General features: G+C 63.4%; 49 protein-coding genes (2 of these 49 only partly in view). 33 read left to right on the top strand and 16 right to left on the bottom strand.

The genetic code is table 11. From position 1 onward, the window contains the following. Window positions 1-849, top strand: partial view of a ferredoxin reductase gene (locus RQH14_RS01040; protein ID WP_311211487.1) — the 3' portion only. Its footprint begins 567 nt before the window's first position; only the last 849 of its 1,416 coding nucleotides appear in the window; its start codon lies off the left edge, out of view; its stop codon occupies window positions 847-849. On the opposite strand, the gene RQH14_RS01035 is transcribed toward RQH14_RS01040, so the two are convergent. Beyond that, entirely contained in the window at window positions 850-3,003 is a 2,154-nt protein-coding gene (locus tag RQH14_RS01035) for a glycogen debranching N-terminal domain-containing protein (RefSeq protein WP_311211486.1), read from the bottom strand. 286 nt (window positions 3,004-3,289) lie between these two features. On the opposite strand from RQH14_RS01035, the gene RQH14_RS01030 reads away from it, so the two are divergent. From RQH14_RS01030 to RQH14_RS00990, 9 genes are all read left to right on the top strand, one after another. Continuing rightward, window positions 3,290-3,631 (top strand): hypothetical protein, encoded by a 342-nt coding sequence (locus RQH14_RS01030; protein WP_311211485.1) that lies wholly within the window; start codon window positions 3,290-3,292, stop codon window positions 3,629-3,631. A gap of 96 nt (window positions 3,632-3,727) precedes the next feature. Then, entirely contained in the window at window positions 3,728-5,119 is a 1,392-nt protein-coding gene (locus RQH14_RS01025) for a deoxyribodipyrimidine photo-lyase (protein ID WP_311211484.1), read from the top strand. 161 nt (window positions 5,120-5,280) lie between these two features. Beyond that, the gene (locus RQH14_RS01020; protein WP_311211781.1) at window positions 5,281-6,780 is read left to right on the top strand and encodes a CoA-acylating methylmalonate-semialdehyde dehydrogenase; all 1,500 of its coding nucleotides are present in this window, start codon (window positions 5,281-5,283) and stop codon (window positions 6,778-6,780) included. Next, complete coding sequence (locus tag RQH14_RS01015) at window positions 6,780-7,853, top strand: enoyl-CoA hydratase/isomerase family protein (protein ID WP_311211483.1); 1,074 nt, start codon at window positions 6,780-6,782, stop codon at window positions 7,851-7,853. Before RQH14_RS01020 ends, RQH14_RS01015 begins: the two co-directional genes overlap by 1 nt. Continuing rightward, complete coding sequence (gene mmsB / locus RQH14_RS01010) at window positions 7,850-8,791, top strand: 3-hydroxyisobutyrate dehydrogenase (RefSeq protein WP_311211482.1); 942 nt, start codon at window positions 7,850-7,852, stop codon at window positions 8,789-8,791. Before RQH14_RS01015 ends, mmsB begins: the two co-directional genes overlap by 4 nt. 52 nt (window positions 8,792-8,843) lie before the next feature. After that, window positions 8,844-9,623: an enoyl-CoA hydratase gene (locus tag RQH14_RS01005; protein WP_311211481.1), complete on the top strand. Its 780-nt coding sequence runs from the start codon at window positions 8,844-8,846 to the stop codon at window positions 9,621-9,623. Between the two features lie 62 nt (window positions 9,624-9,685). After that, the gene (locus RQH14_RS01000; RefSeq protein ID WP_311211480.1) at window positions 9,686-9,973 is read left to right on the top strand and encodes a DUF4190 domain-containing protein; all 288 of its coding nucleotides are present in this window, start codon (window positions 9,686-9,688) and stop codon (window positions 9,971-9,973) included. Window positions 9,974-10,102: 129 nt separating this feature from the next. Continuing rightward, the gene (locus RQH14_RS00995) at window positions 10,103-10,258 is read left to right on the top strand and encodes a hypothetical protein (protein ID WP_311211479.1); all 156 of its coding nucleotides are present in this window, start codon (window positions 10,103-10,105) and stop codon (window positions 10,256-10,258) included. A gap of 31 nt (window positions 10,259-10,289) precedes the next feature. Continuing rightward, entirely contained in the window at window positions 10,290-10,718 is a 429-nt protein-coding gene (locus tag RQH14_RS00990) for a dihydrofolate reductase family protein (protein ID WP_311211478.1), read from the top strand. On the opposite strand, the gene RQH14_RS00985 is transcribed toward RQH14_RS00990, so the two are convergent. Beyond that, entirely contained in the window at window positions 10,715-11,377 is a 663-nt protein-coding gene (locus RQH14_RS00985; protein ID WP_311211477.1) for a TenA family protein, read from the bottom strand. The genes RQH14_RS00990 and RQH14_RS00985 overlap by 4 nt on opposite strands. Before the next feature lie 106 nt (window positions 11,378-11,483). Here RQH14_RS00985 and RQH14_RS00980 point away from each other — a divergent pair, with 106 nt between their 5' ends. Next, window positions 11,484-12,353, top strand: coding sequence for a universal stress protein (locus RQH14_RS00980; protein WP_311211476.1), 870 nt, complete (start codon window positions 11,484-11,486; stop codon window positions 12,351-12,353). Between the two features lie 59 nt (window positions 12,354-12,412). Beyond that, window positions 12,413-13,303, top strand: a complete 891-nt coding sequence (locus tag RQH14_RS00975; RefSeq protein ID WP_311211475.1) for a helix-turn-helix transcriptional regulator — start codon at window positions 12,413-12,415, stop codon at window positions 13,301-13,303. 56 nt (window positions 13,304-13,359) lie between these two features. On the opposite strand, the gene RQH14_RS00970 is transcribed toward RQH14_RS00975, so the two are convergent. Further along, window positions 13,360-14,229, bottom strand: coding sequence for an NAD(P)H-binding protein (locus RQH14_RS00970; protein ID WP_311211474.1), 870 nt, complete (start codon window positions 14,227-14,229; stop codon window positions 13,360-13,362). Window positions 14,230-14,312: 83 nt separating this feature from the next. Between RQH14_RS00970 and RQH14_RS00965 the strand changes: the two genes are divergently transcribed. Further along, window positions 14,313-15,020, top strand: a complete 708-nt coding sequence (locus RQH14_RS00965; protein WP_311211473.1) for a WYL domain-containing protein — start codon at window positions 14,313-14,315, stop codon at window positions 15,018-15,020. A gap of 4 nt (window positions 15,021-15,024) precedes the next feature. Here the strand turns inward: RQH14_RS00965 and RQH14_RS00960 are convergent, their stop codons facing one another. Beyond that, window positions 15,025-16,221, bottom strand: coding sequence for an MFS transporter (locus RQH14_RS00960; protein WP_311211472.1), 1,197 nt, complete (start codon window positions 16,219-16,221; stop codon window positions 15,025-15,027). A gap of 150 nt (window positions 16,222-16,371) precedes the next feature. On the opposite strand from RQH14_RS00960, the gene RQH14_RS00955 reads away from it, so the two are divergent. After that, the gene (locus RQH14_RS00955) at window positions 16,372-17,658 is read left to right on the top strand and encodes an HNH endonuclease (RefSeq protein ID WP_311211471.1); all 1,287 of its coding nucleotides are present in this window, start codon (window positions 16,372-16,374) and stop codon (window positions 17,656-17,658) included. Window positions 17,659-17,664: 6 nt separating this feature from the next. Here RQH14_RS00955 and RQH14_RS00950 read toward each other — a convergent pair whose 3' ends face one another. Continuing rightward, window positions 17,665-18,174, bottom strand: coding sequence for a MarR family winged helix-turn-helix transcriptional regulator (locus RQH14_RS00950; protein ID WP_024819327.1), 510 nt, complete (start codon window positions 18,172-18,174; stop codon window positions 17,665-17,667). Between the two features lie 42 nt (window positions 18,175-18,216). Then, entirely contained in the window at window positions 18,217-19,935 is a 1,719-nt protein-coding gene (locus tag RQH14_RS00945) for an AMP-binding protein (RefSeq protein ID WP_311211470.1), read from the bottom strand. A gap of 133 nt (window positions 19,936-20,068) precedes the next feature. Between RQH14_RS00945 and RQH14_RS00940 the strand changes: the two genes are divergently transcribed. After that, window positions 20,069-21,286 (top strand): acyl-CoA dehydrogenase family protein, encoded by a 1,218-nt coding sequence (locus RQH14_RS00940; protein ID WP_311211469.1) that lies wholly within the window; start codon window positions 20,069-20,071, stop codon window positions 21,284-21,286. 82 nt (window positions 21,287-21,368) lie between these two features. On the opposite strand, the gene RQH14_RS00935 is transcribed toward RQH14_RS00940, so the two are convergent. From RQH14_RS00935 to RQH14_RS00925, 3 genes are all read right to left on the bottom strand, one after another. Continuing rightward, window positions 21,369-22,946: an APC family permease gene (locus tag RQH14_RS00935; protein WP_311211468.1), complete on the bottom strand. Its 1,578-nt coding sequence runs from the start codon at window positions 22,944-22,946 to the stop codon at window positions 21,369-21,371. 145 nt (window positions 22,947-23,091) lie between these two features. Next, window positions 23,092-24,744, bottom strand: coding sequence for a GMC oxidoreductase (locus RQH14_RS00930; RefSeq protein ID WP_311211467.1), 1,653 nt, complete (start codon window positions 24,742-24,744; stop codon window positions 23,092-23,094). Then, window positions 24,745-26,256 carry an aldehyde dehydrogenase family protein gene (locus RQH14_RS00925; RefSeq protein ID WP_311211466.1) on the bottom strand — a complete coding sequence of 504 codons (1,512 nt, stop codon included), beginning with the start codon at window positions 26,254-26,256 and terminating at the stop codon, window positions 24,745-24,747. It abuts the gene before it with no gap. Window positions 26,257-26,382: 126 nt separating this feature from the next. Here RQH14_RS00925 and RQH14_RS00920 point away from each other — a divergent pair, with 126 nt between their 5' ends. From RQH14_RS00920 to RQH14_RS00910, 3 genes are all read left to right on the top strand, one after another. After that, window positions 26,383-27,969 carry a molybdopterin-dependent oxidoreductase gene (locus RQH14_RS00920; RefSeq protein WP_311211465.1) on the top strand — a complete coding sequence of 529 codons (1,587 nt, stop codon included), beginning with the start codon at window positions 26,383-26,385 and terminating at the stop codon, window positions 27,967-27,969. Window positions 27,970-28,190: 221 nt separating this feature from the next. Continuing rightward, the gene (locus RQH14_RS00915; RefSeq protein ID WP_311211464.1) at window positions 28,191-28,964 is read left to right on the top strand and encodes a class I SAM-dependent methyltransferase; all 774 of its coding nucleotides are present in this window, start codon (window positions 28,191-28,193) and stop codon (window positions 28,962-28,964) included. A gap of 292 nt (window positions 28,965-29,256) precedes the next feature. Continuing rightward, window positions 29,257-29,505 carry a hypothetical protein gene (locus tag RQH14_RS00910; RefSeq protein WP_311211463.1) on the top strand — a complete coding sequence of 83 codons (249 nt, stop codon included), beginning with the start codon at window positions 29,257-29,259 and terminating at the stop codon, window positions 29,503-29,505. A 591-nt stretch (window positions 29,506-30,096) separates the two neighbouring features. Here RQH14_RS00910 and RQH14_RS00905 read toward each other — a convergent pair. Both RQH14_RS00905 and RQH14_RS00900 read right to left on the bottom strand, forming a co-directional pair. Beyond that, the gene (locus tag RQH14_RS00905; protein WP_311211462.1) at window positions 30,097-33,087 is read right to left on the bottom strand and encodes a carboxypeptidase regulatory-like domain-containing protein; all 2,991 of its coding nucleotides are present in this window, start codon (window positions 33,085-33,087) and stop codon (window positions 30,097-30,099) included. Window positions 33,088-33,299: 212 nt separating this feature from the next. Further along, entirely contained in the window at window positions 33,300-34,256 is a 957-nt protein-coding gene (locus RQH14_RS00900) for a carbohydrate kinase (RefSeq protein ID WP_311211461.1), read from the bottom strand. Window positions 34,257-34,556: 300 nt separating this feature from the next. On the opposite strand from RQH14_RS00900, the gene RQH14_RS00895 reads away from it, so the two are divergent. Next, complete coding sequence (locus tag RQH14_RS00895) at window positions 34,557-35,567, top strand: LacI family DNA-binding transcriptional regulator (protein ID WP_311211780.1); 1,011 nt, start codon at window positions 34,557-34,559, stop codon at window positions 35,565-35,567. 120 nt (window positions 35,568-35,687) lie between these two features. Here the strand turns inward: RQH14_RS00895 and RQH14_RS00890 are convergent, their stop codons facing one another. From RQH14_RS00890 to RQH14_RS00870, 5 genes are all read right to left on the bottom strand, one after another. After that, window positions 35,688-36,281 carry a TetR/AcrR family transcriptional regulator gene (locus RQH14_RS00890; protein ID WP_311211460.1) on the bottom strand — a complete coding sequence of 198 codons (594 nt, stop codon included), beginning with the start codon at window positions 36,279-36,281 and terminating at the stop codon, window positions 35,688-35,690. 44 nt (window positions 36,282-36,325) lie between these two features. Next, window positions 36,326-37,084 (bottom strand): MerR family transcriptional regulator, encoded by a 759-nt coding sequence (locus RQH14_RS00885; RefSeq protein WP_311211459.1) that lies wholly within the window; start codon window positions 37,082-37,084, stop codon window positions 36,326-36,328. A gap of 77 nt (window positions 37,085-37,161) precedes the next feature. Further along, on the bottom strand, window positions 37,162-37,812 hold the full coding sequence (locus RQH14_RS00880; protein WP_311211458.1) for a PadR family transcriptional regulator: 651 nt from the start codon (window positions 37,810-37,812) through the stop codon (window positions 37,162-37,164). A 272-nt stretch (window positions 37,813-38,084) separates the two neighbouring features. Beyond that, window positions 38,085-38,906 (bottom strand): ammonia-dependent NAD(+) synthetase, encoded by an 822-nt coding sequence (gene nadE, locus RQH14_RS00875; RefSeq protein WP_311211457.1) that lies wholly within the window; start codon window positions 38,904-38,906, stop codon window positions 38,085-38,087. 75 nt (window positions 38,907-38,981) lie between these two features. Then, the gene (locus RQH14_RS00870; protein WP_311211456.1) at window positions 38,982-40,001 is read right to left on the bottom strand and encodes a LacI family DNA-binding transcriptional regulator; all 1,020 of its coding nucleotides are present in this window, start codon (window positions 39,999-40,001) and stop codon (window positions 38,982-38,984) included. Between the two features lie 228 nt (window positions 40,002-40,229). On the opposite strand from RQH14_RS00870, the gene RQH14_RS00865 reads away from it, so the two are divergent. The 14 genes from RQH14_RS00865 to RQH14_RS00800 all read left to right on the top strand — a co-directional run. After that, the gene (locus tag RQH14_RS00865; protein WP_311211455.1) at window positions 40,230-41,075 is read left to right on the top strand and encodes a sugar phosphate isomerase/epimerase family protein; all 846 of its coding nucleotides are present in this window, start codon (window positions 40,230-40,232) and stop codon (window positions 41,073-41,075) included. Between the two features lie 91 nt (window positions 41,076-41,166). Further along, window positions 41,167-42,174 carry a Gfo/Idh/MocA family oxidoreductase gene (locus RQH14_RS00860; RefSeq protein WP_311211454.1) on the top strand — a complete coding sequence of 336 codons (1,008 nt, stop codon included), beginning with the start codon at window positions 41,167-41,169 and terminating at the stop codon, window positions 42,172-42,174. Window positions 42,175-42,420: 246 nt separating this feature from the next. Continuing rightward, window positions 42,421-43,959 carry an ABC transporter substrate-binding protein gene (locus RQH14_RS00855; RefSeq protein WP_311211453.1) on the top strand — a complete coding sequence of 513 codons (1,539 nt, stop codon included), beginning with the start codon at window positions 42,421-42,423 and terminating at the stop codon, window positions 43,957-43,959. 6 nt (window positions 43,960-43,965) lie between these two features. Then, window positions 43,966-44,907, top strand: a complete 942-nt coding sequence (locus tag RQH14_RS00850) for an ABC transporter permease (RefSeq protein WP_026542293.1) — start codon at window positions 43,966-43,968, stop codon at window positions 44,905-44,907. Then, a complete protein-coding gene (locus RQH14_RS00845; RefSeq protein ID WP_311211452.1) occupies window positions 44,904-46,793 on the top strand; it encodes a dipeptide/oligopeptide/nickel ABC transporter permease/ATP-binding protein in 1,890 nt (629 codons plus the stop codon). The genes RQH14_RS00850 and RQH14_RS00845 overlap by 4 nt, the downstream gene beginning before the upstream one ends. After that, window positions 46,790-47,665 carry an ATP-binding cassette domain-containing protein gene (locus RQH14_RS00840; protein WP_311211451.1) on the top strand — a complete coding sequence of 292 codons (876 nt, stop codon included), beginning with the start codon at window positions 46,790-46,792 and terminating at the stop codon, window positions 47,663-47,665. The genes RQH14_RS00845 and RQH14_RS00840 overlap by 4 nt, the downstream gene beginning before the upstream one ends. Window positions 47,666-47,727: 62 nt before the next feature. Continuing rightward, window positions 47,728-48,588 (top strand): sugar phosphate isomerase/epimerase, encoded by an 861-nt coding sequence (locus RQH14_RS00835; protein WP_311211450.1) that lies wholly within the window; start codon window positions 47,728-47,730, stop codon window positions 48,586-48,588. 41 nt (window positions 48,589-48,629) lie between these two features. Further along, complete coding sequence (locus RQH14_RS00830; RefSeq protein WP_311211449.1) at window positions 48,630-49,796, top strand: Gfo/Idh/MocA family oxidoreductase; 1,167 nt, start codon at window positions 48,630-48,632, stop codon at window positions 49,794-49,796. 249 nt (window positions 49,797-50,045) lie between these two features. Further along, on the top strand, window positions 50,046-51,092 hold the full coding sequence (locus tag RQH14_RS00825; protein WP_311211448.1) for a LacI family DNA-binding transcriptional regulator: 1,047 nt from the start codon (window positions 50,046-50,048) through the stop codon (window positions 51,090-51,092). A 92-nt stretch (window positions 51,093-51,184) separates the two neighbouring features. Then, on the top strand, window positions 51,185-52,591 hold the full coding sequence (gene uxaC, locus RQH14_RS00820; protein WP_311211447.1) for a glucuronate isomerase: 1,407 nt from the start codon (window positions 51,185-51,187) through the stop codon (window positions 52,589-52,591). Beyond that, window positions 52,588-53,970 carry a mannitol dehydrogenase family protein gene (locus RQH14_RS00815; RefSeq protein ID WP_311211446.1) on the top strand — a complete coding sequence of 461 codons (1,383 nt, stop codon included), beginning with the start codon at window positions 52,588-52,590 and terminating at the stop codon, window positions 53,968-53,970. Before uxaC ends, RQH14_RS00815 begins: the two co-directional genes overlap by 4 nt. Window positions 53,971-54,290: 320 nt before the next feature. Further along, window positions 54,291-55,709 (top strand): glucuronide transporter, encoded by a 1,419-nt coding sequence (gene uidB / locus RQH14_RS00810; RefSeq protein ID WP_311211445.1) that lies wholly within the window; start codon window positions 54,291-54,293, stop codon window positions 55,707-55,709. Window positions 55,710-55,805: 96 nt separating this feature from the next. Then, complete coding sequence (gene manD, locus RQH14_RS00805) at window positions 55,806-57,035, top strand: D-mannonate dehydratase ManD (protein WP_311211444.1); 1,230 nt, start codon at window positions 55,806-55,808, stop codon at window positions 57,033-57,035. Next, window positions 57,025-57,671, top strand: partial view of a gluconokinase, GntK/IdnK-type gene (locus RQH14_RS00800; RefSeq protein ID WP_311211443.1) — the 5' end (the start) only. 1,651 nt of this gene lie beyond the right edge of the window; the window shows 647 of its 2,298 coding nt (coding positions 1-647); its start codon is at window positions 57,025-57,027; its stop codon lies off the right edge, out of view. Before manD ends, RQH14_RS00800 begins: the two co-directional genes overlap by 11 nt.

Genomic DNA, 57,671 nt, shown 5'->3' with positions numbered 1-57,671 from the left:
CTCTATCACGGAGCGGCGGACGAGGGCTTTGCCTTCAACAAGGAGCTCGCCTACATCGCCTCCGTGGACTCGCGCATCAAGGTCTTCTATTCCCTGGGCGATCGCGGCAAACCCGCCGACTGGGAAGGGCTCAGCGGAAGGCTGACGGCGGCCATGCTGGATCAAGTGGCCCCCGATGCCAACGGACGCCAGGTCTATGCCTGCGGCCCCGAAGGGTACCTGAACACGGCCACCGAGCTCCTGGGGAAGGTGGGCGTCGACGACACCTCCATCCACATGGAATTCTTCACCGGAGACCGCCAAACCATCCTTGAATATCAGGCGGAACTTGCGCTGGCGGCCGACATTGCGGAGGAAATCGCGGAGGAGATCGCCGATTCCGCCGAGGATTACTACGAAAGCCAGCCCACGGCGTTCGGACTCTACGAGCCCGGCTACGACGCAGGGGGAACCTTGAAGGCCACGGGGCTGCCGCTGGAAAGCGCTGATCCGGACGGGTCCGGCCCGGGTGCCTCCGACGGCGGTGCGGACGTGGAGCAAGAGGCTGTTACTCCTGATGCCTCGAGCTTTGAGACGGTGGGAACGGGCAGCCTCACCCTGTCCTTCATGCGCACCGGCATCAATGTGCGCGTCGACCCCAGCGAGCACATTCTTGGGCCCGCCCAGCGTGCGGGCGTCAGGATCGGCGCCAACTGCAAGGAAGGCATGTGTGGCTCGTGCAAGATCGTCAAGCTTTCCGGCGATGTCGAGATGAACCACCAGGGAGGAATCCGGGCACGGGAAATCGACGCGGGCAAGTTCCTGCCGTGCTGCTCCACGGCACGCACCGACATGGTGATCGATGCCTAGCTAAGGTTCAGCCCGCCGAAGCTCCGCCCGTTCCACCAGCTCCGTGATCCAGGGCCGTTGTGCGCGGTGGAGGGTCATGCCCTCGGGAAGTCCCTCCACCTGCGCCGACGAGCCATCGACGTCTATGGTGATGCGTCCGCTTCCCATGGGGGCGTTGCTGATGTGCAGGTCGCCGAAGGACTCCGGCAGGACCGGATCCAGCCAGAGCCCTCCCATGGAGATGTGGGCGTCGTACCGCATGAGTCCGGTGATCAACTGGATGGGGGTGGTGGCGGCCCAGGCTTGTGGGGAACACGCCGTGGGGTAGGGCACCGGTTCCCGGAAGTGTTCGCGGGGAAAGCCGCAAAAGAGTTCCGGGAGTCTTCCTCCCGAGGACTCCGCAGCTTCAAAGAGGGCAGTGGCAATGCGTTGGGCTTCCTCCACGAATCCATAGCGGAGCAGTCCAGCGGCTATCAGCGCATTGTCGTGCGGCCACACTGATCCGTTGTGGTAACTGGCTGGGTTGTAGGCGCCCATGTCCGTGGCCAGCGTCCGGACGCCCCATCCGCTGAACATCTCCGGAGACATCAACCGTTCCACCACCAGGGGTGCCTTGTCTTCATCCACCAAGCCAAACCACAGGCAGTGCCCCATGTTTGAGGCACACGCGTCCACGGGCCGCTTGTCCTTATCCAAGGCAACCGCGTAGTAGCCCTTGTCCGGGAGCCAGAACTCTTCGTTGAACTTCTTCTTCAGGCGGTCTGCGCGTTCCCGGAGTTCGGCCGCCAAGGTGAGGTCGCCGTCGTCGTAAGCCATCCAGGCGCGCGCCATATAGGCGCCGTGCACGTATGCCTGGACTTCGCACAGCGCCAACGGCGGCTCGGCGATGGTGCCATCGGCAAAGTTGATGCCGTCCCAGGAATCCTTCCAACCCTGGTTGATGAGCCCATGCTGGTTGGGCCGCCCGTACTCCACGAAACCGTCGCCATCGCGGTCGCCGTAGTCCCTGATCCAGTCAAGCGCACGGTCTGCGTTGGGCAGGAGCTCCGAAATGACGTCTTTTGCGAAGCCCCACCGGCTGACGGAGCCCAGGACAATCACGAAAAGGGGAGTGGCGTCCACGCTCCCGTAGTACGCGGACTTGCCGCCCAAGGCCAGGCCGCTGGAAACATCAAGGCGCACTTCATGCAGGATCTTCCCCGGCTCCTCCTCGCTGGCGGTGTCCACCACCGTTCCCTGCCGGTCAGCGAGTGTGCGGAGGGTGCCCAACGCCAGCGACGGATCAACCGGCAATGCCATCTCTGATGCCCATAGGGAGTCCCGGCCGAACAAGGTCATGAACCACGGCGCTCCGGCGGCCACCACCACCCTGTCCGGATGGTCCGGGTCCTGGATCCGCAGTGCCCCCAGGTCTTCGTAACTGCGGCTGAGAGTGCGTTGGATGGAACGGTTTCCCACTTGCAGGCGGGGAATCTTAGCTACCCATTCCTGCCGGCGGCGATCGCTGGGAGACATCTCCCCGCGGGACGGGTGGGCGAACGGCGTTCCTGTGCCATCCCCGGCGGGAACAACGCTGACGCGGGTGCTCCAGCTCCCCGAAGACGGAATCTTTGCCGTGAAGCCCAAAGCACGGGCGCCGGCGCCGGCGCCTTCAGCCCGGATCGCCACGCCCTTCCGGATTCCCTCCCACTTTCCACGGATCACCAGGGAATCGCCTTCCGGGACGCGGGTCTCCTTCCATTCGCGGGTGATGCGGGCTTCCTTCACTTCAAAGAGGTCCGCGAAATCCGACTCGGCCGTCAGGAGGATCCGGCACTCCACAGGGTGCTTGGAGTAGTTGCGGACCGTGATTTCCTCGAAGATGCCCGCCCCGACTTCCCTGAGCCGCTCCACCAGCAGGGGGCTGTCCGCGTACCCATCGGAGCGGGGAACCCGGCCTGCGAAGAGTGCGCGGTAGGGTTCCCGGGTTTCTGCGGCCAAAGCCTCAATCGCCTGCCCGTTGATGGTCAGTTCCCACCGCGAAAGTATCCGGGTATCCAGATGGAAGACGCCGTGCGGCAGGTCGGGATGGATGTCTCCGTTGGAGGAGGAAATGCAGAAAGACGAACCTTCCACCAAAGTGACCGTGCCCGACCCCAAAGGCCCGGCCGCGGTGTCAGCATTCCAACCAACCACTTGATGCTCCTTGTCACTGAGCTGTCCCGGCCGCTGTAGCGGCCGCTGTGACGGGCGGCCACTGTGAGCGGCGGCCGTTTGCCTGGATATAGTCGACGCTACGCCGGAGAGGGTGCCGGCACCAGAGCCGTTCGGCCCTTCGGTCCACGGTGGGGACTTCGTGTCCATAACCCAGAGTTAACCTGTTTTTCAGTTACTCCGCGGTATAAGGGGGCTACAATGGCAACAGGACATTCGCTGATGCAGCCCGGCGGCCCGCTTTTCTTCCGACGCCGGAGGCCCCGTAATGACCGATACCCAAATCAGCAGCTTTATCCGCGACTGCGTGGTGTTTGAGGACGACACTGAGAACGGCTTGGATTTTGATACTTTCTACGGCCTGTACATCAGCTGGTGCGTTCTTGGACGTAAAATCCCCATTCCCGACTCAGCCTTCAAAACGGCTCTTGAACTTGAAGGTCTCAGGCCCATCAAGGAAAACGGCCGCAGAATCTATCCCGGAATGAGCATGGTGGGTGCGGCCGCAAGGGACTACGTAGTGAACAGTGTTCCTTTGTGGAGCGAGTCGGAGACCAACGTCCCGGTTCTTTCCGACATGGCCGAGGAACCTGTTCCGTCCATCGCCTGATTTCATTCAAACAGCCAGCGTCCAGCCCGTGCCCCTAGGATTTCATGAGGGGGCATGGGCTGTTCCTGTTTCCGGGGTGTGCGCTGAAAGGAATTGATGAAACCGTCCATCGTTTGGTTCCGGGACGACCTCAGGGTCGCCGACAACCCGGCCTTGCTGGCCGCCGTCGACGACGGCGACGCCGTGGCCCTGTTCGTCCTCGACGAAGAATCGCAAGGCATCCGCGCCCATGGTGGCGCTGCGCGTTGGTGGCTCCACCATTCGCTGACGGCGCTGCGTGAGGACCTAAATAAACTCGGCATCCCGTTGCTCCTCCGTCGCGGACCTGCCGGAGACGTCGTGCAGAAAACCGCGACGGCGGTTGGTGCGGGCGCGCTGTACTGGAACCGCCGGTATGGTGCGGCTGAGCGAACGGTCGACGCCGGACTCAAGACTTGGGCGGGCGAGGCCGGGCTCCACGCAGCCAGTTTTCAAGCTTCCCTGCTTCATGAGCCGTGGAATGTCACCACCAAAACGGGTGGGCAATACAAGGTCTTCACGCCTTTCTGGCGGACGGTGTCCGCACTGGAATTCCGCGAGCCATTGGCCGTTCCCGCGAAAGGTCATGGCTACACCGGAAAACTCCCGTCCTACGACGAGTTGGACTCCTGGCACCTCCTGCCCACCAATCCGGACTGGTCCGGGGGATTGGCCGGGATGTGGACGCCCGGAGCGGCTGCAGGCCACCAGCGCCTCGCTGCTTTCGTGGACAAGGGGCTCTCCAACTACAGCGAGGGCCGGAACCGTCCGGACACCGATGGCAGCAGTTGCCTCTCGCCGTACCTGCGCTGGGGTGAACTGAGCCCGTTTGAGGTGTGGCACTCGCTGAGGTCCAGGCGTTCGGAGAGCGCAAGCATTTTTGCCTCGGAGCTGGGTTGGCGTGAATTCTGCTGGCACCAGTATTTCCACAACCCGGAGCTCGCCACCGCGAACCTTCGCGCCGAGTTTGACCAGTTCCCGTGGGCGTGGCCCGGGAGCAGCGGAGGCAACGGGAAGCATCCCGGCCACGAAAGCGCGCCGGAGGAACTCCGGGCCTGGCAGCAGGGCCGCACCGGTTTCCCCATGGTGGACGCCGGGCAACGTCAGCTATGGCACACCGGCTGGATGCACAACCGCGTACGTATGGTGGCCGCCAGCTTCCTGGTGAAGAACCTGGGTATCCATTGGCAGCTCGGCGAGCAGTGGTTCTGGGACACCTTGGTGGATGCCGATCCGGCGTCGAATCCCGCCAACTGGCAGTGGGTAGCCGGCTCCGGGGCAGACGCCTCGCCGTTCTTCAGGATCTTCAACCCTGAGGCCCAGCGGGTCAAGTTCGATCCCCAGGGGAAGTACATCGCCCACTGGATCCCCGAATTCGGAACGCCCGAATACCCGGAGGAAATCGTGGACCTCAAAACCACGCGGGCGGAAGCCCTGGAAGCGTACAAGGGGATGAAGGAAGTCCACTAGGGAGCCACCACGCCCTAAAACACCCCTCTGGAAATTAGTAGGAAGTCCGAGTATATTCGGGTTCAGAGATGACCTGGATCACAGTTGGTCACGTGTTCCCCGCAATGGTCCCAGCACCCAGCGGCACGGCAGTCATTCACGATGCAAAGGAGCATTCCACCATGGTGCGCGAGCTTTCACACTACGTAGACGGCCAGAGGATCGACGGCACGTCCGGCCGGTTCAGTGATGTCTACGATCCCTGCACGGGCGAAGTGCAGGCCCGGCTTCCGCTGGCCAGTGCCGACGAGGTCCGCAACGCCGTCGCAAATGCCGAGAAGGGCCAGCTCGAATGGGCGGCCATGAACCCGCAGCGGCGGGGACGCATCCTGCTCAAGTTCGTGGACCTGGTCAACGACAACATGGACGAACTCGCCACGCTCCTGTCCTCGGAGCACGGCAAGACGTTCGCGGACGCCAAGGGCGATATCCAGCGCGGCATCGAGGTAGTGGAGTTCTCCGCCGGCGCGCCGCATCTCCTCAAGGGCGAATTCTCGGACAACGCCGGCCAGGGGATCGATGTCCACTCGCTCCGCCAGCCACTCGGCGTGGTCGCGGGTATCACGCCCTTCAACTTCCCGGCCATGATTCCGCTGTGGAAGTCCGGCCCGGCGCTCGCCGCCGGCAACGCCTTCATCCTCAAGCCCTCCGAGCGGGACCCGTCCGTTCCGCTGCGCCTCGCCGAGCTGTACAGCGAAGCCGGTGTTCCCAACGGCGTCTTCAACGTCATCAACGGCGACAAGGAAGCAGTGGATGCGCTGCTCGAAGATCCGCGGGTGAAGGCCATTGGCTTTGTGGGCTCCACGCCGATCGCCCAGTACATCTACGCCACGGCCGCCGCGCACGGCAAGCGGGCACAGTGCTTCGGCGGGGCGAAGAACCACATGGTGATCATGCCCGACGCCGATCTGGACATGGCAGCCGACGCCCTGATGGGAGCCGGGTACGGTTCCGCAGGCGAACGCTGCATGGCCATCTCCGTGGCCGTACCGGTGGGCCAGGAAACCGCCGACGCCTTGGTGGCCAAGCTGACCGAGCGCGTCAAGGACCTGAAAGTGGGCCACAGTCTGGCCAAGGACTCGGACTTCGGGCCCGTCGTGGCAGCCTCTGCCAAGGAACGCATCGAGGGATACATCCAGTCCGGCGTGGACGAAGGCGCAACCCTGGTCACCGACGGCCGCGGACTCACCGTGGACGGCTACGACGGCGGCTTCTGGGTTGGCCCCACCCTCTTCGACAACGTCACCAAGGACATGAAGATCTACAAGGAAGAGATCTTCGGACCTGTCCTGAGCGTGCTGCGCGCAGCCGACTACGACGAAGCGCTCAGGCTGTGCAGCGAGCACGAGTTTGGCAACGGCGTCGCAATTTTCACCCGCGACGGCGACTCCGCCCGCGACTTCGCCAGCCGCGTGGAGGTGGGCATGGTGGGCATCAACGTGCCGATTCCCGTGCCGATTGCGTATTACACGTTCGGCGGCTGGAAGGCCTCCGGCTTCGGCGACCTCAACCAGCACGGCGCCGACGCGTTCCGCTTCTACACCAAGACCAAGACCGTGACGTCGCGGTGGCCCTCCGGCATCCGCCAGGGCGCCAGCTTCATCATGCCGGCAGGCAGCTGATGCGGGCTGGGGAGGTAGAGGAAGAGGTCCTGTTTGAGCGTCGCGGCCACCTCGGCATCGTGACCCTCAACCGCCCGAAAGCCGTCAACGCCCTGAACGCGGGAATGGTGCAAGCCATGCTCCGGCAGCTGACGGATTGGGCCAACGACGACGCCGTTGCCACCGTTCTGGTGCGCGGCGCGGGAGACCGCGGGCTGTGCGCCGGTGGCGACATTGTGGCCATCTACAAGGACATGCTGCACAGCGGAACCGAAACCGCGGAGTTCTGGGCGGACGAGTACCGGCTGAACTCCTTGATTGCCCACTATCCCAAGCCCTATGTGGCGTTCATGGACGGGCTGGTATTGGGCGGTGGCGTTGGCATCTCAGCCCATGGCTCAGTGCGGGTGGTCACCGAACGGACACGGACCGGCATGCCGGAAACCACCATCGGTTTTGTGCCCGACGTCGGCGGCACCATCCTGCTGTCGCGCTCGCCGGGGGAGTCGGGAACCCACGCGGCCCTGACGGGAGCACACCTGTCCGGTTCGGACGCGTTGTTCCTGGGACTCGCGGACCACTTTGTGCCGTCCGAAAACCTGCCCGCGCTGGCGGAAGCGCTGGAAAGCTCGACGCCGGAAGCCGCCGTCGAGCGCTTTGCGCAAGCCGCGCCGGACTCGGCCCTGGCGGCCCAGCGCGAGTGGATCGACGCCGCGTATGTGTATGACGATGCCGAAGAAATTGTCCGGAGCCTGCGCTCTTTGGGCGACGAGGCAGCCGCCGCAGCCGAAACGATTGAGGCGAAGTCGCCCACATCCGTGAAGGTCGCTTTGGAATCGCTGCGCCGGGTGCGGGGGCTCTCGCTGGAAGAAGCGCTGGATCAGGAGTATCGCGTGGGGCTGCGCTGCCTTGCAGGTCCTGATTTCCGCGAGGGCATCCGTGCGCAGGTAGTGGACAAGGACAGGAATCCGCAATGGAAGCCGCCTTCCCTGGCTGACGTCCAAGCGTCCGACGTCGAGGGCTACTTTGCGCCGCTCGGCGAACGGGAACTGGGTCTGGCCGGGCTGGGCAGCGAGTCGAAGGAGACGGTATGACAGAGAATGCAGCCATGTCAGATATCCAAGCGCCGGCAACGGGCATCATCGCATTCCTCGGGCTGGGACACATGGGTGGGCCGATGGCGGCCAACCTGATCAAGGCCGGGCACGACGTCATTGGCTATGATCCTGTTCCGGCGGCCGTGGAAGCGGCTGTGACGCACGGGATTCCCATGGCATCCACGGCCCATGAAGCTGCAGCGGAAGCGGCCGTGGTGCTGACCATGCTCCCCAGCGGCAAGCATGTCCTGGATGCCTACCGTGGCGTGGGTGGACCTGGGCTGCTGTCAGTTGCGAAGCCGAACACCTTGTTCCTGGACTGCTCCACCATCAATGTGGACGAAGCCCGGGAAGCCGCGGCCCTGGCTGTGGCGGCGGGTCACCGATCGGTGGACGCGCCCGTGTCTGGTGGCGTGGTAGGCGCCGAAGCGGGCACTTTGACGTTCATGGTGGGCGCGCTTCCGGAGGATTTTGAGACCGTGCAGCCAATCCTGGAATTGATGGGCAAGAGGATCGTTCACTGTGGCGACCACGGGGCCGGACAGGCTGCCAAGGTCTGCAACAACATGATCCTTGGGGTGTCCATGATTGCTGTTGCCGAGGCGTTCGTGCTGGGCGAGAAGTTGGGCCTGACGCACCAGGCATTGTTCGATGTTGCGTCCAACGCGTCCGGGCAATGTTGGGCCCTCACTACCAACTGCCCCGTTCCGGGACCGGTGCCCACGAGCCCGGCAAACCGCGATTACCAGCCGGGTTTCGCTGGAGCGTTGATGGCCAAGGACCTGCGCCTGGCACTGAATGCGTTGGAAAGCACGGGTGTTGCGGCCGAGATGGGGCCGCTGGCGTCACGAATCTACGACGCTTTTGCAGCGGGCGAGGGCGCCGGCAGGGACTTCTCCGGCATCATCACGGAGATACGGGACAAGTCCGTGTGAAAGGTTTGAACTGAGTGATTGTGGGTTGTAGGGCTTGGCGGAGAGGGAGAGCATGACGGAGCAGTACCAGAACATTGTGGTGGAACGGCGGGGCCGGGTTGGGCTGGTGACCCTGAACCGGCCGGAGGCGTTGAATGCGCTGAACACCGCACTCATGAATGAGCTCGTGGATGCTGTGACGGCCATGGATACTGACCCTGAGGTGGGGGCCGTGGTCATCACGGGCTCCGCCAAGGCGTTCGCAGCCGGGGCCGACATCAAGGAAATGTCCTCCAACAGCTACATGGACATGTACGCGGCGGACTGGTTCCGGCGGTGGGAGGACCTCACTCGCCTGCGCATTCCCGTCATTGCCGCGGTTTCCGGTTTTGCCCTGGGTGGTGGTTGCGAACTGGCCATGATGGCGGACTTCATCATCGCCGGGGACAACGCCAAGTTCGGCCAGCCGGAGATCAACCTGGGCGTTATCCCGGGCATGGGCGGCTCTCAGCGGCTGACCCGCGCCGTGGGCAAGGCCAAGGCGATGGACATGGTCCTGACGGGCCGGTTCATGGACGCTGACGAAGCCGAACGGTCCGGCTTGGTCTCCAGGGTGGTGCCTGCCGCTGAGGTGATTGACGAGGCAGTCAAGGCAGCAGAAGTCATCGCGTCCAAGTCCAAGCCCGCCGCCATGGTGGCCAAGGAAGCAGTCAACGCGGCCTTCGAGATGGGACTGTCCCAAGGGGTTGTCTTCGAACGGAGGGTGTTCCATTCGCTCTTCGCTACCGAGGACCAAAAGGAGGGCATGGCAGCCTTCAGCGAGAAGCGCCAACCGGAGTTCAAACACCGGTAATTCGCGCGTGTTTTCGGGTGTGTCGGGGATAGACTCGGTGCACTTACAAATGGGGAGAGAACATGTCAACGGAGATCGTTCAGGCTAACCACACTGAAGCATCCACCCAGCCGATCAACCGGCAGGCCCTCGTGGCCGCCGCAATGGCAGTCGTTGCCCTCGTCGGGCTGTTTTTCGCGGGCATGGCAGTCATCGCGGTATTCGTCGTTGGGGCAGGCCATGTGGCCTTGAACCAAATTCAGCAGCGCGGCGAACGGGGACGGGGCTTCGCCATAGGCGCCTTGGCGGTGGGTTACGGCATTGGGGTCCTGTCGTTGGGCTCGGCGTTGATCTTCGCGTTTACGGGTTAGGCGCGGCAGCTCTTCTGCTTTAGCTCGTTCCGTCCAGTAGGACGCGGCTCACGGTCCTTCCTTCGTCACGTTCCACCTGATTGCGTCTCCTACTGAGGGATACACAAGCAGGCGAGACTGAGGGAAATCATGACCTGGCAATTTTGCGATGACGATCACTGCCCCGAGAGCTGGCACTGGATGGATCCGGTGGGGACTCCGGAGGCATGCCGTGGGTCCTATGAACACGGGGCCGCTGAGCAGGAGAACCGTGAAAGGGTTGTCCGCTCCTACTTCGCGGCGTAGGCTCCTGCGGGCCACCACCCGCATTCGAGGAGTGAGTCATGGGACAGCTGATCGTGCAGGATTGGAGTACTGGCCTACGCCGGCGTCCAAGGCCGACATCATCACACCTGTACTCAACGGACTGCGCCGCCACGTGTTTTCGCGCCATCTGAAGGAAGCCCCCTGGGGCGACTTCCCGCCGTCGAACGTTGAATCCGGCGACGCGATCGAGGCGATCCGCCGTATCAAGCGCGAGTCCACCAAGGACATTGTGCTGTGGGGCAGCCTGTCCCTGGGCGGGACGTTCTTCGCGGCAGGCGAGGTGGACGCAGTCCGGCTGGTCGTCATGCCGGTCGGCCAGGGCGCCGGCAGGGGCGTGTTCCCCGCCGGACACGACCCCGCCCTTCTGAAACTCGTGGACGTGAACAGCTACGACCAAGGCTTGGTGGAGCTCAGTTACACCGTCCGGAAGCAGGGCTAGCTGACAGCGGCGGGGATCAGCGCTGCATCGAAGAACGCCCGCTCCAGCCGAACCGCCTCCACGAAGACCGCAGCAACGCGCTGCCGCTCCTGAGGCAGTGAAGGCTCGACGGCGTCGAACTCGTCGCGCAGCCACGTCACCCACGCGTTGTATTCGGGGTTGTTGTGGAGACGGATCCACTCGGCATGCCTGGGTTCGGCGGGCCACTGGGTGGGGTCTCCGGCGCGGGCGGCCCACTCTCCGTACAGCCACTCAGCAACAAGCAGGACTGCCAGGACATCGGGGTAAGAGCGGCTCGTCAGGGCGTCCCGCATGAGGGCGTCGAAATCGCGGGTGGCTGTTCCGAGAGCGGGTGCAGTCCTCTCCGCTTCCGGAACGTCCAGCTCATTGAAGCAATCCTGGAAGTATGTATTTTCGTCAGAAGCGAAGGCTCCCAGGACGCCAGCGAACACCAGCCGGGAAGGCAGCGAAGGTGCTGAGGCTACGGCCTGGCCCAGGAGCGCGGTGAAGGCATCGCAGAACTGGTAGTCCTGCACGAGGTAGTGGCGCAGTTGCTCATCGGGAAGGGTTCCGGCCAGCAGTTGGTCCACGAACGGATGGTTGACGGCGGCGTCCCAATCCCCCGCGGACTGGTTCCTGAGTTCTTCGGCAAAGCTCACGGTGTTTCCTCCTGAAGTGTCAGCATCGGAGCCTAGCAGCGTGTTGCGTTGTGGCGTCGGGCGTTACGCTATGGTGCCTCTCCCGGTGCCGGCGTAGGCTCTGGCCATGACGAACGAGGGCGCATCGAAGACGATCGTGGTTGGCTATGACGGATCCGAAGAATCGCACCGCGCCGTCCAGTGGGCCGCCAAACATGCGATCCTGCGGGACTGTTCCCTCCACGTAGTGCACTGCTCCTTGTGGGTCCTGCTGTCCCACAACAGGGGACCCGTTCCCGGGGTTGCCGACAGCGGCCTGGAACGGGCTGCCCAGAAAGTCCTGGAAGAAGGTGTTGCGCTCGCCAAGGAGACCGTTCCCGAGCTGGAAGTCCACACCACCTTGTTGCACGGGATGCCTCGCGATCACCTGGCCCACGTTTCGGCCGGTGCTGCGATGTTGGTGCTCGGAAGTCGGGGACTTGGCGGGTTCATGGGTTTGCTGGTGGGATCCGTCAGCCTGGAGATGGCCGCAACTGCAGAGTGCCCGGTGGCAGTGATCCGTGCTGACGACAACCCTGATGGTTTTGTGTTGCTTGCCGTGGATGACTCGGGATCACCGGCGGCACTTGAGGATGCCTGCCATTTCGCTGAAGCAACGGGTGCTGAACTCATGATCGTTCACGTACTGCACGAACCCGATGGCTACCGGCGGTTGCGCGAGCCCGTGGAGGCTTACCCGGACGCTGAAGCGATGCTTGACTCGGTGCTGAGCCAGGCCCGCCACAAAGCACCCGGGATCAGGGTGGCCGGAGAGTTGCTGGTGGATGCTTCCTTCTCCCGGGCGGTGGTCAAAGCCTCGCAAGGAGCACGTATTACGGTGGTGGGGACCAAAGGGCATGGGGTCATCAAGGGCACTATCGGCTCCACGGCGCACGCTGTCCTGCACCATGCCCACAGTCCCGTGTTGGTGTCCCGCCGGAAGGCCGATCCCGCATAAACCGGTGGAGGCCCTCGCAGGGACTCCCTCCCGCTGTGCCCCGGAACTAGGGTGAAGGTATGGATAATCGGGCTGAAGTACGCGAATTCCTGATCTCCCGGCGCGCCCAGGTGTCACCTGAGCAGGTGGGGCTGCCGGCCGGCTCGAATCGGCGGGTCAAAGGGTTGCGTCGCAGTGAGGTGGCCACGCTTGCCGGGCTGAGCGTGGAGTATTACACCCGCTTGGAGCGAGGTGCCATCAGCGGAGCCTCCCCACAAGTTCTTGAGAGTCTCGCGAGGGCGTTGAACCTCGATGACGCCGAGCGGGCCCATCTGTTCGATCTCGCTCACGCCGCCAGTCCTGTTGCGCGACCACCGCGGCGCCGGAACTCAAAGTCCTACGTGCCGCATCAGAGCCTGCAATGGGCGCTTGATGCGGTAACGGCCGGACCCGCATTCGTCCGCAACGGCCGGATGGACCTGCTGGCCGTGAACCCGTTGGCCCGTGCGTTCTACAAGGACTGTTACGACATGCCGGGCCAGGCGCCAAACATCGCACGGTTCACTTTCCTGGATGACCGTGCCCACGAGTTCTACCCGGACTGGGATGCCTTTGCGGAGGTGACAGTTTCCATCCTGCGCACAGAGGCCGGGCGCGACCCGCACAACAAGGAGCTTCACGACCTCATTGGTGAACTCAGCACCCGCAGCGAGGAATTCCGCACCCGCTGGGGCGCCCACAACGTCCGGCATCACGGCACTGGTTTCAAGACGTTCAACCATCCGATAGTTGGTGAAATGACGCTCGCCTTCGAGGGCCTGGAAATGGCCGCAGAACCCGGGCTGACCCTGACCATCTACGCTGCGGAACCCGGATCGCCGTCGGCCGAGCGTCTCCAGTTGCTCGCATCGTGGGCGGCGAGCGAATACGCCGTCGAGCCTGCTGCCGAAAGGACCCGGGCGGACAGCTGACCGCATGACAGGTGACGCGCACCGCCGTTTGAACTCCATCGTGCTCCCCATGGTGTTCAGAGGAGGGGGACGAGCTCCTCACGGATCCAGCTCCGCAGTTGGGTCTGTGTGGTGGTGACGATCGAACGTTCCTGCTCGGGCACGAAGCCTTCTCGCAGCCCGGTGGACATCCCCAGGACCGCGTCGGCCATGGCGGGAGGCATGCCAGCCTGGAGGTACTGCTCGCGCATCTGCTCGTCGGCGATCCGCTCGACGCGCACCTCTCGACCCAGCTCATCCGCCAGGATCTTCGCGACTTGCGTCCATGTCAGGTCTTTGGGGCCGTGGACAGCTTGGACGCGGCGTCCGCTCCACTCGAGGCTCAACAAGTTGAGAGCGGCCACCTCGGCGATGTCCCGTGGTGCAACCCAGCTCATCGGGGCATCGACGGGGAGTACGGTCTGGAGCAGCCCGGTCTTCACTGACTGCGCCTCGAACAGCAGGTTGGTGAAGAAGTAGCCGCACCGCAGGTGCGTGACGTCCGCGCCGCAACCGTCGAGGGCGACTTCCGTCTCCGCGAGGCCGTCGATCTCGCCTGCGCCGTGCCGCTTCTCCGCGCCGACGCTGCTCTGGAAGACGACCCGTCCGATCCGGTTCGCCTCAACTGCGGAGACAACGGACTCCGTAGCGCGGCGGTAGTCGGCCATCGGGTCGGGGGACTCAGCGGGCGGATCGACCCAGTAGATGGCGTCGATGCCGACGGTGGCCGAAACGACCCGACCCGGCTCGCGCGAGTCCGTCGCCACCAGATCGACGTGCGCGGCGAGGGCAGCGGGGACGTTCTCTGGGTGGCGGGTGAGCAGCAGCGGCCTGACGCCTGCCCGGATGAGCATCCGTGTCAGATGTCGGCCGACGTTACCCTGAGGTGTTGTGACGGCGATCTTCATGGAGTTCCCTTCTTCCGCTCGTTCTTCCACGCTATGTGCAGATGCGGCCGCATACTGGCCGCATCTTGGGCGATCATGGATCCATGGACTCACCCTCGACACGGTCGCTGGAGTTGTTGGCGCTACTCCAGTCGGGGCGGACGTGGACCGCACACGACCTCGCGGCCCGCCTGCGGGTGAGCGCGCGCACCGTACGGCGGGACGCGATGCGTCTTCGCGGCATGGGTTACGACGTCGGCTCCCGCCCCGGCCCAGGTGCTCTCTACGCGCTGCGGCCGAGCATGAAGATTCCACCGCTCCTGCTCAGCGCGGACGAAGTCTCGACGATCATCACGAGCATCCTGATCCTGGAAGCGTGGCTGCCGGATGATGCCACAGCTGCGACCGCGCGCACGAAGCTCGAACAGGTGCTCCCTGGCGGCCTGCAGCGGCGGGCCGCAGCGGTAGCTCTGTCGACACAGGTTCTACGCGAAGCTCCTGCGTCCGTTGACTGGGAGCTTGTCGGCACGATCGCCGACTCCGTTGCGACGGGCGCGCGTCTCGGTTTCGACTACACGGACCAACATGGCCGCCATTCGCGCCGCACAGTCGAGCCCTATCGGCATCTCCTGCGGCAACAGTACTGGTACCTCGTCGCTTACGACCTTGACCGGGACGACTGGCGTCTCTTTCGACTCGACCGGATGGAGGCCTCCACAATCTCGCCCGGGCCACATGCTCATCACGCCTTCCCTTGGAACTCAATTGAGGACTGGCTCACAAGCGACTTCGGCGCGAGCGACGAACATTAGACCTTCACGCCACAGCACCTTCCTTCCGGTCCTTCAGCATCAGCACTGTGAGCGGCAAGAAATAGAGCGCGGCGACCCCAGTACCCACCAGCACCGGACCGCTGGCTCCCAGCGCAGATTCCAATGCGAAGCCGGCCAGCCAGGATCCCACGGCCGTACCGAGGTTGAATGCCGAGGTGCTGAGCGCCGAAGCCAGAGTTGGCGCATGCCCGGCATATCCCACTGCCTTGCCGATCAATATCGGGTTGGTTGCCATGCCGAAGAGGCCCAGCAGGAAGATCAGGACCACTGTCACCACGGCGTAGTGGGAGAACAGGAAGAGGGCGCCGAGAACCAGGAATGTCATTCCTGCTGAGATGAACAGTGCAGGGTAGGGGCGGTGGGCCCCGAAGTGGCCGCCCAGGGTGGAACCAATAAATGCCCCGACGCCGTAGGCCATCAGCACCAAGGGCACAGCCGCAGCGGCAAGCCCGGTGTTCCCAGTGAGCAGCGGAGAGATGAAGGTGTACGCAGCCAAGGAAGATCCGCACACGATCGCGCAGCCTGCCAGGACAAGCCATACCCTCGAATCCCGCATACTCGCCAGCTCAGCACGGACGGACGGGGTCTGTCCCGAAGCGGGATCCGTGGCAACCAAGCGGTACACGGCAACTGCACCCACCAGTGCCAACGCCGCGAGTATCCAAACCGGCCCCCGCCAGCCAATCGCCTGACCGGCAAACGCTCCCAAGGGAACACCCACCACGTTGGCGAGCATCCCGCCGCCCAAAACAACGCCCAACGCGCGGGATGCGGACGCCGCGCCGGCGGCTTTGGCACCCACGACGGCGGCTACCGCCCAGAAAGCGCCAGTCGCCAAGGCGGTGAGGAAACGCGCACCAAGAATGATCGTGAAATCGGAGGTGAGCGCCACGATGACGTGACCCACAGCGAAGACCACCAGTGCGAGACTCAGCGTCAGGCGGCGTGGCAGCTTGAGAGTCAGGATGGACATCGTTGGGGTGCCCACGATCATCCCCACCGCGAAGACCGTGATCATGAGGCCCGCATCGGCTACGGACGTGCCAAGATCAGTGGCGATCTCCGGCAGGATGCCCGCAACAATGAACTCGGTGGTTCCCATCAGGAACACACCCGCTGCCAGAACGTAGGTCACCAATGGCAAACGCCGGGTCTTAGTGGTGGGGAGAGTTGTGGTCATGACTCAAGAACATCAGGGTTCGGGACTCAGAGGGAGTCCCGCTTAAGGGAGGTCCTCCGGGGGACTCCCTCAATGAGCGGGGCCCGCTCATTGGGCTTCGCCTGCGAGCATTGACGTTATTTTGTCGGTGCCTGCTGCCAGAGTTGGTGCATGGAGCGAGTTGGGGACAGGCGAGCGGGCAAAGGGGTGGCGCTCGGGCGCGCTGCTTTGGTGGATTCCGTTCGGCCCAGCACCGTTAGCAGTGACCTGATCGAACAGTTGCGGGTCTTGGAGGAGATGAAGTCTGCGATCTCCGCTTTGCAGGCGCGGGTTGCTGTGGCTTTTGATCTTGCGCAGCGCGCCGAGCAAGCCGAGGCGGGCATCCCTGCGTCCGAGCGTGGACAAGGGGTGGGAGCGCAGGTTGCGTTGGCCCGGCGCGAGTCGCCAAACCGTGGGTCCCGTCTCCTGGGCTTGGCGAAAGCCCTTGTCACGGAGATGCCCCGCACCTTGGCGGCCCTGAAATCGGGGCACTTGAACGAATGGCGCGCCACGCTCCTTGTTAAGGAAACGGCCTGCTTGTCTGTCGAGGACCGTTGTGCGGTGGATGAGGAGCTCGCCCCCGACACCGGGACTTTTGCCGGCAAGGGTGACAAAGCGATCATTGCCGCCGCGAAGGCTGCCGCGTATCGACGGGATCCGCGGTCTGTAGTCGGGCGTGCCAGCCGTGCTGCCGCCGAACGGACTGTCAGCCTGCGACCGGCGCCGGACACCATGACATACCTGACGGCCTTGCTCCCGGTAGCCCAGGGCGTAGCAGTCTACGCCGCATTGACTCGAGCGGCTGATTCTGCCCGTTCCAGCGGGGATACCCGAGGGCGGGGCCAGCTCATGGCTGACACTTTGACCGAGCGGGTCACCGGAACCCCTGGCGGGATTTCGGGGATCAACCTGGATCTCGTCATGACCGACCGCGCCCTGTTCCAAGGCGACAGCGAACCGGCCCGGCTCAAGGGCTACGGAATCGTCCCCGCCGAATGGGGAAGGGAGCTGCTCGGGTCGGGGCAGGCAGCCCATGACCAGGACCTCACCGTCTGGCTTCGCCGGCTCTACACGGCTCCAGCTGCGGGAGAGCTCCTTGCCGCCGATTCCAAGGCCCGGCTCTTCGCTGGTGGGCTCCGGCGCTTCATCGAAACCCGCGACGATAGTTGCCGGACTCCGTATTGCGATGCGCCCATCCGGCATATTGACCATGTGGTTCCCTGGCGCTCTGGAGGGAGGACCAGCCTGGCGAATGGTGCAGGGCTGTGCGAAGCCTGCAACCATATCAAGGAAAGCCCCGGCTGGAGCACCAAGGCCATGCCCGGAGACGTGCACACCCTGGAAATCAGCACCCCCACCGGACACACGTACCGATCAAAGGCTCCACCCCTGCCCGGAAGCCGCCCTACCAGAACGTAGAAAGCACTATTCTTCCGTGAAATCCCCGGCATCCCTGCGGAAGGTGCCCAGTACGCGGATGAGGTGATCGACGTCGTCGGGCCCGAAGCCTGACTTGCCGAAAACCTCGGCGTTGAGCGCCGCCGTCGCCTTTTTGGCGAGGGTGCGGCCCTCGGCGGTGAGCTCAATCAGGGTGGTGCGTCCGTCGGTTGGATGCGGGGAACGCGCCACCAGGGCGGCTTTTTCCAAGCGGTCGACGGCGTTGGTCACCGAGGTGGGATGCACCTGCAGGAGCGCGCTGGCTTTGTTCATGGGCAGCGCGCCGCTGCGGGCGAAACTCAGGAGTGCCAGAAGCTCGTAGCGTGCAAAGGTCAGCCCGAAGGGTTTGAGGACCGTTTCGATGCGGGCCAGCAGGATCTGCTGCGTGCGCATGATCGCGGTGATGGCGGCCATGGGCGCGGCGACGTCGCCCCAGCCATGCCGTTCCCAGTTGCGCTGGGCGTCGGCGATGGGGTCTCGGGGGAGTGGTGTGCCCATGGGCCTCCTTCGGTTGCTTGGTTGGCCTGGTGACCCGGGTGGCTAGTCTTTCAGATTCGGGAACTCTTCCTCGGTGTATTCCACGCCCAAACCTGCGGGCAGCGGACCGTCGCCGTGCCGGGCGACTTCCGTCCCGCGCAGTTCCACCCGTCGGATCTTGCCGGAGATCGTCTTGGGAAGCTCGCCGAATTCCAGCCGCCGAATGCGCTTGAACGGAGCCAAATGCTCGCGGCAATACTTCAGAATGTCCTCCGCAACCGCCGGTCCGGCTTCATAGCCGGCAGCCAGGACCACAAACGCCTTAGGAACCGACAGCTTCACCGCGTCAGGCGAAGGCACGACGGCGGCCTCCGCCACGGCGGGGTGTTCGATCAGGACGCTTTCGAGTTCGAAAGGCGACAACCGGTAGTCGGAGGACTTGAAGACGTCGTCGTCCCGGCCGACGTACGTAATGACACCGTCGGAGTCGCGGCTGGCCATGTCGCCCGTGTGATAGTAGCCATCGCGGAAGGCTTCGGCCGTTTTGGCTTCGTCGCCGAAGTAGCTCTTCATGAGCCCCACGGGCCGGGGGTCCAAGCGCAGGCAGAGCTCGCCGTCGTCGGCTTCTTGTCCGGTGAGCGGGTCAACCAGGACAACGTCGTACCCGGGGAGCGGCCGGCCCATGGAGCCGATCTTGACCGGCTGCGCGGGAGTGTTGGCGATCTGGACCGTGGATTCGGTCTGCCCGAAGCCGTCGCGGATGGTCACTCCCCAAGCTTTCTCCACTTGTCCGATGACTTCGGCATTCAGTGGTTCCCCGGCCGAGACCACCTTGCGTGGCGGGCTGGTGAGCTGCGTGAGGTCGGCTTGGATGAGCATCCGCCACACCGTGGGAGGGGCGCAGAAACTCGTGACGCCTTCGCGGCCCATTTGCTCCATGAGGGCCACGGCGTCAAAGCGCTGGTAGTTGTAAATGAAGACCGTGGCCTCAGCGATCCACGGCGTGAAGACGTTGGACCAGGCGTGTTTAGCCCAGCCGGGGGAGGCAACGTTCAGGTGGACGTCGCCCGGTTCCAGGCCGATCCAGTACATGGTGGACAGGTGGCCCACGGGATACGAGCTGTGGGTATGCTCCACCAGCTTTGCCCGTGAGGTGGTGCCGGAGGTGAAGTAGAGCAGCAGCGTCTCATCTGCCTTAGTGGGGGCGTCGGGCGTGAAGTCCGTGCCGGCGTCGTTCGAATCTGCGTACTGTTTGGCGTCCGCGCCGTTTTTCTCGGGACCGACCTCGATCAGGGTGTAATCGCCCTCGACGTCGGCGAACTTGCCGATGTTGGCACTTCCGACCGTCACCCAGGCGGCCCCGCCGCGCTCGACGCGGTCCTGGAGATCGCGGGCGCCCATGAGGGTGGTGGTGGGGATCATGACGATGCCCAGTTTGATGCCGGCGAGCATGAGTTCCCACAGTTCAACCTGGTTGCCGAGCATGATGATCATGTGGTCGCCGCGCTGGACGCCCTGGCTCCGAAGCCAGTTGGCTACCTGGGCTGAGCGTTCCGCGAGGTCTTTGTAGCTGCGGCGGGTGGAACTCCCGTCCTGTTCCACGATGACCAACGCGGGCTTGCTGCCTCTGGCCGGGTCCGCCGCGATCTGATCGAACCAATCCAAGGCGAAGTTGAACTCCTCAAACCGCGGCCACTCGAATTCGGCGTGCGCCAGCTTGTAGTCCTCACGCAGTTCCAACAGCCGGTCGCGGGCCGCACGGAAGTCTTCTGTGACTGTCATAGTCCGCCTTTCGCCTTCGGGCTTCCCTGGCACCTTTGCCGGACATCCCGCCTAGTGATCCACATCACCTTGCAATATACTAGGACATCCAAGGGTTTGGAAGAGCCTGTGCGGGACATGACGAAGGGGTCTAATGCTCGACGACAAAGCTGCCGGCACCGTTACCAGCGGTGCGGCACCAGAACGCGTCCTCCCTCCTTATCCGGAGGCGGACCTGATGCACGTAGTGGACCTTCTCCCGGCCGGAGAGCGCTTGCGGTACTTGGAGATCAGGGAGTTCCTGCAAACCCGCATTCGTTCGGCCAGCATCGAGTACTGGAACCGGGAAGAGTTCCCTTTCGGGCTGCTGGCCGACATGGCCAAGTTCGGGCTTGGTGGACTCCAAACAGACGGCTCCACCAAGCTCTTCAAAGGCCTGATGTACACCGAGGTGGCCCGGGCGGATGTGTCTCTCTCGGCGCTGGTGGGCATCCACAACGAACTCATCGTGGGCATGATTGACGAGCTCGGATCGCCTGAACAGAAGCGCAAGTGGCTCCCTGGGCTGGAAGCTTTCACCCAGCTCGGCGCCTTCGCCCTCACCGAACCGGACCACGGCTCGGACATCGCCGGAGGACTTTCGACGACGGCGCGGCGCGACGGCGGCGAATGGGTCATCAGCGGTGCCAAACGCTGGATCGGGGCAGGGACCATTGCCGATTTCGCATTGGTGTGGGCCCGGGACGAATCCGACGGCCACATCAAGGGCTTCATTGTGGAGACGGATCGACCCGGATACTCGGCCACCAAGATCTCCAACAAGATCGGCCTGCGCATCATGCAGAATGCCGACATCGTGCTGGACGAGGTGCGTATTCCTTTGGAGAACCTCTTGCCGGGGGCCACGGAGTTTTCCCGAGCCAATGACCTGTTGCGCGATTCCCGTGCCTGGGTGGGATGGCAGGCCGCAGGGATCCAGTTGGCAGCTTTTGATATTGCCCGGTCGTATGCCTTGGAACGCAAGCAGTTCGGCAAACAGCTTGCCCGCTTCCAACTGGTGCAGCAGCAGCTTGCCGACATCCTGGGCAACGCCAACGCGTCCTTGTCCATGATGGTTGAGCTCGCCCGGATCCAGCAGGCCGGAAAACTCCAGATGGTGCAGGCAGCCATGTGCAAAGCCACCACCACCCGGCTGGCCCGTTCCTCCGTTGCGATGGGTCGTTCTTTGTTGGGTGGGAACGGAATTACTACGGATTTTGAGATGGCAAAGCTCTTTGGCGACGCGGAGATCCTGTACACCTATGAGGGCAGCTATGAGATCAACTCGATGATCGTGGCCCGTGCGGTGACGGGGAAGTCTGCGTTCGTTTGAGTCCACTGATGGGGTTGAGAACGCAAGGAGCATCCCTTCGCCGGTTCGATACTGGCGAAGGAATGCTCCTTTGACGTGAGGGCTAGGAGTTTTGGGTTACCACTTGGGGAGACTCCTCGGGAGCGACCAGGGCCGCGTGTTCGGCCAGGACTCCGGTCTTGTGCCTGATGCGGAGACGGTAGAGCAGCGTTCCACCGATGATGACTGTGCCAACAAACATCACGCCGCCCCATTGCAGGTACCACTCGAACGGCGGTACCGAGTTGTAAATCTCCGGCCGCGGCCACACAAGGTTCAGCGTCATCGCGCCGCCCCACAGCACGGCCAGGACGTTCACGGGCAACCCCCATTTGCCGAGGCTGAATCCCGGCTCTGATCCGTCGTCCTTCAGGGGCCACTTCTTCAAGAACCGGCGCCGCAGCATGGGCACGGTCACCAGCAGGTAAGACAGGTAGATCAGGACGATGCTGATGCTGGAGAGAATGGTGAAAATGGCCGGCTGGGAGATGTTGACGATCAGCGGGATGACGGCCACTATGCCGATGACGATGGCGGCAACGGTTGGCGTTTTCCGGGTGGGGTGCACTTTGCTGAGCTGACGGCTGAAGGGAAGGTTGTTGTCGCGGGCCATGGCGAACATCATCCGGATGGCTGCTGCATGGACGGCGAGGGTGCAGACCACCACGGCTACCACGATGCACGCCAGGAAGGCCTTGCCGAAGGGGCCGCCCAGTACCGAAAGAACGATGTACTGCAGCCCGCCATCAGCGGCTCCGAGCTTGGGATCGGAGAGATCGGGGGCGGCCAGGATTCCGCCGAGGAGCAGCAAGCCTCCCAGGAGGAAGGAAGCCGTGACGGCGCGCAGGATCGCCCTGGGAGCGGTCTTCTTCGGGTCCTTGGTTTCTTCGCCCAAGGAGCTGGCGGTGTCGAAGCCGTACATGACGTACCCCGAAGCCATGGCAGCAATGAGGAACACTCCGAAGAAGCCCAGGGGATGTTCTTCACCGAAGCCGGCAGTATCCAGCAGGACTTCCGGTCCCCGCACGGAGTGCCAGATAAGCGCCGCAATGAGCAGGACGGCCGCAACCAGTTCCACGAACACGCCCACGCTGTTGATCATGGTCATGAGTTTCACGCCGAACGCGTTGATGAGTGTGGAAATGCCGATCATGATGCTGGCCAGGATGACCCCGTTGACGGCGAAGTCGTAAGGACCTGTTCCGTCGCCCACCAGTTGGAAGCCGCTCCAGATTTGCGGGAGGGTGATTTGGAGGGCCAAGGCAACGGACCCCAGAGCCATGATGGAGGAGAGCAGCAGCAACCAGCCCGCCAGCCAGGCCCACGTTCCGGTGGAAAGGCGCTTGGCCCAGTTGTAGACCGATCCAGCCACCGGATAACGCCCGGCCAGTTCCGCGAAGCACAGGGCGACCATCAACTGGCCGACGAAGACGATGGGCCACGACCAGGCGTAGGCGGGTCCCGCCGTCGAAAATCCGAAGTAAAACAGTTGAAAAACGCCGGTGAGGATGGAGATGTAACTGACGCCGGCCGCGAAGCTGGCGAACTTACCGATGCTGCGGTCCAGGGTTTGGGCATAGCCAAACTCGTCCATGCCGCTTGCATCGCTCTTGCAGGGTCCTGATTTGGTGGGTTCTGACATGCGAACTCCTAGTTCAGACGTGCACGAATGGTGATGACCTGCGGCCGCCGTTGGTCGCAGTCGAAATCAAAGGCCGGGCACCACGCTGTGCCTCCGGCTGTTTCCCCCATTGTTTGTTGCGTGGGTCTAAAAGCAGGGCGCCTGATCAGGCGACAGACAAGCTGAAGCCGGCTTCCGCCGTCGTGGTTTCCTCCGTCCGGCTGTTGATGAGATCCGCCTTGATGAAATCGGCGCAGCGCTCGCCGATCATCATCACGGTGATATTCGGGTTGACGGTGACGTGTTCCGGCATGACGGAGGCGTCCGCCACACGCAATCCGGTAACGCCCTTGACCCGCAGTTCGGGATCCAGGGGCGACATGTCGTCGTTCGCGGGTCCCATGCGGACTGTACCGACGGGGTGGTACACCGTGTTGTGGGTTTTGCGGATGTAATCCTGCAGTTCCTCGTCAGTCTGGGCCTCGATGCCGGGGGAGAGCTCCCGTCCGGTCCACTCAGCCATGGCCGGCTGCGCCGCGATTTCCCGGGCCTTGCGGATACCGGCCACCATGACGCGCATGTCGTGGCCGTCGGGATCGGTGAAGTAGCGGGGGTCCACCATGGGCTTGTCCCGGAAGTCCCGGCTGCGCAGCCGAACCGTCCCGCGGGAACGGGCGTGGGTGACATTCGGAGTCAGGCTGAAGCCGTTCTCCGTGGTGGGGTAACCGTAGCGCAGGGTGTTCATGTCGAATGGGACGGAACCGTAGTGCATCATCAGGTCCGGCCGGTCCAGGCCCTCTTCGGTGGGGGTGAAGATGCCGATCTCCCACCACTGAGTGGAGGTCTGCACCATGGGCTGCTTGGCCTCGAACTGCACCACGCCTTCCGGGTGGTCCTGCAGGTGTTCGCCGACACCCGGGGAATCCACCAGGACCTCGATGCCGTGCTGGTTCAAGTGATCGGCCGGGCCGATGCCGGAAAGCATGAGCAGCTTGGGGGAATCTATTGCGCCGGTGGACAGGATGACCTCGCGATGCGCGTTCAGCCTGTGCGTGCGGCCGAAAGCCGAGTCGACGACGTCGACGCCGGTGCAGCGCTTGTCCGCGTCGAACACCAGTTGGCGGGCCCGCAAGCCTGTCAGCAGCGTGAAGTTTTCACGGTCCATGATGGGGTGGATGTAGGACACCGAGCTGGAGGAACGTGTCCCGTCCGAGCGGCGGTTGATCTGGAAGAAGTTGGCACCGTTGATCACGGTGGTGCCGTCATTGAACTTTGCCCGGGGGATGCCGGTCTGCTCACAGGCATCAAGGAGCGCGACGCCGGCGGGATCGTTCGGAGGAACGTTCATCAAATGCACCGGACCGTCGTGGCCGTGGTGTGGAGCTTCCGGTCCGGCGTCTTCGTTGCTTTCCAGACGCTGGTACAAAGGCCAGGCTGCAGCAGCATTCCAGCCAGTTGCGCCGTACTTTGACTCCCACTCATCCAGGTCCTCGCGGGGAGCCCAGAAAGCAATGCAGGAGTTGTGGCTGGAGCAGCCGCCCATGACCTTCGCGCGGGCATGGCGCATGAAGGAGTTCCCGTTTTCCTGCGGCTCCACCGGGTAGTCCCAGTCGTAGCCGGATTCCAGCAGTTCCATCCAGCGATCCAGTTGCAGGATCTCCGGCAGGTTGCGGTCATCCGGGCCCGCTTCCACCAAGGCCACGGTGACGGCAGGGTCCTCGCTCAGCCGGGCGGCGACGGCAGCTCCGGCAGATCCTCCGCCAATGACGACGTAATCGAACCCGCGCTCGCTGAGGTTCTCAATGGTGTCGACGTGCATCTAGTTCTCCTTGCCGTGGTCTGCGAACCAGCCGGTCACCTGGGGGCTGGTGTTCTGGTAGATGTGCTTGGCTTCCTGGTACTCGCCCAGCCCGGTGGGGCCGAGTTCACGGCCGACGCCGGACTGGCCGAAGCCGCCCCACTCGGCCTGCGGAAGGTAGGGGTGGTAGTCGTTGATCCAGACCGTGCCGTGCCGCAAACGGCCCGCTACCCGCTGTGCCTTGCCGGCGTCCTGGGTCCAGACGGCGCCCGCCAGCCCGTAGATGGTGTCGTTGGCGGTGGCTACGGCTTCGTCTTCAGTGCGGAAGGTTTCCACTGTTACTACCGGGCCAAAGGCTTCGTCGATGACTACCGACATTCCCCGGGTCACGCGGTCCAGGATGGTCGGCTGGTAGTAGAAACCGGCGTCGAACTTATCGCCTTCAGGGGCCGCACCGCCGCACCGCAGCCGCGCGCCTTCGGCCACGCCACGCTGGACGTAGGCGTCCACCTTCTCCCGGTGGGCCGCGGAAATCAGCGGACCGGTTTCGGCAGACTCATCGAACGGGCCGCCGAGGCGGATGCCCTTGGCCTTGCGGACCAGTTCGTCGACGAAACGCTCGGCGATGGATTCCTCCACCACCAGCCGCGCCCCGGCGGAGCAGACCTGGCCGGAGTGCACAAAGGCGCCGTTCAGCGCATTGTCGACGGCGGCGTCGAAGTCAGCGTCAGCGAACACGACGTTGGGGTTCTTGCCGCCGAGTTCCAACGCGACCTTCTTTACGGTGCCGGCAGCGGCCGCGGCAATGCGCTTGCCGGTTTCCAAGCCGCCGGTGAAGGAAACGAGGTCAATGTCGGGGTGCTCCGAAAGCGGTGCGCCCGCTTTTACTCCGGGACCGGTCACCAAGTTCGCGACGCCGTCGGGCAGGCCCAGGTCCTGCAGCAACTGCATGGCCAGGATGGCGGTGGAGGGGGTCAGTTCCGCAGGCTTCAGAACGAAGGTGCAGCCGGCAGCCAGCGCGGGCGCGATCTTCCACGCAGCCTGCAGCAGCGGGTAGTTCCACGGAGTGATGAGGCCGCAGACGCCCACGGGCTCGTAGACGATCTTGCTGACGACGGCGGTGTCCCCGGCGTCGACCACCCGGCCCGCCGACTGCCCGGCGAGGCGTCCGAAATATTCGAAGCAGGCGGCGATGTCATCGATGTCGATGCGGCTTTCGATGATCCGCTTGCCGGTGTCCAGGGATTCAGCGCGGGCGAATTTCTCCCGGCGTTCGCGAAGTTCTGCGGCGACCTTGAGCAGGAACGTGCCCCTCTCGGGGGCCGGGACGTTCGCCCAAACGCCGGAATCGAAGGCCGCGCGGGCTGCGGAAATGGCGCGCTCGGCGTCCTGGCGGCCGGCTTCGGACACCGTGGCGACCAGTTCGCCGTCGGCCGGGTTGTGGATCTCGCGCACCGCGCCGGACGCTGCCGGCTCCCACCGGCCGTTGATGAAAAGGGTGGAGGCGGAATCGGAAAATGTGGCTTGGGTCATACGAAGCAGGCTAGTGCATCTTGAACATCTGTTCAAGGAAAATTATGAACAGATGTTCAAAGTGCCGCTGTGTGTCTTGAGGCTGCCGGCACCCATCCCTGCTCCCGGCCGCTACGAACCACTGACATGAAAAAGCTCGGACTCCGGACCAAAGGCCCCGAAACCATGGCAGCGCTGGCAGGTGTGGTGTCGGCCGCCGTCGTGCTTGCCGTCGCCGAGCTGATCGGCGCCTTCTTCACTGCCAGGGCCACCCCGGTGTTTGCCTTGGGATCGACGTTCATTGACTTCACGCCGTCGTGGATGAAGGACTTTGCGATCGCAACGTTCGGCACCAATGACAAGGCTGCGCTGTTCGTGGGCATGGGCCTGACCATTGCCCTGCTGGCTTGCGTCTTGGGCGTTGTGGCTTACAAGAAGTGGGCCCTTGGCGTCCTGGGTGTGCTGTTCATGGGCGTGGTCATCGTGGCCAGCGTCCTGACTCGAGCCGGGGTTGGACCCGCCGACGCCATCCCTTCCATTCTGGGAACTATCTCCGGCCTCATTGTCCTGCGTCGACTCATCGTGCCGTTGTGGGGGTTGAAGGCATGGCCGGAAGCCCCTGCCGACATAGCCGCCGACGCCGATACCCAGGTAGGCGGAGCCGGCACCAGCCGCCGTCGCTTCTTTGCTGCCGCCGGCATCACCGCCGTCGCCGCCGGAATAGCGGCCACCGGTGGGCGGCTGCTGGGTGCAGCGCGCAACAATGTTGCGCAGGCCCGGGATGCCCTCCGGCTGCCGGCGCCCATCAAGGCCGCGCCCGCTGTTCCGGCCGGAGTCCAGTCCCCGGTGGCAGGAGTCTCCGCTTGGCTGACACCGAACAACGATTTCTACCGCATTGATACGGCGCTGAGCGTCCCCGAGATCAACGTCAATGATTGGTCACTGCGGGTGCACGGAATGGTTGAGGAAGAGGTCACCCTCACCTTCCAGGACCTGCTCGACGCCGATCTGATCGAATCGCACGTGACCCTCACCTGCGTATCCAACCCGGTGGGCGGAAAGCTTGCCGGAAACGCCAAATGGTTGGGCCTACCCATCCGCGAAGTCCTGAAAAGGGCCAAGCCGAAAGACGGCGCGGACATGGTGCTCTCACGGTCCATCGACGGCTTCAGCGCCTCCACTCCGCTGGAGGTCCTGCGGGATGACCGCGATGCCATGCTGGCGATCGGCATGAACGGTGAGCCGCTTCCGGTGGAGCACGGATACCCCGTGCGCATGGTGGTTCCGGGGCTGTACGGCTTCGTCTCCGCTACCAAGTGGGTAGTGGAGCTGGAGGTCACCCGCTTCGCGGACAGCAAAGCCTACTGGACTGAGCGCGGTTGGTCAGAGCGCGGTCCCATCAAAACCATGGCACGAGTGGACGTACCCACGTCCTTTGCGAAGTTCCCGGCAGGGAAGGTCGCCGTGGGCGGCACCGCATGGGCTCAGACCCGGGGAATCACCAAGGTGGAAGTCCAGATTGACGACGGCGAGTGGGTGGAAGCAACCCTCTCCACCGAAGCCTCCACCGTTACCTGGCGCCAGTGGTCCTACGAATGGGACGCCACACCCGGCATCCACTACGTCAAGGCCCGCGCCACCGACGCCACCGGCGAAACCCAGACCGAAAAGCGCGCCGATCCTGTGCCGGACGGAGCTTCGGGTTGGCCGTCGGTGATGGTGACGGTGGAGTAATTGTTGGGCCGTGCATAGTCGAATTCCAACCTGACGCCGCTAGGCTGCTACGGAGCCGTGATCGACCGGCGAGAGAAGCGGGCCGCCCAAAGCAGGCCAGCTCAGGTCACAGGGCAATCCGGCAGTGTCCGGTTGAGGATCCCCAATCCGGCGCAAAACGGTCCGCAGCCGCAGACTTCCGGACAAGCAGTCGCTTCCGTGAATCGTGAGAACATCAGTGAGTGACCGACGACACTTCGCTTGAACTGCCGCCCCTCTACGAGTCCCTGACGTGGCTTACCCCGCTCTCCGAGGAACGCGCTGCACACCTTGTGGCGTTCCTTTCCGAGCCGGCGCCGGCTGAGGTTCTGGACATGGGGTGTGGGTGGGGTGAACTACTACTTCGGGTTTTGACGTCGGCCCCGCAGGCACGGGGATTGGGAGTGGACAGCGCTTCCGTGTTCATCGACCGAGCGAGGCAACAAGCATTGAGCCGTGGCCTTCTCGATAGAGCGACGTTTGATTCGAAGCCTGGGCTGGAAGCCCAGGGTCGCCCCGCAGACGCTGTCATCTGCATCGGTGCGAGCCAGATTTGGGGGCCGCCCGTAGAGGACGCGCAGCCGCTCGACTACGCCGCAGCCCTGCGCGCCCTTCGAGCTCTGGTGCTTCCCGGCGGCCGACTCGTCTATGGCGAGGCGATCTGGTCAGCAACACCTCATCCGGCTGCCACCGCCCCTCTCGCTGGTCGTGACGACGAGTACCTAACAGAAGATGCGTTGCGCGAGCAGATCCGCGCCGCTGGTTTCGAGGTAGTGGACGACGACCAGGCAAGCGTTCAGGAGTGGGACGTCTTCGAGGCCGGGTATCGCGACAGGTTTACCCGTTGGCTGGAAGCACACGATGCCGACCACCCCGCCGCAGAGCAGGTCGGTCGGCAATACGAGGAACAGCGCGCTGCATATGAAGAGGGCTACCGAGGCGTCCTCGGGATGGCATATTTCTGCCTCAAGGGGTAGCAATCCACTGCAACGGGGACCTGCTCGTTGAAGGAGCGCGGGCCGCTTGCTGTCTCCGAGCAGACTGACAGCGTAGCCACTATGAGTACCTCGAGGGACCTTCGAGCGGTACTGGTTCAGGGGCAGCGACAGCCCTTGAGGAGTAGAGCCGTGATAGCAGGGACTTTGTCATCAGATCCCAAAAGGGCGCTATCCGCAGGCCCAGTCGAAAGTGTCGGATTCCAGATCGATTTGAGCGTTGTCGCCGCCCGCTTGCCAATTAAGTCACCAAGCAGCTCGATAAGGTATATCCATGGCTACTACAAACAAGTCACTGCTGACCCGTCAGAGCCGCATGCAGAAAGCGCTGGGTTTGATGTTCTGCATGTCGATGGTGGGCTTGTTGGCCTCGATCTTCCTGACTGGTCGCAACCCGCTCTTCCCAGGGATGTCGGGTCCACTGTTGGTGCTGTTTTTCTTCCTGGCAGCAGCAGGCAGCGTTGTCGGACTGGCGATCATCAGGTCCCGACGGGCTGCCACGGAAATCGCCGACAAGGGATAAGTCCGAATACTTCCTCACTGTGCGCGGGTTGGCGTCGCCGCAAACGGTTAACCGGCTTGGCTAGTGGTCACCGCGTGACATGTCCACGACAGGCGTGGCAGGGACGAAGCCGGCAGGATCCGCGCCAGAGCACCGGCACCTCGCGCCTCCACCGTCGCCTGTCCGGGGCGCGAACACGCCTCCTTCGGGGTCTTCGATCGAATCCGCGATTCGAGCAGCAAGTCCGGCGTCGTCACGTAACGCCGGGTCTATCGCCAGCCGGAGAAGCTGCGGTCCATCGAGAAGCCCGCTAGCGGCCGGTATCCCACCGTCCGCCCAGATCCGTATCGCTGACGCAGTCTCGTCGACGCCGAGCCGCGAGTACCAGCCGAGGTCACCAGGATGCAGGTGGACGGGGCCGCCATCCGCCTGCCATCGAGCAAGTGTCTCTCCAAGCTGCGCGAGCCGTGAAGCATCTGGCATGTTCAACTCTGCCTCCTGAGCGGATTCGTACCCCTTGATTGAGTCCCGACAGGAAGACGACGACGGCGGTGCGGCCGCCGTCGTCGTCTCTTAAGTCCCGTCACTAACGTCAGTTAGGTACGCTGATGCTCAGCCGATCAGGGCAGTGACAGCTGAGTAGCGGGCCAGTGCGGTGTACGCAGTCTTGGTGCCCGTCACGCGCACTTTGATAGCGCTTCCCTTATCCGCGGCGACCAGTTTGTACGTCTGGGCGGCGGCGCCCGAAATGGCGGTGCTTCCGCGGAACCACTGGTAGGTCAACGTCACCGGAGCTGGCCCCCACGTGCCGGGGGTCGCGGTGAGCGTGCTGCCCACGGTTGCGGTGCCTGCGACGGTGGGAGTGGGCCCGGTCAGCGTGCCCGCCGCCACGGCAGCAGTCGCTACGGAAGTCTTGGCCGCCGTCGTAAATCCGGTCTTTGAGCCCGTGACCCGAACGGTCATGGTCTTACCCAGATCCGCGGCAGCCAGTGAGTAGGTAGCTGACGTGGCACCCGTGACCGCGACGCCGCTCCGGAACCACTGGTACGCCAACGTCACTGGGGCAGGACCCCACGCGCCTGGCACAGCCGTGAGGACCGAACCAACCTTCACCGTCCCGGACACCGTTGGCACCGGCGCGGTTAACGTGCCCACCGCCACGGCGGCAGTGGCTGCGGAAGTCTTGGCCGCCGTCGTAAACCCGGCCTTTGTGCCCGTGACCCGCACGGTCATGGTCTTACCCAAGTCAGCGGAAGTCAGGGCGTAGGTAGCTGACGTAGCGCCCGTGATCGCGACGCCAGTCCGGAACCATTGGTAGGCCAATGTCACTGGGGCAGGACCCCACGCGCCAGGGACAGCCGTGAGGACCGAGCCAACTTTCGCGGTCCCGGACACCGTGGGCACCGGCGCGGTCAACGTTCCCACCGCCACGGCCGCAGTGGCTGCGGAGGTTTTCGCCGCCGTCGTGAACCCGGTTTTGGTGCCCGTGACCTGGACGGTCATGGTTTTGCCCAAATCGGCGGCAGCCAGCGGGTAGGTAGCTGAGGTGGCCCCGGAGATCGCGACGCCGCTCCGGTACCACTGGTAGGCCAGTGTCACGGGGGAAGGTCCCCACGTCCCGGGAACCGCCGTGAGCACTGAACCAACCTTCGCTGTCCCTGTCACCGTCGGTACTGGCGCCGTCAACGTGCCCGCCGCGACGGCGGCAGTGGCTGCGGAGGTTTTCGCCGCCGTCGTGAACCCGGTTTTGGTGCCCGTGACCCGAACGGTCATGGTCTTACCCAGATCCGCGGCAGCCAATGAGTAGGTAGCTGCAGTAGCACCCGTCACCGCGACGCCGCTGCGGAACCACTGGTACGCCAGCGTCACGGGGGCAGGTCCCCACGTTCCGGGAACCGCCGTGAGGACCGAGCCGACTTTCACCGTTCCCGTCACCGTGGGAACCGGCGCGGTCAACGTGCCCGCCGCAACAGTGACAGAAGCCTGGCCGTAGTAGGGCTGGAGCGGCCAGTCGTGGACGCTGAGCCGTACGGTGACTTTTTTGCCGGCGTCGGAGGTTTGCAGAAGGAACGTGGACCCGTTTGTCCTGTAGTCCTGCACACCATTGACGAACCAGTCGTAGTACGGGCCAAAATCAGGGGCGGGGTTCAAGGTGCCGTGGTCAACGGTCAGGGTGTTCCCGGCGCTGGGCGTGCCCAGAAGGGTGAAGGGCTTGGACGACGTGACAGCCGCGGCGCCGGATTTGCCGCCGTGCACCGAGGTGGTGTGCGGGGCATATCCGGTCTTGGTCCCGGTGACTTTCGCCCAGATGTCGTACCCGGCATCAGCCGCGGTGGGGGTGTAGACAGTGGTGGTGGCGCCGGCAATGTCCTGCAATTCGGCATTGTCCTTGGAGCGCTGCCACTGGTAGGCAAGAGTCACCGGAGCCGGTCCCCAAACGCCGGGATCGACGGTCAGTTTCTGTCCGGCCTGGGCAGATCCGTAAACGTAGGGCCTGTCAGGGGTCAGCGACAGCCCTGCAACGTCCAACTGCATGGTGAGCTTTACGCGCTGGCCGGCAGCAGTTGCTGTCAGAACGGTTGCCGTGTCCTTGGTGGCCGTGTTGTCGAAGCACTCGGCTTTGTACCGCTTATCGCGGGGCGTGCCCTCGTAGACAGTGTCCGAGACACAGAGCTTGTACTTCTTCCCCACCGTCATGCGCCAGTAAATCTTGCCCTGGGCATTTGAGGTCAGCGGGCCCATCTGGGGCCCTTCCCAGGCTGCCGTTGCGTCGTTGTAGACCCACGGGATATACCCGACGTCGGCAATCGGCGCGCCCGCCGGATCGACGACGGTGGCCTCCATGAGGGTTTCATCCTTGAGGACGAAGTTCACGTTGGTCCATGCGACTCCGGCCGGGACGGTAGCCGCCGTGTAGGTATCCACGGTGCCGGTGCCGGTCCAGTACTGCTCCAGGTAGAGGCGCTGGCCCGACTCGTCCCGCACGCTGATGTAGGCCTGGTTGGGCGGGATCTTGGTGAGGGTGAAGTAGCCGTTGGCATCGGGCTTGGTGCTGCTCACCTGTCCGCCGTTGTTGGGTGACGCTGAGACAGAAACCGCCGTCAGCGGCTGGCCGGCCTTATTGGTGACCCGGCCAGTCATGCTGCCGAAGGCTTCCAGTTGCGGGTTGTACGTGGTGGTGGGGGCAGCATCGGTGACGGCGACCGGCGTCGAACCGTAAGAGCTGGACTGGTTCGAGTTCCACTCGGGTGCATACGTGGCGGAGCAAGGTCCGCTGCTGCAGGTGGTCCATAGTTTGTAACTGCCGGAAGCCGGCACGGTGAAACTGTAGGAGCCGTCGGGAGCAGACCACGCACCGGCAACGAAGTCGGCCCGGTCGTCATTGGTGTACGCACCCACCCAAACATCGCCCAGCGCAGTGGCCGTTGCGGTGGCTGTCAGTTTTCCCTTGACCACTCCCTTGAAGGTGTAGGTCGCGGCAGAGGCGGGCGCGATCCCGGCGAAGAGACCCGCGGCCACCAAAGCGACAGCCGCCAGAATGGCCCACACCCCCTGCCGTATTCTCTGAAACGGATGGTCGGCGGCAGGTCGCGGCAACGGCATGGGTAAGGTCCTTTTCCCCAAAAAAGTGACTGAAGGGACCGAGTGGTCCACTGCCATCGTAGGCGTCGTCCCGCGGCAGTGCCATGGGGAGTTCTGCCCGCTCCCACCAAAGGCAGGAGACCCACGACGGCGGCACCCGGCCCGGAGGGCCCGTTCAGTCGCCAGCGGGCCGGGTTGGTGGTGTCAAACTCGTGCGGATTCGGCGGAACGGACTATACGGCGGCGAGTGGCTGCTGTTGGAGTCCTTCCAACCGCGCTTGAAGTTCGTCGGAGGTGGGAGGGTTGGCGCCGGGCCGGCTGACGGTGATCGCTGCGGCCAAGGCTGCGGTCTGTCCAATGCTCTCGAGTGCTGAAGGTGCAAACGCCTTTTCGCCCCTGGTCAACAGTTCAAAGATGAGGGCGGCCATGTAGGAGTCGCCGGCGCCGATGGTGTCTGCAACGTGGGTCTTCGCTGACGGGACGTTGAGTCGTGCTCCGGGGGTGGCGAGGAGCGCACCTTCAGCGCCTCGGGTGATGACGGCCAGCCGGGTCCCGTGGTTCAGGAGTCGGGAGGCGACGTCGTCCAAGGAGGATGCGGGGTACAACCAGTGCGCATCTTCGTCACTGAGTTTGATGACGTCGGTGAGGGGGAGCAGGTCCTCGAAGATCGTCTTGGCTTCGGCGTGGCTGCCAAGGAGTGCCGGGCGGATGTTGGGGTCGTAAGTGACCAGGCAGGAGTCGTGGCTCTGTTCCAGGAGGGTGCGCACAGTGGCGGCTCCCGGGGCCAGGAACGTGGCGATGGATCCGGTGTGAAGGACTTTCGGGATCGTGGCCGGTGCTACTGCTGCAAGTTCCCAGCGGATGTCGAACTCGTAGCTGGCCGAGCCGTCCGTTGCGAGGGTGGCGGTGGCCGTGGCGGTGCGCTCCAAGGATGTTGATCCGGGAAGCAGCTGGACGCCTGCGCTGTGGAGGTGGTTGGTGATGGCGGTGCCGTGTTCGTCCTCGCCGATTGCTGTGAGCAGCCCGGTCGGTACCCCGAGACGGCCCAGGCCGTAGGCGACATTGGCGGGGGAACCGCCAGGGTAGCTGATGGTTCCTTCCCGGGTGTTCACAATATCGACCAGGGCTTCGCCGATGACGACGACGTCCAGTTGGTTATGGGCAAAGTCGCCTGGGTGAAGGTTGTGCATCTCGGTTCTTTCGTCGGGTTACTGGTGGTATGGGTCCTTCGCCTCGGCGGCCTTCTCATGGCGCCTCCACTGGTTGAAGGGAATGAGCTGCCTCCGCGGGCTGTCAGGCTAAGTGCACCGAGCGTCAGACTGCGCCGGCGGCAGGAAGATGGATCCGCATTCCTGCCTCTGACAACGTTGTCATAGGACATGGAAGCAAGCTCACGCGGTAGAGTCAAGTCTTGAATCGAGTTGAGGAGCAGCAAGTTGACAACGATGTCTAATCGTTACCAGTCCGGCTCCGGACGCAAGCGCCCCACCATGAAGAACGTGGCCGATCTCGCGGGCGTCGGGATCAAGACAGTCTCCCGCGTAGTGAACGATGAGCCAGGGGTCTCCGAGGCGACCCGGCAGCGGGTCATGCGGGCGACGGAACAACTGCAGTACCAACTGGACATCACAGCGGGCAGCCTGAAGCGTTCCGGACGCAAGACCCAGTCCATCGGCCTGCTGCTTCCGAGCGTTTCCAACCCATTCAGTGGCGAGATCCACAGGGCCATGGAAGACGCCTTGGCTGTGCGCGGAATTGCCGTCTTCGCTGCAAGCCTGGATGACGATCCTGACCGGGAGAGGAAACTCATTTCAGCTTTCCTGGGCCGTCGGGTCGACGGGCTGGTGCTGACTACCATCGCCAAGAGCCAGGCGTACATGATCCCGGAGCACTCTCGCGATTTGCCCCTGGTATTCATTGACCGTGAGCCTGCGGGCATTGAGGCTGACGCGGTAGTCACTGACAACGAAATTGGCGCGGCAAAGGCGGCGGCTCATCTGATCCAGCATGGGCATACCCGGCTGGCTTACCTTGGCGACCGGACTGATATTCAGACAGCCGGAAGGCGCAGGACAGGGTTCCTGGATGGCGTGGGACAAGCAGGCTTTTCCACGTCCGGCGTCGACGTTCGCGAGAACCTGGATGACGAGGAAGCCGCATGTCGGGCTGTTCGCGAGCTGCTTACCTCAGAGAACCCGCCCACGGCGATTTTTTCCAGTCAGAACTTGGTGACGTTCGGGGCCATGCGGGCCCTGAAAGCCCTTGGACTGCATCACAAGGTTGCTCTCGTTGGATTCGATGATTTCACTCTGGCCGACATGATGGACCCCGGGATCACAGTGATCGCCCAGCATCCCGAACGCATCGGCAAGCTGGCGGCTGAGCGGATCCTTGCAAGGATCGATGGCGACGAGGGGCCAGCCCAAACGTACGTCATCCCCACCGAACTGATACAGCGGGGTTCCGGTGAGATCCGGCCCCAGGCTGACGCGGGCAAATAGCAGAACAATCCGAAACCAACCGAGCAAAGGACTGGCCATGACCAGGACACTGTACGCAGACGGCCGACGACGGCGGGTCCTGCCGCCGTCGTCGGTTTTTCCGGAGGACCAAGACCCGTTCTAGTGCCGCGACGGCGCGAACGCGATCTCCTCGGTGCGGGCAATGCCTCGCTCTATCGCTGCCTTGTCGATGCCCAAAAGCGTGGTGAGCCACATGCCGTTCTGCACCACAACGATGTCGGCCGCCCGCTCCCTGCATTCTTCAGGAGACAATCCGGGAACGGCATTGCCGATCAAGGCCGCAAGCCCTTGGAGATACCGGTCAAAAGCTGCGGCATTGATCCGTGCAAAGTCCTCATGGGCCTGGGCAAGAGCCCACAAATGGAGGCGGAGGGACAGGTACGGCGTGGTCAGGAGTCCTGGGTCCGCAACGCGACGAAGAGATTCGCGGAGTTGTTTATCCGGGGTGGAGGTGGGCGAAGGCTCCACCAGCAGGAGGTCGTGCTCTTCGATCTGGTGGAGCACCGCGCGGATCAAACTCGATTTGTCTTCGTAGTAGTAATTCACCAAGCCAAGTGCGACGCCGGCTTCACGTGCCACTGCGCGCATATTGATGCCCGAAATGCCGTGGCGGGACAGTAGTTCCAGTGCCGCTTCAAGAATGCGCTTCTGTCTGTCAACCTGTTCGCCGGACTTGACGGTGCTTGTACCCATTCGGCCAGACTATTGCCTAACTCAGATCAGCGCATCCTGACCGTTTAGAGGTTCTTTTCCGCGTAAACCCGCAGGGCATCCCGGACGAAGGTCGCCCCTGATTCCCCGCCGTAATTGGAGGCAAACCTAGGGTCGGCGACGTACATCTCGCCGAGTCCCACGACGTAACCCTTGACGTCTCCGCCAGGTGCCGTCGTCGGGGTTCCCGGAATGCCGCGAAGCCACTCGACGTGGCGCCGTGCAAGGTCTTGCGCCTCGGCGCCATCAGGCGAAACCCCTGATTCCGCGGCGGAAATCCAGTCCGTGCCCAGCTGTTGGACCCGGTCCTTCCACTGTTGCTTTTCGTCGGCGCTCATCCCTCGCCACCACGAATCGCTGGCGGCGTAGGCGTCCTTGCCCCAACGCTCCTCCACCTCGTCCTTGTACTGAGTGTGGTCGAAGCCATCAAACATGTTCTGTGCCATGTACTTTCCATCCCCTTTCATTGTGTCGATGGTCTGCCGGACGGACGCGATCTGCCGGGTCAGCCTGTCCTGCTCCTGCGCGAGCCATTCCAGATGGCTGCTCAACGCTTTGACGGTATCCGTCTCGCGATCGAGAACTTCGGCGATGGCCGGCAGGCCAAGCCCCAGTTCCCGGAGCAGGAGGATTCGCTGGAGCTGAACCAAGGCCGGACCGTCATAGTAGCGATAGCCGTTATGGCCGGTCCGGCTTGGTTTCAGCAGTCCGATGTCGTCGTAGTGACGCAGTGTGCGGCTGGTAGTCCCTGCGATCTTGGCGATTTCCTGAATTGACCAGTCCATACGTCCTCCGTCCTGTGCTTGTTCTTCGACAGTAGGGGTTGACGTTACGTCAAGGTCAAGGGGATGGTGACCAGCACTTAGTCGGCCAGGATCAGGTAGAGGGCGCGGCGGGTTTCGTCCAGCTTCTCAATGGCTGCCTGACGCTGTTCGTCGGTGGCGGCCGAGCGGAACTGGTGGACGACGCCCATGAGCTTGCCGACGCTTTGGTGGAACGCGGCGCCGGTTCCGTCGGCCTCCGTGTTCCAGGCGTTGGCCAGTTCTTCCTCATGCTCGGCAACGTAGGCCTTGCCGTCGTCCGTGAGCGTGAACTCGGTGCGTCGGCCTTCGCCGACGGCGACGATCAGTTCTTCGTCCACCAGTTGCTGCAGGGTGGGGTAGACGGAGCCGGGGCTGGGTCGCCATGCACCTGATGTCTTCTCAGCGATGGTCTTGATGAGGCCATAGCCGTTGGAGGGAGCCTCCGCCAAGAGCGAGAGAATCGCTGCCCGGACGTCACCACGGTTGGCTCGGCGTGAGCCGCCGGGACCGAAGCCCCTTGGTCCGAATCCGGGTCCAAAGCCAGGGCCAAAACCGCCCGGACCGAAGCCCGGACCAAATCCGCCGCCTCCGTGTCCGCCCGGTCCGCGTCGGCCCTTGCCCCGGTTGAAGCGGCCTCGGCCGTGGCCGTGTTCAGGGTGTCCGTGGTCGTGCTCGGGGAATGAGTTGTTGTTTTCGTTGATGCCTTTCATAACAGCATCGTCCTTTCGGTTGAATGGTTCGCCGAAGAAGTATCGGCGATAGTTAACGATATATCGGTAACTATCGCGACGTCAAGAGTTGAAATTGGGAGGTGAGAGAAGGATGGCGGGGAGGGCTCGGGATGTGAGAGAAGGATGGCGGGGAGGGCGCGGGAGGTGAGAGAGCGTTGGTTAACGCACGACGGCGGGTGCGGACTTCCGTACGGAAGCCGGCACCCGCCGTCGTGGTTTGTTCTGGAGAAGCGTGGTTGGTACTGGAGCGTCTATTTCCACCAGGTGTCGAAGACGGTGACCGGAACCGTGCGCTTGTGGCGCGTGCGGAGGTATTTCTGCTCGATGAGCTCGGCGGCGTCCTGGGGGATGTCGCGGCCTTCGAGGTAGTCGTCGATCTGGTCGTAGGTGATGCCGAGCTCGTCCTCGTCGGTGCGGCCGGGCTTGTTATCCAAGAGGTCGGCGGTGGGAACCTTCTCCCAGACCCGTGAAGGCGCGCCGAGTTCGGCCAGGAGGGTGCGGTTCTGGCGTTTGTTCAGGCCGAACAGCGGAAGGATGTCCGCGCCGCCGTCGCCGAACTTCGTGAAGAAGCCCGTCACTGACTCTGCCCCATGGTCCGTGCCGATCACCAGGTAGTTGTGTTCACCGGCCAGTGCATACTGGGCGATCATGCGTGCGCGGGCTTTGGTATTGCCCTTATGGAAATCGGAGATCGGGGCGCCCGTGGTCTTTTCGAATTCGTCCTCGAAACCATCCACGGCTTGGGAGATGTTGTAGGTCCACTCGGTCTTGGCCTTGATGAAGTCGAGGGCCGCCTGGGCATCGTCTTCGTCGTGCTGGATGCCGTAGGGGAGTCGGACGGCGACGAAGTTCGCTTCTACGCCCTCGGCTTCGAGTTCCTCCACGGCCAATTGGGCCAAGCGGCCGGCAAGCGAGGAATCTATGCCGCCGGAGATGCCAAGAACGAATCCCTTGGTGTGCGTCGCCTTCAGGTAATCCTTCAGGAAATCGACGCGCTTGCGGACCTCCTCTGCAGGGTTGATCCGGGGCTGGACGCCCATTTCTTCAATGATCTTTTCCTGGAGTTCGCGCATGGTCCAACACTAGTCAGCCCGGTCACACAGGCTCAACCATATTGCGTGGTGATTCGGCCTAGGCGGTGATTCGGGCTAAGCGGAGGGGACCGGGCCCGTGGAACCACGGACTGTGAGGTGCGTGGGCATGACGGAGCGATTCCGGTTTCCGCCGCCGGCCAGCGGGTTCAACTGGGCCAGCAGCATGGACACGGCCACCCGGCCGGCCTGCTCGATGGGTGAGCTCATGGTGGTCAGGGGTGGGTTGCAGAAATCCGCACCAAAGATGTCGTCACAGCCCACGATGCTCATGTCTTCCGGTACCCGGAGGCCCCGTTCGCGGAGTCGTTGCAGCATGCCGATGGCGATGAGGTCATTGAATACGATGCACGCAGTGACCCCGCTGTGGACGGCGGCATCCGCAGCGGCAGCGCCGGATTGGGTTTTGGGCGCGAAGGGGCCAAGGCGGCGGACCTCAACTCCGCGTTCCTCCGCGGCTGCTGACAGTGCGGCCCAGCGCCGGGCACTCGACTGCGAAACGGCGGGACCGGAAACGTAGGCAACGGACGTGTGGCCCCATGAAATCAGGTGGTCCAGGGCCTGCGGCATGGCTGAGGGGGTGTCGATAATGACTGCGGGGACGCCGTCGACGTCGCGGTTAACAGTGACCATGGGCATCAGGGCGGCGGCAGCGGCCAGGGCGTCGTCGTTGAGGCGCGACGCCGCAACAATGACGCCGTCGGCGCTCTTGCGCAGCTGCTCCAGCGTGCTGGCCTCCACCTCGTCCGACTCTTCGGTATCCACCAGCAACTGGGTGTAGCCAGCAGCCTTGAGCTGCAACTGGGTGCCTCGGATGAGGTCGAAGTAGAACGGGTTGGTGATGTCCGGAACCAGGACGCCAACAGCGCCGGTCTTCCCTGAGCTCAGGGCTTTCGCCTGCGAGTTGGGCGTGTAATGAAGCTCGACGGCGGCAGCTTGGATCCGCTCTCGGGTGCGGATATTGACGCGCTCCGGGTTGGCTAGGGCCCTCGAAACTGTGGACGCCGCGACGCCGCACAGCGCAGCGATGTCGTGGATGGTGGCAGGCCGGCCTGTTGCCATGGGTTGCGTCGCCATGGGCGTTCCTCTCTGAACAGCAAACATGGGCGTTCCTCCCGGAACGACAAAATCATCCGGCTGTGACCACTGCCACACCGTGGACCAAGAATGCCACACGATGGCAGCGTATGGCAATCGGTTGTCAAAATAGTGCCAAGATGGCTAAACTCGTGGGGACAAGACACTCCTGTGAACTGCGTCACCGCGCTCCGGCCGGTGGCGTCACGGGGCTACCTAGGAGAATTCGTGACCCACCCCCATGCCGTGTGGAGCCTGTCCGGTTTCGGCGACGAAGTAGATCCAGATCCCGCCATCCAGGCCGCCGTGCTGCTGGCCCTCGGCGCCAGTCACCTTGAAGTCCGCAGCGCCTGGGGCACCAACGTGTCCGAACTGGAGCCGGAAGCTGTCCAGCGTTTGAAGGAGATCCTCGACGAAAAGGGCCTCAAGGTCTCCGCTGTAGCCAGCCCCATTGGCAAGGTGGATGTCAGCCTGCCGGTGGAGCATGAGCTCGCGCGGCTCCGCCAGATCATTTCTGTAGCGAAAGCCCTGGACACCAAGTACGTGCGCATCTTCTCCTTCTACCGGGGCGAGGATCAGGGGCAGGAAGAGATTCGGGACGCCGTGATGGAGCGCATGGCGGCCTTGGCCTCTGAGGCAGCCGCCAGTGACGTGATTCTGCTGCACGAAAACGAGAAGGGCATCTACGGTGACACCCCTGAGCGTGTCCTGGACATCATGGAAACGGTGAACTCCCCGGCGCTGCGCGTCGCCTGGGACAACGCCAACTTCGTCCAGGTAGGCGTCAAGCCGTACACCGAGGGCTATGCCTTGCTGCGCCCGTACCTTGAGTACCTGCAGGTGAAGGATGCGATCGCCACCACTGGCGAGGTTGTTCCTTCCGGCGAGGGTGACGGCGAGCTGGATGCCACCATCGCTGCACTGGCCGCCGACGGATACAAGGGCTTCGCGTCGCTGGAGCCGCACCTGGCCAGCGCCCACGAACTGGGCGGCTACTCGGGTCCTGTGGCTTTCGGCATCGCAGCCAGGGCCTTCGCCGGCCTCGCGAGCAAAAACGGCGTCACCCTCGCCTGATTCCGGCAAGCGGCACCAGCACCACCAGCACGTGGAACGACCAGCACTCAGCATCACCATCCGGCAGCATCATCCTTCGAAGGAGCAGGGCATGCCAACAGCGGCAGTCATCGGTTGTGGCGACATTTCAACCGTTCATTTTGAGGCACTATCTGCGGTGGGGGACGCGGAGTTGGTGGCAGTGTGCGATACCGATCCGGAACGGTTGGAGGCGGCGTCAGCCGCCCATGGCGTCCCCGGCTACGCGGACTACCTGGACATGCTCCGGGAGGTGCGTCCCGACGTCGTGCATGTTTGTACGCCGCACCACCTTCACGCCTCCGTGGCGGCTGACTGCCTTGAGCGCGGTGTGAATGTGATCGTCGAAAAGCCGCTGGCCCACACGTTGGAAGAGGGGCAGCGCCTGATCGAGGTGGCGGAGCGGAGCACGGCGAAGATCGGCGTCTGCTTCCAGAACCGGTACAACGCGACGTCGCAAGCAATGCATGAACTGCTCGACGGCGGCACGTTGGGTCAGGTGATCGGTGCCTCGGCAACCGTCATGTGGCACCGGGACGGCAGCTACTACGAAAGCCGTCCGTGGCGTGGAACGTGGGCAGGGGGTGGAGGCGGCCTGATGATGAACCAGGCCATCCACACGGTGGACCTGCTGCAGTGGCTGGTAGGTGATGTTGCCAAAGTGGAGGGCCACGCGTCCACCCGTTCGTTGGGTGGCGTGATCGAGGTGGAAGACACTGCGGAGTTTGTTGCTGAGCATGTCAACGGCGCCCGCAGCGTTTTCTACGCAACCCTGGCCAATGCCGTCAATGCTCCGGTGACGCTGGACATCGTCACCGAGAAGGCGACTCTTAGCCTGCGGGGCGATCTCACGGTGACCTATGCCGATGGGACCGTCGACGTCGTCCAGGAGCGGGTGGCGGAAACCGGGGGCAGGTCCTACTGGGGTGTTTCCCATCAGTTGTTGATTGCGGACTTCTACTCCACGTTGGCCCATCCCGGACCTTTCTGGATCGACCCGGCCGAGGCGGGCAAATCCTTGGGGATCATCAAGGACATTTACGCGCAAAGCTACCCGGACATGCTCGAACGGGTGGGCTGAACCATCCGCGCAACCGTGGGGCGAAGGGCCGGAAACCTCAGGGATTCCGGCTGTTTTCGCGTGGCGGGTCCGTGTCTCCAGGTGTCTCACCCTGGCATTTGGCAACAATTTAAGAAACTTTTGACAATCGGTTGCCAACATCCAACAAAGTCCGTACTGTAAATCTCACACCCAAGAAAAGTGTGGCGCAGGCCACGCGCCCCAAGCTCTGACTCGCATCAGGCAAAGACTCAGTAGGAGCCGACAATGAAGTTAGGTCCCAAGGCGGCAGCAGCCGCCATCGTCCTCAGCGCCTCCCTGGCGCTTACCGCATGTGGCGGCGGAGGTGCCGGCGCGGGAACTGGTTCGACTGCCGGCAGCAAGACCGTCACGGCCTTGACGTTGGGCACCCTGAGGGACCTCACCTCTTGGGATCCGGCACAGGCCCACGTGGGCCACGCGCTCCAGCCGTATCAGGCAGCGTACGACTCCCTGATCCTCCGTGAACCGGACGGCAAGCTCAGCCCCATGCTGGCAACCGCTTGGAAGTACAACGAGACCAACACCAAGCTCACCGTCGACCTCCGCACGGACGTCACCTTCAGTGACGGTGCCAAGTTCGACGCCACGGCAGCCAAAGCCAACATGGACCACTTCAAGAAGGCCAACGGCCCGCAGATGGGTCAGCTTGCCTCTGTATCCGATGTTGCCGTGGTGGACGCTGACACCATTGACATCAACCTCAGCGCACCGGAACCGGCCCTTGAGTACTTCCTCAGCCAGGCTGCCGGCCTCATGGGAAGCCCCGCCGCACTGGGAACCGATGCCATCAAGACCGTTCCGGTAGGTTCCGGCCCGTACGTGATGGACAAGGCCGCCTCCGTGAAGGACTCCCAGTCCGTGTTCACCGCCCGGGAAGGCTATTGGAACAAGGATCTCCAGAAGTTCAAGAAGCTGACGCTCAAGATCCTGCTGGACCCCACCGCCCGCACCAACGCACTGGTTTCCGGCCAGATTGACGCCACCCTGCTGGACCCCAAGAACGGCAAGCAGGCCGAGGGCGCCAAGATGAAGCTCGAAACCAACCAGGTTGACTGGTCAGGACTGCTCCTGCTGGACCGCGACGGCGCCAAGAACCCGGCCCTGGCCAACCTCAAGGTCCGCCAGGCCATCAACCACGCCTTTGACCGCAAGACCATCCTGGATCAGGTCATGCTGGGCCAGGGCACCCCCACCACGCAGCCGTTCGGCAAGGACAGCGGCGCCTGGTCTGAGGAGCTGGAGAACTACTACAGCTACGATCCCGAGAAAGCCAAGCAGCTCCTGAAGGAGTCCGGCTTCGAGGGCAAGGTCAGCTTCGAAGTTCCCACCCTTCCCGGCGCGGAAACCCTGATCTCCGTCCTCAAGCAGCAGCTGGCCGACGTTGGAATCACCCTGAACCCGGGTGCGGCCATCACCAACACCTTCACCTCGGACGTTGCCGCCCAGAAGTACCCCGCACTCTTCTTCAACCTCTTCCAGGGTGAGCCCACGGTAGCGATCGACCAGATCGTCTCCACCAAGGCCCTGTACAACCCGTTCAAGAACACCACCCCTGAGCTTGAAGCCAAGATCGCGGCCGTGCGTACCGGTGGTGCGGATGCCGGCAAGCTGGCCCAGGAAGTCAACAAGTATGTGGTTGAACAAGCTTGGTTCGCTCCGTTGTTCCGCGTGAACCAGATGTACTACCACAACGACAAAGTGAACGTCGTCTCGCAGGTCCAGCAGGCCGTTCCGTCCATCTATAACTACTCGCCCGCCAAGTAGGACCCCATGATCAAGTTCATTGCGAAAAGACTGGGCAGCGGTCTGGTGGTGTTGTTCGTCGTCTCGGTCCTCACCTTCACCCTGCTCTATACCTCCAGCGGAAGTATTGCCCAGAACATCCTGGGTGATCAGGCAACTCCTGAACAGGTGGCCTTGAAGGAACAGGAACTGGGACTCGACCAGCCGCTCTTTGTCCGTTACTTCGCCTGGTTGGGCGATGCCCTGACCGGCAACCTTGGAGCCTCCTGGTTTACCTCGGAGCCGGTGGCCAACTCGCTTGCCACCCGCATCCCGGTGACCATGACCATGGTCTTCACCGCAATGATCCTGATCGCCATCTGCGCAGCACTGATCGGTGTTGCCGCAGCCGTCAAGCGCGGCTGGGTGGACAGGGTGGTCCAGATTGGCGCGATCGTGGGGGACTCCATCCCCGGCTACGTGATCGGCGTGTTCCTGGTGACCATCCTGGCCATCCAGCTCGGCTTCTTCCCCGCCACCAGCACCATCTCCCCGGAGGTGGGTCCGGAGGCCTGGGTCTACTCCATGACCCTCCCGGTCATTGCACTGCTGATCAACGGCGTGACCGGTGGCGCGCAGCAGATCCGGTCCGCCGTGATCAAGCAACTTGAGCGTGACTACGTCAGGACGCTGCGCAGCCGCGGCATCGGAGAGCGTGAAATCCTCTTCAAGCATGTGCTGCGCAGCGCCGCACCGGCAGGTTTGACGGTGTTGAGCCTGCAACTGATCGGCATGCTGGGCGGTGTGGTGATCATCGAGCAGATCTTCGCCCTCCCGGGAATGGGTCCGCTGGCCGTCGCCGCTACCACTCAAACCGATCTTCCCGTCGTCATGGGAGTGGTGATGTACACCGTGGTGGTGGTCATCGTCGTGAACCTCCTGGTGGACATCCTCAATGGCTGGCTCAACCCGAAAGTACGTGTGTCATGAGCGATTCCGTAGATTCAGCAGCAGTAACTGCGGCCGGAGCCGGCCTTGCGGCCAAGCCGGGGTCAGGCCAAAGCGGCACGGTGGTCCGTTCCACCGTCCTGCGCCGCCTCCTGAAGAACCCCATGGGCATCGCCTCACTGGTGATCCTGCTGACCATCGCTGCGCTGGCCATCCTCGCCCCGGTGATAGCGCCTTTCGAAGAGAACTTCGCCAACATCTCCAAGACTCTGGCAGCCCCTGACTCAGTGAACATCCTGGGTACTGACAGTGCAGGACGCGATACGTGGAGCCGCCTGCTCTTCGGCGCCCAGCTGACCTTGTTGTCCGCGTTGCTGTGTGCCGGCGTGGCCATTGCCATCGGACTCCCGGCCGGCCTGATCGCCGGCTACTACGCCGGCAAGTTCGAGGCCGTCTCCAACTGGGTAGTCAGCATCCTCATGAGCCTGCCCGGCCTGATTGTCCTCCTCACCATCCGCGCAGCGTTCGGCCCGTCGGTATGGATCTCCATGATCGCGTTCGGTGTCCTGATCAGCCCGTCCTATTTCCGGCTCACCCGCACCGCCGTGCAGTCGGTCCGGAACGAGCTCTATGTGGACGCTGCCAGGGTCTCCGGCTTGTCTGACCTGAGCATCATCGCCCGCCACATCTTCTCGGTGGTCCGGGCGCCGATCATCATCCAAACCGCGGCCATCGCCGGTGTTGCCATCGCCATCCAGTCCGGGCTCGAGTTCCTGGGCTTGGGCGATCCCACCAAGGCAACGTGGGGCGTCATGCTCTCCGAGGGCTTCAAGAACGTCTACCTCACGCCCACCCTGCTGCTCTGGCCGGCACTGGCCATGGCACTGACCATCGGCGGACTGGTCCTGCTGGGCAACGCCATCCGCGACGCCCTGGAAGACGGCGAAAAGATCAAGCACCGCAAGAAGCGTCCGGTGGCAACAGCTGAAAGCACGAGTTCTTCCGCAAGCACGACGGCGGACCCCGCCAAGGCGCGACAGTCACGGAAGTCCGTGGCCGCCGTCGACGTCGGAACAGAGCACCACCTGGTCAAGGTGACCAATCTCGGCGTCGGCTATCCGCAGGCTGACGGTTCCATCAAAAAGGTAGTGGACGACGTTTCGTTCCACGTGGACCGCGGCGAAATCCTCGGCATCGTTGGCGAATCGGGCTCGGGCAAGTCCCAGACCGCGTTCTCCATTTTGGGCCTGCTGCCGGACAACGCACGGATTGTGGGCGGTTCCATCCAGTTCGACGGCAACTACACGGTGGCTCCGGGCGATGACCGCGTCAGTCAGGAAAGGTTGTCCAAGCTGCGCGGAAAGCGGATCTCCTACATTCCGCAGGAACCCATGAGCAACCTGGACCCGGCCTTCACCATCGGCTACCAGCTGGTTACGCCCATGGTCCGTGTCCTCGGAATCTCCAAGGCCGAAGCCCGCCAGCGTGCGCTCAAGCTGCTCACCGACGTCGGTATTGCCAACCCGGAGCGAACCTTCAACGCTTACCCACACGAGGTCTCCGGCGGCATGGCCCAGCGCGTATTGATCGCTGGTGCCATCAGCTGTGAACCGGACCTGGTGATCGCTGACGAACCCACCACGGCGCTGGATGTCACCGTCCAGGCGGACGTGCTGGACCTGCTCCGCGAGCTGCAGCAGCGCCTGAACATCGGCGTGATCCTGGTGACCCACAACTTCGGAGTCGTTGCCGATCTGTGCGACCGCGTGGCCGTGATGCAGAGCGGGCGGCTGGTGGAAGAAGGTACTGTCCGCGAGATCCTCCGGAACCCGAAAGAGCCGTACACGCAGACCCTGTTGGGGTCCATGCTCGAAGGAAAGACCCCCATGACCATGCTTGTATCGAAGGACAAGGAGCCTGTCGCATGAGTGCCACAGCGAAGTCCCCGCTCCTCGCAGTGCAGAACCTGGTGGTGGAGTATCCCAGCAAGCGGTTCCGGGCCAAACCTTTCCGTGCCCTGACGGACATCAACATCACCATCGGCCAGGGAGAGACCCTGGGCTTGGTGGGGGAGTCCGGCTCGGGCAAGACCACCCTTGGCCGTGCCGTCCTGGGCCTCGCGCCGGTCACCTCCGGAAAGGTGATCTTCGAAGGCAACGACATCAGCAACGCGTCCCGCAAGGAACGCCGCACGCTGAGCCGCGATCTTCAAGTGGTGTTCCAGGACCCCTACACCTCGCTGAACCCGGCGCTGGAAATCGGCGACATCCTCGCTGAACCCCTGGGCGTGCAAGGCATGGAGCCTGCAGCGGCCAAGAAACGCGTCAAGGAACTGCTGGACCAGGTGGGCCTGCCGACGGACGCCATTCACCGGCTGCCGCGTGAGTTCAGCGGCGGGCAGCGCCAGCGCGTTGCGATTGCGCGGGCTCTTGCCTTGTCCCCGAAGCTGATTGTCTGTGATGAGCCGGTCAGCGCACTCGACCTCTCCACCCAGGCCCGGGTGCTGGACCTTTTCCTGCAGATCCAAAAGGACACCGGCGTTTCGTACCTGTTCGTCTCGCACGACCTCGACGTCGTGCGGCACATCAGCCACCGCGTCGCGGTCATGTACCACGGCGAAATCGTGGAGCAAGGCCCCGCCGAGGTGGTCACCCGCGATCCCGAACATCCCTACACGCAGCGGCTTTTGCTCGCCTCGCCCGTGCCCGATCCTGACCGGCAGGAACAACGCCGGGCAGACCGGCACCGCTTGCTCGCCAACCAACACAGCCAAATAGAACAGCAAGGTGCCGTGGCCTGAACAGCCCGGCACCTATCACACATCCCAGGGTCCGGAAGGGCCCGGAAACCCCGGAGGAAAAAGTGGCCACAATAGGCGTCCAAGCCATGATGCTGAAGGACAGTTTTGCTGACGTTGGAGCGTTCGAAACGCTGCGCAAGGTCAGTGCGATCGGTTATAACGCCGTCGAGATTTCCCAAATCCCGATGACTCCGGAGAACGTGGGTGAACTGGACCGTTCCCGCACGGAGTTGGGCATGGACATCGCAGCGCTTTCGGTCAATATCGAAGGCCGCAAGGGCATGCCGGTGGAATCACTGGCGGACAACTTCGACAAGATCGTGGACGATGCCAAGCGCCTGGACTCTTCCTTGCTGCGCATCGGGATGCTTCCGTTCGGGGCCATGAGGTCCCTGGACTCGGTGGTTGAGTTTGCCAAGCAGGCCAACGGCTACGCTGAACGCCTTCAGGAGCACGGCATCAGCCTGTACTACCACAACCACCACATTGAGTTCGCGAAGTTTGACGGCAAGTACATGCTGGACATCATCGCCGAGAACTCCCCGGCCATGGGCATGGAAATCGACGTCCACTGGGTCCAACGCGGTGGTTTGGACCCTGTCCGCACCCTCGAAAAATACGCGGGCAAGACTGCCATGGTGCACCTCAAGGACTACAGGATCGGTCAACTGCCGGAATCGTCCTTCGGGCTCCTGGAGAAGGGCGATTTCCCCGGGTTCATGGCCGAGTTCCGCAATGTGGTGCAGTTCGCCGAAGTGGGAGAGGGCAACCTGGACTTCGCGTCCATCGTTCCTGCCGCCGTGGCCGCGGGTGCCAGGTACCTCCTGGTGGAGCAGGACGAGCTCTATGGGCGCACCGTATGGGATGCACTTCAGACCTCATACGACAACCTGGTGGCCATGGGCCACGCCGACCTTTTCTAGATTTCAACAAGTTTCAGTTTTCAACACGGGAGATTGCAGTCATGAGCAAGAAAGTACGCCTCGGCATCATCGGCTTGGGCCAGCAGGGCGGCGCCTACGCCAAGTTCATCGCCGACGGCCTCGTGCCGAACATGGAGATCGCCGCCATCTGCGACGTCGATCCCGCCAAGAAGGAGCTTGCCGCTTCCCAGTACCCGGATGTCCCGTTCTTCGAGGACTACATCGCCATGCTGGAGAGCGGTTCCGTGGACGCGATCGTCACCTGCGTTCCGCATTTCCTGCACCCGGAGATGGGCATCGAGACACTCAAGCGCAACATCCACGCCTTGGTGGAGAAGCCAGCCGGCGTCTACACCAAGCAGGTCAAGGAGCTCAACGAGTTCGCGGCCTCCAAGCCGGAGCTCTCCTTCGGCATCATGTTCAACCAGCGCAACAACCCGCTGTACAAGAAGCTCAAGGAAATCGTCGATAACGGCGAAATCGGCAGCATCCGGCGTACCAATTGGATCATCACCAACTGGTGGCGTCCCCAGGGCTACTACAACTCCAGCGAATGGCGCGCCACCTGGGGCGGCGAAGGCGGCGGCGTTTTGGTCAACCAGGCACCGCACCAGCTGGACCTCTGGCAGTGGATCTGCGGCGTCCCCAAGTCCGTGTACTCGAAGGTGGCGTTCGGCTTCCGCCGCGATATCGCCGTCGAGGATGAGGTCACCGCGGTAGTGGATTATGGCAACGGCGCCACTGGCGTTTTCGTGACGGCCACCCACGACATTGTGGGAACAGACCGGTTCGAAATCCTGGGCGACCAGGGCAAAATCGTGGTGGAGGGCAGCAAGGTTGCCACCGTCACCCGCTTGGTCAAGCCGGAACGGGACATCAGCGACTCGATGGGCATGGACGATGTCCGCAAGCTCTTCATGGGCCAGCTGAACCGCGACGAGCTCTACACCAGCGAGGTCATTGAGTTCGAGTCCGTCTGGGGCGGCCAGCACGCAGGGGTCCTGGAGAACTTCGCTGCCAACATCCTGGACGGTACGCCGCTGCTGGCCCCGGGGTCCGATGGCATCAACGGTGTCCGCCTGGCCAACGCCATCCACCTCTCAGCCTGGACCGGCAAGGAAGTATCGCTGGACTTTGATGAGGACGAGTTCCTGCAGGAGCTCAACAAGCGCATCGCTGAAGAGGGCAAGTTCCCGGAACGTTCGTAGTTTGTGTGTGGCGCCCTCTCGTGTCCAGCGGTGTCCAGCGGGATGTCAGAGAGCGCCGCGGTTTTTGGGCGGGGATGTGAGAGAGCGCCGCTGGGTGGCCGGACCACCAGATCGCTCGCTCACATCCCGTTGCCTTTTGGGGATCGCTCGCTCACGTCCCGTTGCGTTTTGGGGATCGCTCGCTCACGTCCCGGATGTCATACCTTGGCAACCGGCCTTTTTTGTTGCCAAGCGGTCTACGATGGAGCGGTGACTGACGTGACGAGCACTGGAACAGCATCCACCCCCACCAAGCGCGGCCGGGGGGATAAGTCCTCTGCCACGATTTACGACATCGCGAAGCTGGCGGGCGTGAATCCCTCCACCGTGTCCCGCGCGCTGAGCAAGCCCGGCCGTGTCAGTGCCAAAACGCAGAAGATCATTGAGGACGCGGCTGCGGAGCTGAATTATCAGGTCAATCCGTTCGCCCGAGCACTGCCCACGGGCCGCACCCAGACCATTGGGCTGATCGTCGCGGACATTACCAACCCCACGTTCTTCGACATCATCCGCGGCGCTGAAACCACCGGATCCGCCCGCGATTACACGCTGGTTCTGGCTGAGTCCGCCGAGTCGCCGGAGACTGAAGTAACCGCCGCCCGGCGCCTGCTGAGCACCGTGGACGGACTCATCCTGGCCAGCCCCCGCATGGACGATGACCACATCCGGGCCTTGGCCGCGGACAAACCCGTCGCCGTCATCAACCGCGAGATCCAAGGCGTGCCGTGCGTGGTTCCGGACGTCAACAAGGGCATCAGCGAAGCCGTGCGCAGCCTGGCCGCCAACGGCCATGAAAAGCTCGCGTACGTCGCCGGCCCCAAGCAGTCTTGGATGACGGCCCGCCGTTGGGAAGGCGTCAAAGCCGCCGCCGAATGGTCCAAACTCAGCGCGGTGCGCCTCGAGTCGTCCAAACCAACGGTCGACGGCGGCCGTCAGGTTGCGCGCGACGTCCTGGACAGCGGGGCGACGGCGGTGATCACCTACAACGACCTCTTGGCCATTGGCTTGATGCAGGAATTGCAGGCCGGCGGCATGCGCGTTCCGGACCAGATCAGCATTGTTGGCTTCGACGACATCTTCGGCGCCGATTTCACCACCCCGGCCCTGACCACGGTCCGCTCGCCGTTGGGGGAGTGCGGCACCCGTGCCGTGACCATCCTGCTGGACATGCTCCAAGGCCACGACGCCCCAGGCGAAGCTGTCCGGGTGGAAACGGAACTCGTGGTGCGCGGGTCCAGCGGACGGCTCCTCGCCTGACTTCAGCACCCCGCTGCACAGCAAGATGCAACAGGGTGGCAATTTTTGGCAACCGGTTGACAAAGGTTAGGCTGGACCCCCAAGATTGACCTATGTCACAGTCCATCGCAGCACACCCTGACAGGCTCCTGCCCGCAGATCCCGGGACGCGCAGCATCGCGCGGTCCTTGCTGGAGCGCGTCCAGGACCTGCCCATCATTTCCCCGCACGGTCACGTTGACGCCGCAGTCATCGAGCAGAACACGCCGTTCCCCGATCCTGCAGCGCTCCTGGTCAGCCCGGATCACTACGTCACCCGCCTGATCCACGCCAACGGTGTTCCGATGGATCAGTTGCTGGCCGGCACAGCGTCCGCCCCGGAGTCCCGGGAGATCTGGCGACAGTTCGTTGAAGCCTGGCCGCTGTTCGAGGGCACGGCTTCCGGGTATTGGCTGCGCACCCAGTTCAACGATGTGTTCAAGCTCGGAGCCGAGCTCAGTGAGTTGCCGGCGGACGCAAGCTACGACGCGATCGCCGCGAAGTTGGTAGAACCCGACTTCCGCCCGCGGCAGCTCTTCAAGGACTTCAACATCGAGGTCCTCGCCACCACGGATGATCCGCTGGACAGTCTGGCCAGCCACAAAGCACTCACCGAAGATCCGAGCTTCAACGGCCGCGTCCTCCCCACGTTCCGCCCGGACGCCTACCTGAATGTGGCCCACCCCAGCTGGAGTGCCAACGTCGATCGGCTCATCGGGACCGCGGCCGATGGCGCCACTGGCTACGCCGGCTATATCGCCGCCCTGGAAAACCGGCGTCGCTATTTCGTAGAGCATGGCGCGGTATCGGCGGACCATGGCGTCCGCACCCCCGCCACCCTCAAACTTGATGAAGCGGAAGCGGAAGCGCTCTTCGAAAAGGCACGCTCCGGCAAGGCCAGTGCGCACGATCGCGACGCGTTCGAGGCCCACATGATGTACCAGATGGCGCGCATGTCCGTGGAGGATGGCCTGGTCATGACCATCCACCCGGGTTCGTACCGCAACCACCACGAACCTACGTTCACTGAGTTTGGTGCCGACACTGGTCACGACATCCCGTTCGCCGTGAACTACACCGAGGCCATCCGTCCGTTGCTGCAGGACTTCGGCACGGCCAAGGACTTCCACCTGGTGCTCTTCACCCTGGACGAGACAGTGTTTTCCCGCGAATTGGCGCCGCTGGCCGGCTTCTACCCGTCTGTGTACATTGGCGCCCCGTGGTGGTTCCTCGATGCGCCCGACGCCATGTTGCGGTTCCGCTCAGCCGTCACTGAGACCGCTGGTTTCTCTCGCTCGTCAGGCTTCATCGATGACACCCGCGCCTTCTGCTCCATTCCGGCACGTCATGACGCCTCCCGCAGGATCGAAGCGTCCTTCCTCGCGCGCCTTGTAGCCGAGCACCGCGTGACTGAAGACCGCGCGCACGAGCTGATTCTCGACGTCGTCGATTCCTCGCCACGCAGGGTGTTCAAGCTATGACCGCCGCCTTGCCGCGCCTCAACCGCGATGCTGCGCCTCACCCCAAAGCTCCCGTCCGCATAGTGCACCTGGGCCTCGGCGCCTTCCACCGTTCGCATCAGGCCTGGTTCACGCAGCACGCCGGCGACGCGGGAGAGTGGGGCATCGCCTCGTTCACAGGACGACGCCCCGACGCCGCCGATGTCCTGGCAGGGCAGGACGGTTTGTTCACCGTGGTGGAGCGCTCCGATGCGGGCGACTCGTTCGAGGTAGTGGGCAGCATCGTCGAAGCCGTGGATGGCGCCAACGTGGGCCGGTTGGTTGAACTGGTCGCCGCGCCGCAGACCGCTGTGGTCACCCTGACCATCACCGAAGCCGCTTACGGACTCGGCGCCGACGACGTCCCGCTGCTGGTTTCGGGCGCACAGCCCACGACGCCGTTGGGCCGCTTGGTCTTGGGCCTCGCCGCGCGTAAGGATGCCGACGCCGGCCCCCTCGCCGTCGTTTCGTGCGACAACCTCTCGGAAAATGGAAACGTCGCCCGGGATGGCGTGCTGGGTATTGCGAGAGAATTCGACGGCGGCCTGGCCGCCTGGATCGAGGCGAACGTGAGCTTCGTGAGCACGTCCGTTGACCGGATTACGCCCCGAACAACCGCGGATGACGTCGCCCTGGTGAGTGAAAAGTGCGGCTACCGGGACGACGCTCCCGTGGTCACCGAACCGTTCCGCAACTGGGTACTGAGCGGAGACTTCCCTGCGGGCCGCCCGCGGTGGGAGGATGGCGGGGCTGTCTTTGTGGACGATATCGAGCCCTATGAAAACCGCAAGCTCTGGCTTCTGAACGGTGCGCACTCGATCCTGGCCTACGCAGGACAGCTTCGTGGGCACACCACCGTTGCTGAAGCTTTGGCTGATCCGGTGTGCTCGCAGGCTGTGGAGGAGTTCTGGGACGAAGCATCCCGCCACCTCACCGGCGACGACCTGCGCATTCCCGAGTACAGAGCGGCCTTGCTGGATCGCTTTGGCAATTCGCGTATCGCGCACCATTTGGCCCAGATCGCCATGGACGCCAGCACCAAGCTGCGCATGCGCGCCGTCCCTGTACTCCGGGCCGAACGCGCAGCAGGGCGAACCGGTGAAGCTGCGGCAAGGATGATCGCGGTGTGGGCTGCGTACGTGGAGTCGAACCCCGGCCTGCAGGACCCTCAGTCTGGCGCGGTGGCACAGGCCAACCAGCTTTACGGCCTTGACCGCATTGCTGCCCTGGTGTCGTTGCTGGATGGTGGGCTCTCCCGAGATTCCGGGGTTGTGAAGCTCATCGAGGAGCTTAGTGCCGGTTTTGTACCCGCGGCGGAGCATGCCGCCGCAAGTGGTTCCGGCGTAGGAGCTACCGCGTAGGACTTCTTCCTGATTCAGCGCCCGTTGCTGGCCCAGGTTGTCAGGATTTCCCCGGCAACCTGGGCCGCCGGCGTTTAACACAGCCGATCCCAGACGTTGTGGGGCCCGCTGTGCGTGCCTTGGCGTGTTCTTAAGGCGTAGAGCGGGCCTCACAACGGGTAGAGGTTTGGTGTAACTTTCAATGAAATGTTGCGGCAACCGATTGCCAAACGCTTGCCAAAGTGACTAGAATTACAACAGCTGCACCACCGATTCCAGAGGTTCCATCTACTGTCGAGTCGGCTTGGACCGCAATGACGCGAAGGGTAAAGGAGCCCGCATTGAAAAAGCTCAGCAAACTCAGCATCGCCGGCTATGGTGCCGGCGATGCCGCCAATAATCTTGCCTTCACCACTGCCACGATGTTCCTGCTGGTGTACTACACGGACGTCGCAGGAATTTCGGCGGCCGCGGCCGGTACCTTGCTGTTGGTGGTGCGGATCTTCGACGCCTTCGCCGATGTCTTCGCTGGACGCATGGTTGACCGCTCGTACAGCAAGCGCTTTGGGAAGTTCCGCCCCTTCATCATGTTTGGTTCCATTCCGCTCCTGCTCCTCAGCGTCGCCACGTTCTCCGTGCCGCAACTGGGCGAGACGGGCACCTTGCTCTACGCCTACGTGAGCTACGCGGCTCTGGGGCTGGCCTATTCCCTGGTCAACATCCCGTATGGCTCGCTGGCCGGGGCCATGACGCAGGATCCCGGGGACCGCGCCAAGCTGGGCTCCGCCCGCACGGTGGGTGCACTGCTGGTGGGTTCCGCCCTGGGCATCTTCGTGGCGCCGCTGATCAAGCCGGGCGCTGATCTCCAGGCCACGTTCACTACCATCACGCTGGCTTTTGTGGTGATCGGCGCGGCGCTCTACCTCTTCACTGTCCTCACGGCCAGGGAGCGCGTGCACCGCACGGTCCCTAATGTTTCCTTCAAGCAGAGCATGGACACTCTGAAGACGAATCGTCCGCTGCTCATGCTGTGCCTGAGCTCGTTCCTCTTCCTGACCGGCTACATGGCGTTGTCCTCCGTTCAGCTCTACTACCTCCGCGATGTCCTGGGCCGCTTGGATCTATATCCGGTGCTGGCCATCGTTCAACTGGCCATGACCTTGGCCCTTGCACCTTTAATGCCGCGAATGGTCCGCAGGATCGGCAAAAAGAACGTGTACATCGCTGCCGGAACGCTGTCCATGGTGGGTGGAATTATTGTCTTCTTCTCTCCTTCCTCCATGGTCTGGGTTGGCTTCTCCGGGCTCGTGGTCAGCCTGATGGGCGTCATGGCGGTGAACATCGTGGTGTGGGCCCTGGAAGCGGACACTGTGGAGTACGGCGAATGGAAAACCGGTGTCCGCACCGAGGGAATCACCTACGCGCTGTTTTCCTTCACCCGGAAGACCGGCCAAGCCGTGGGTGGGGCACTTGCCGCCTATTGCCTCGCGGTGGGCGGCTACACGTCAGGCGCCACCCAGAGCGCGGAAGCCATGCAGGGAATCCAGTTCGCCGCCGGGGCCCTGCCGGCCATCATGACCATCCTGGCGATAGTGGTGATGACCAAGTACAAGCTCACAGATGCGGTGCATGCGCAGATTGTGGGGGAGATCCGTGCGCGCCGTTCTGCGGACGTCAGGCAGGACGCCCCCAAGGGAAATCCTGGAACTCCGGAGGTTGCTGCTGCCGGCCATGCCGCACACGGCAACAAGCCCAGCTAAATAATCCAAAAAAGTTAGGCAACCGGTTGCCACGTGATGCAATCCAACCTAAAATCATACTCAAACCCACCCAGCCACATCCCGAAAGGAAAAGCTGTGAAAATCATTGCCGCTGAAGTCTTTGTGACCAGCCCGTCCCGCAACTTCGTCACCTTGCGCATCACCACCGAGGATGGTGTGACGGGCATCGGTGACGCCACCCTCAACGGCCGTGAACTTGCCGTGGCCGCGTATCTCAAGGAGCACGTTGCGCAGCTGCTGATCGGCAAGGATCCGCACAGGATCGAGGACACGTGGCAGTTCCTCTACCGCAGCTCCTACTGGCGCCGCGGGCCCGTCACCATGGCGGCCATTGCCGCCGTCGACATGGCACTGTGGGACATCAAGGGCAAAATCGCAGGCCTGCCGGTCTACCAACTGCTGGGTGGCGCTTCCCGCAACGGCCTGCGCGCTTACGGACACGCGTCCGGCGCGGACATTCCGTCGCTGTTCGACTCCGTTCGCGAACACCTGGAGTTGGGCTACAAATCCATCCGCATCCAGACCGCGGTCCCGGGCATCAAGGCCGTCTATGGTGTTGCCGCGCAGGCCCAGGCCTCGGGCGAACGGTACGACTACGAGCCCGCCGGCCGTGGCAACTTCCCGTTGGAAGAGGACTGGGACACCCGCGCCTACCTGCGCCACTTGCCCACCGTTTTTGAGGCAGTGCGCAACGAGTTCGGCCCGGAGATCCCGCTGCTGCATGATGGCCACCACCGCATGACACCCATCCAGGCCGCCAAGCTGGGCAAGGCCCTGGAACCGTACGACCTCTTCTGGCTGGAAGACTGCACTCCGGCCGAGAATCAGGAGGGCCTGCGCCTGGTCCGCCAGCACACCACCACCCCACTGGCAATCGGCGAAATCTTCAACACCGTGTATGACTTCCAGACCCTCATCAAGGAACAGCTGATCGACTACGTCCGTGCCGCCTCCACCCACTTCGGCGGCATCTCCCCGCTGAAGAAGGTCATGGACTTCGCGGCCCAGTACCAGATCAAGTCAGGCTTCCACGGCCCCACGGACATCTCCCCGGTGGGCTTCGCCGCCCAGCTGCACGTGGGCCTGGCCATTCACAACTACGGTATCCAGGAATACATGCAGCACTCTGACAAGACCAACGAGGTCTTCCAGCAGTCCATGACCTTCAAGGACGGCTACCTGCACCCGGGCGACAACCCCGGCATCGGCGTCGAATTCAATGAAGAAGCAGCTGCGGCGTTCCCGTACCAGCAGGCCTATCTGCCCTACAACCGCCTCGTGGACGGCACGGTTCATGACTGGTGAGACGGTCATGACTGGTAAACCTGCTTCCTCTGAAGATGGGCACCGCCACCACATCGTGGTGATGGGCGTGGCCGGCTGCGGCAAGAGCACCGTTGGTGCGGCCCTCGCCGAACGCCTCGGCGCTGGATTCCTCGACGGCGATTCGCTGCACCCCCAGGCGAATATCGACAAGATGGCCGCGGGTACTCCGCTGAACGACGACGACCGCGCGCCCTGGCTGGCTGAAATCGGCAGGCGATTCCCGGCGTCGAACTCTGCTCTTGTCATCGCGTGCAGCGCGCTCAAGCGCTCGTACCGGGACATCATCCGCAGCGCCGATCCATCCGTGGTGTTCGTGCACCTGCATGGCACCCGTGAGTTGCTGAATGCCCGCATGACTGCCCGTCCCGGGCACTTCATGCCGGCCTCCCTGCTGGACTCGCAACTGGCTACGCTGCAACCGCTCGAGGACGACGAAGCCGGGATCGTTGTGGACATCGCATCGCCCGTGGAGGACATCGTGAATGACGTATATGCCGGGCTGACAGGCCAGTCCGCAGCGTCTGCCGGGCCGCACTTGGTGGACTTGGCGGCGGCTCCTTACAACTTGGATGACGCCGCGGTGGAGTGGGTAGAGAGCACCATTGGCTCCATGAC

This window comes from Arthrobacter sp. WCS2018Hpa-7 (assembly GCF_031843805.1).
Lineage (GTDB): Bacteria > Actinomycetota > Actinomycetes > Actinomycetales > Micrococcaceae > Arthrobacter.
Note: the sequence above shows the minus strand (reverse complement) of the source record. Positions and strands in the feature narration are given on the sequence as shown.

Coding starts and splice junctions, on each gene's coding strand:
- RQH14_RS00980 (WP_311211476.1), top strand. CDS start 11,484: ATGACGAACGAGGGCGCATCGAAGACGATCGTGGTTGGCTATGACGGA.
- RQH14_RS00925 (WP_311211466.1), bottom strand. CDS start 26,256: ATGACCCAAGCCACATTTTCCGATTCCGCCTCCACCCTTTTCATCAAC.
- RQH14_RS00935 (WP_311211468.1), bottom strand. CDS start 22,946: ATGTCAGAACCCACCAAATCAGGACCCTGCAAGAGCGATGCAAGCGGC.
- RQH14_RS01020 (WP_311211781.1), top strand. CDS start 5,281: ATGGTGCGCGAGCTTTCACACTACGTAGACGGCCAGAGGATCGACGGC.
- RQH14_RS00905 (WP_311211462.1), bottom strand. CDS start 33,087: ATGCCGTTGCCGCGACCTGCCGCCGACCATCCGTTTCAGAGAATACGG.
- RQH14_RS00910 (WP_311211463.1), top strand. CDS start 29,257: ATGGCTACTACAAACAAGTCACTGCTGACCCGTCAGAGCCGCATGCAG.
- RQH14_RS00945 (WP_311211470.1), bottom strand. CDS start 19,935: ATGACAGTCACAGAAGACTTCCGTGCGGCCCGCGACCGGCTGTTGGAA.
- mmsB (WP_311211482.1), top strand. CDS start 7,850: ATGACAGAGAATGCAGCCATGTCAGATATCCAAGCGCCGGCAACGGGC.
- RQH14_RS00850 (WP_026542293.1), top strand. CDS start 43,966: ATGATCAAGTTCATTGCGAAAAGACTGGGCAGCGGTCTGGTGGTGTTG.
- RQH14_RS00830 (WP_311211449.1), top strand. CDS start 48,630: ATGAGCAAGAAAGTACGCCTCGGCATCATCGGCTTGGGCCAGCAGGGC.
- RQH14_RS00970 (WP_311211474.1), bottom strand. CDS start 14,229: ATGAAGATCGCCGTCACAACACCTCAGGGTAACGTCGGCCGACATCTG.
- RQH14_RS01030 (WP_311211485.1), top strand. CDS start 3,290: ATGACCGATACCCAAATCAGCAGCTTTATCCGCGACTGCGTGGTGTTT.
- RQH14_RS00950 (WP_024819327.1), bottom strand. CDS start 18,174: ATGGGCACACCACTCCCCCGAGACCCCATCGCCGACGCCCAGCGCAAC.
- RQH14_RS00880 (WP_311211458.1), bottom strand. CDS start 37,812: ATGAAAGGCATCAACGAAAACAACAACTCATTCCCCGAGCACGACCAC.
- RQH14_RS01015 (WP_311211483.1), top strand. CDS start 6,780: ATGCGGGCTGGGGAGGTAGAGGAAGAGGTCCTGTTTGAGCGTCGCGGC.
- RQH14_RS00855 (WP_311211453.1), top strand. CDS start 42,421: ATGAAGTTAGGTCCCAAGGCGGCAGCAGCCGCCATCGTCCTCAGCGCC.
- RQH14_RS00815 (WP_311211446.1), top strand. CDS start 52,588: ATGACCGCCGCCTTGCCGCGCCTCAACCGCGATGCTGCGCCTCACCCC.
- RQH14_RS00930 (WP_311211467.1), bottom strand. CDS start 24,744: ATGCACGTCGACACCATTGAGAACCTCAGCGAGCGCGGGTTCGATTAC.
- RQH14_RS00940 (WP_311211469.1), top strand. CDS start 20,069: ATGCTCGACGACAAAGCTGCCGGCACCGTTACCAGCGGTGCGGCACCA.
- RQH14_RS00870 (WP_311211456.1), bottom strand. CDS start 40,001: ATGGCGACGCAACCCATGGCAACAGGCCGGCCTGCCACCATCCACGAC.
- RQH14_RS01005 (WP_311211481.1), top strand. CDS start 8,844: ATGACGGAGCAGTACCAGAACATTGTGGTGGAACGGCGGGGCCGGGTT.
- RQH14_RS00845 (WP_311211452.1), top strand. CDS start 44,904: ATGAGCGATTCCGTAGATTCAGCAGCAGTAACTGCGGCCGGAGCCGGC.
- RQH14_RS00920 (WP_311211465.1), top strand. CDS start 26,383: ATGAAAAAGCTCGGACTCCGGACCAAAGGCCCCGAAACCATGGCAGCG.
- uxaC (WP_311211447.1), top strand. CDS start 51,185: ATGTCACAGTCCATCGCAGCACACCCTGACAGGCTCCTGCCCGCAGAT.
- RQH14_RS00895 (WP_311211780.1), top strand. CDS start 34,557: ATGAAGAACGTGGCCGATCTCGCGGGCGTCGGGATCAAGACAGTCTCC.
- RQH14_RS00890 (WP_311211460.1), bottom strand. CDS start 36,281: ATGGGTACAAGCACCGTCAAGTCCGGCGAACAGGTTGACAGACAGAAG.
- RQH14_RS00885 (WP_311211459.1), bottom strand. CDS start 37,084: ATGGACTGGTCAATTCAGGAAATCGCCAAGATCGCAGGGACTACCAGC.
- RQH14_RS00900 (WP_311211461.1), bottom strand. CDS start 34,256: ATGCACAACCTTCACCCAGGCGACTTTGCCCATAACCAACTGGACGTC.
- RQH14_RS00995 (WP_311211479.1), top strand. CDS start 10,103: ATGACCTGGCAATTTTGCGATGACGATCACTGCCCCGAGAGCTGGCAC.
- RQH14_RS00965 (WP_311211473.1), top strand. CDS start 14,313: ATGGACTCACCCTCGACACGGTCGCTGGAGTTGTTGGCGCTACTCCAG.
- RQH14_RS00960 (WP_311211472.1), bottom strand. CDS start 16,221: ATGACCACAACTCTCCCCACCACTAAGACCCGGCGTTTGCCATTGGTG.
- RQH14_RS01000 (WP_311211480.1), top strand. CDS start 9,686: ATGTCAACGGAGATCGTTCAGGCTAACCACACTGAAGCATCCACCCAG.
- nadE (WP_311211457.1), bottom strand. CDS start 38,906: ATGCGCGAACTCCAGGAAAAGATCATTGAAGAAATGGGCGTCCAGCCC.
- RQH14_RS00860 (WP_311211454.1), top strand. CDS start 41,167: ATGCCAACAGCGGCAGTCATCGGTTGTGGCGACATTTCAACCGTTCAT.
- RQH14_RS00955 (WP_311211471.1), top strand. CDS start 16,372: ATGGAGCGAGTTGGGGACAGGCGAGCGGGCAAAGGGGTGGCGCTCGGG.
- RQH14_RS00840 (WP_311211451.1), top strand. CDS start 46,790: ATGAGTGCCACAGCGAAGTCCCCGCTCCTCGCAGTGCAGAACCTGGTG.
- RQH14_RS00975 (WP_311211475.1), top strand. CDS start 12,413: ATGGATAATCGGGCTGAAGTACGCGAATTCCTGATCTCCCGGCGCGCC.
- RQH14_RS01025 (WP_311211484.1), top strand. CDS start 3,728: ATGAAACCGTCCATCGTTTGGTTCCGGGACGACCTCAGGGTCGCCGAC.